The sequence below is a fragment of the Pseudomonas sp. LBUM1661 genome, assembly GCF_059695925.1.
This window is the reverse complement of the sequence record NZ_CP166794.1, coordinates 800001-857671: the sequence shown is the minus strand read 5'-3', so window position 1 is coordinate 857671 and position 57671 is coordinate 800001. Positions and strand designations below refer to the sequence as shown.

Below are 57671 nucleotides of genomic sequence, written 5' to 3'. Positions count from 1 at the left end.
GCTGAAGATCAACATCAGAACTGGTCTGACCACTTTGAAAGAGACCTTCTACGAGCTGCGCTGGCCGATTCTGTCCATCGGCATGGTGCTGGCTTTCGCGTTCGTCACCAACTACTCGGGCATGTCCTCGACCATGGCCCTGGTTCTGGCCGGTACCGGTGCAGCCTTTCCGTTCTTCTCGCCGTTCCTTGGTTGGCTGGGCGTGTTCCTGACCGGTTCCGATACCTCGTCCAACGCACTGTTCAGTTCGTTGCAAGCGACCACCGCACACCAGATCGGTGTCAGCGATGTGCTGCTGGTAGCGGCGAACACCAGCGGTGGCGTGACCGGCAAGATGATCTCGCCACAATCAATCGCTGTGGCTTGCGCCGCGACCGGCTTGGTGGGCAAGGAATCGGATCTGTTCCGCTTCACCCTCAAGCACAGCCTGTTCTTTGCAACGATCGTGGGCTTGATCACCTACATCCAGGCCTACTGGTTAACCGGCATGCTGGTGCACTAAGGCCTACCAGCAGCACCGAAAAAACCGACGCCGGACCACGAATCCGGCGTCAGCTATTCACAACCCGGTCTGTAAGGCTGCTGAAAGCTTCCCTCTCTATATTCAGCGGCCTCAACGGACGGATAACCGGGACCACCCGGAGACACGCCTGATGAGCGAGCTTTTTTACAACGCTGTGCCGAACGCGACCCGCGTCGCCCCGCCACTGCCCGAGCCTCGGCAATACCCCAGCGAAAAACCGTCACGGGTCTACCTGTTCGGCACCTGCGTGGTCGATCTGTTTTACCCGGAAGCCGGGATGGACGCGATCCACCTGCTGGAGCGCGAAGGCATCCGTGTCGAGTACCCGCAAGGGCAAAGCTGCTGCGGACAACCGGCCTACACCTCGGGTTATACCGAGCAGGCCCGGACCGTGGCGCGCTCGCAGTTGGCGCTGTTCGCCGAGGATTATCCGGTGGTGGTGCCGTCGGGATCGTGTGCCGGGATGTTGCGCGAACACTACGCCGACTTGTTCAAGGACGAGCCGCAGACGTTGAAGCAAGTCCAGGCGCTGGGCGCCCGGACGTATGAATTGGCCGAGTTCCTGTTGTTTGTCTGCAAGGTGCAGCTCAAGGACAGCGGCGAGCCCGTCAAAGTGGCGTTGCACACGTCGTGTTCGGCACGCCGTGAAATGAACACCCACCTGCACGGTCGCGAGTTGTTGTCGCAACTGAGCAACGTGGAGCGGGTCGATCACAGCCACGAAAGTGAATGCTGTGGCTTTGGCGGGACATTCAGCGTCCGTATGCCAGACATTTCCGGCGCGATGGTGGCTGACAAAACCCGCTCGCTGAAGGAATCCGGCGCGCACAAGGTACTCAGTGCCGATTGCGGTTGCCTGATGAACATCAACGGCTCGCTGGAGAAACAGCAGGAAGCGCTACGTGGCCAACACCTGGCCAGTTTCCTTTGGCAGCGCACCGGAGGTGTTCAATGAACGCTTCCGCGATTATTCCTACGGTTGCCGTGGAAGAAGATTTTCGCACCCGGGCTCACAAGGCGTTGGATGACAAGCAACTGCGAAACAACTTTCGCACGGCGATGGATTCACTGATGACAAAACGGGCAGCGTCCTTCAGCGATGCCCATGAAAGAGAACATTTGCGAGCGCTGGGCAATGCTGTCCGCGCCCGTGCGTTATCCAAGTTGCCCGACCTGCTCGAGCAGCTTGAACAGAACCTGACCCGCAACGGTGTGACAGTGCACTGGGCGGAAACGGTGGACGAGGCCAATGGCATCGTCCTCTCGATCATCCGCGCTCACGAGGGGCGGCAAGTGATCAAGGGCAAATCGATGGTCAGCGAAGAGATGGAGATGAATCACTTCCTCGCTGAACAGGGCATTGAATGCCTGGAATCGGACATGGGCGAGTACATCGTCCAACTCGACCACGAGAAGCCTTCACACATTATTATGCCGGCAATCCACAAGAATGCCGGTCAGGTCGCGTCCTTGTTCCACGACAAACTTGGCGTGGAATACACCAAGGACGTTGACCAACTCATTCAGATCGGTCGCAAAGTCTTGCGGCAGAAATTCTTCGAAGCGGACATCGGCGTCTCCGGCGTCAACTTCGCCGTGGCCGAAACCGGCACCCTGTTGCTGGTGGAAAACGAAGGCAACGGGCGCATGACCACCACCGTGCCGCCGGTGCACATCGCCGTCACCGGCATCGAAAAAGTCGTGGAAAACCTGCGCGACGTGGTGCCGCTGTTGTCGTTGCTGACCCGCTCGGCCCTCGGCCAGCCCATCACCACCTACGTCAACATGATCTCCGGCCCGCGCAAGGCCGATGAACTCGACGGCCCGCAAGAAGTGCACCTGGTACTGCTCGACAACGGTCGCAGCCAGGCCTTCGCCGACAGCGAATTGCGCCAGACCCTGAACTGCATCCGCTGCGGCGCCTGTATGAATCACTGCCCGGTCTACACCCGAATCGGCGGCCACGCCTATGGGGAGGTTTACCCAGGGCCTATCGGAAAAATCATCACCCCGCACATGGTCGGCCTGGCGAAAGTCCCGGACCACCCGAGCGCGTCGTCGCTGTGCGGCGCTTGTGGTGAAGTCTGTCCGGTAAAAATTCCTATTCCTGCACTGCTGCGTCGCCTACGGGAAGAGAACGTCAAAGCGCCGGACAGTGCACATCAAGTGATGCGCGGTCAGGGCAGCAAATACTCGCGCAAGGAACGTTTTATCTGGAACGCCTGGGCCAAACTCAACAGCTCGCCGACGCTGTATCGTCTGTTCGGATTCTTCGCCACGCGCCTGCGTGCCCTCGCACCGAGTAATGTCGGCCCGTGGACGCAAAACCACAGCGCACCGAAACCCGCTGCCCGCTCACTGCATGACATGGCCCGCGAGCATCTGGCCAAACAGGGAGATCGTTGATGAGCGCCAAGCAAAATATCCTCGGCAAATTGCGCAGCAGTCTGACCGGCACCACGCCGGTACCCGACGCGTTCGATGTCGAACTGGTGACCGCGCCCTACACCTACGCGCCCGAGCAACGTATCCCGCAGCTGCGCAAACTGATGGAAGCGGTGCACACTGAAATCCATCTGACGTCCGGCCAAGGTTGGCCCGAGTTGCTGGCTCAGTTGCTGCACGATCGTCAGTTGCCAAGCTTGCTGATCGCACCGACGACGCCTCATGGTCAACGTGTCACTCAGCACTGGGCGAAGAACCCAGGTCTGCCTACGCTTAAAACCTACGACCGTCCGGTTGAAGAATGGAAAGCCGAATTGTTCAACGACACCCCGGCCAGCCTGACCACCACGCTCGGCGCTATCGCTGCCACGGGTAGTCTGATTCTCTGGCCGACGCGGGAAGAACCGCGCTTGATGAGCCTGGTGCCACCGGTGCATTTCGCCCTGCTCAAGGCCAGCGAGATTCGCGACAACTTCTATCAGGTGCAGAAGGAATTCGAATGGGCCCAGGGCATGCCAACCAACGCCTTGCTGGTGTCTGGCCCGTCGAAAACCGCCGACATCGAGCAAGTCCTGGCCTACGGCGCCCACGGTCCGAAAGACCTGGTGGTTTTGATCCTGGAGGACCAATGACTCTACCAACGGCGTTCCTGCGAGATGCACAGCAACTGATTCCTCAAGCGCGACGTTTCGACGACCCGCTGTCGACATTGGCCTTCGGTACCGATGCCAGTTTCTATCGACTGATTCCGAAGCTGGTGATCCGCGTCGAGTCGGAAGATGAAGTGGTCGCGCTGCTCAAACTGGCGCAACGGGATCACGTCCCGGTGACCTTCCGCGCCGCCGGCACCAGCCTCTCCGGTCAAGCCATCAGCGATTCAGTGCTGATCGTGCTTGGGGATAACTGGAACGGTCGCGAGATTCGTGGTCAAGGTACGCAAATCCGCCTGCAACCTGGCGTCATCGGCGCGCAAGCCAACGCGTGGCTGGCTCCGTTCGGACGCAAGATCGGTCCGGACCCGGCCTCGATCAACGCCTGCAAAATCGGCGGCATCGTCGCCAACAATGCCAGCGGCATGTGCTGCGGCACGGCGCAAAACACCTATCACACACTGGCGGGTATTCGTCTGGTGCTGGCCGATGGCAGTCGCCTCGATACTGAAGATGCGGGAAGCGTTGCGGCGTTTCGCGAGAGTCATTCCGAACTGCTGGATCGTCTGGCGACGCTGGGTCGCGAGACCCGCGCCAATGCCGAACTGGCCGCGAGAATCCGCCACAAATACCGTCTGAAAAATACCACCGGCCTGTCGCTCAATGCGCTGGTGGATTTCGACGAGCCTGTGGATATCTTGAGCCACTTGCTGGTGGGTTCCGAAGGCACCCTCGGCTTCATCAGCGCGGTGACCTACGACACGGTGATCGACCACCCGAACAAGGCGTCGGCACTGATCGTGTTCCCGGATGTGGAAACCTGTTGCAACGCCGTCACCGTGCTGAAAAACCAACCGGTGTCCGCCGTGGAGCTGCTGGACCGTCGCAGTCTGCGCTCGGTGCAGGACAAACCCGGGATGCCGGCTTTCGTCCAACACCTGTCGAACAATGCTTGCGCATTGCTGATTGAATCCCGCGCCGCATCGCCCACTTTGCTGCACGAACAACTGGCGCACATCATGGCGTCGTTGACCTCGTTCCCCGTGGAGAAACAAGTCGACTTCACCGAAGATCCGGTAGAAAACGCCCGACTCTGGGCGATCCGCAAGGACACTTTCCCCGCCGTTGGCGCCGTGCGCAAAACCGGCACCACGGTGATCATCGAAGACGTGACCTTCCCGGTGGAACAACTGGCGATCGGCGTGAACCGCCTGATCGAGCTGTTCGACAAACATCACTACGACGAGGCGATCCTTTTCGGACACGCCCTGGAAGGCAATCTGCACTTCGTCTTCACCCAAGGCTTCAACAACCCGGAAGAAATCGCACGCTATCAGGCGTTCATGGACGACGTGGCGCAACTGGTTGCGGTGGAATTCGGCGGCTCGCTGAAGGCCGAACACGGCACCGGACGCAACATGGCGCCCTTCGTCGAGCTGGAATGGGGCAGCGATGCCTACCAGTTGATGTGGCAGCTCAAACGCCTGCTCGACCCCAACGGCATTCTCAATCCGGATGTGGTGCTCAGCGAGGATCCACAGATCCACCTCAAACACCTGAAACCACTGCCGGCCGCCGACGAGATTGTGGATAAGTGCATCGAGTGCGGTTTCTGCGAACCGGTTTGCCCGTCGAAAGGCCTGACCCTGAGCCCGCGCCAGCGCATCGTGATCTGGCGTGACATCCAGGCGAAGAAACGCGCAGGCGTCGACACCAGTGAACTCGAAGCCGCATACGAATATCAAGGCATCGACACCTGCGCCGCCACCGGTCTCTGCGCGCAACGCTGCCCTGTAGGCATCAATACCGGCGAGCTGGTGAAAAAACTTCGCAGCCGTAAGGCGACTCATACGAAAACCGCCAACTGGCTGGAAGGCAATTTCGCCACTGCGCTGCAAGGCGCGCGCTTCACCCTGCATGTCGCCAATGGCGCGCGGATGCTGCTGGGCGCGCCACGGTTGGCGAAGCTTTCGGCGACGCTGACGAAGCTGTCCAAAGGTCAGGTCCCGCAATGGACCAACGCCATGCCGCAGCCGGAAAAAGCCATTCGCTTCAGCCCGACCGTGTCGGACGCACGCCCTCGGGTGGTGTACCTGGCGGCATGTGTCTCGCGGGTCATGGGCCCTGCGGCCGGTGATAAAGAGCAAATGTCGTTGTACGACAAAACCCGTGGGCTGCTGGAAAAAGCCGGTTACCAGGTAGTCTTTCCAGACAATCAGGACAGCCTCTGCTGTGGCCAGCCATTCGCCTCCAAAGGTTACGCCGAACAGGCCGAACACAAGCGCCAGGAACTGATCGGCGCGTTGCTGCATGCCAGTCGCGGCGGGCTCGACCCGATCTATTGCGACACCAGCCCCTGCACGTTGCGGCTGGTCCAGGATCTGGGCGATGTTCGACTGGACGTGTACGACCCGGTGCGTTTCATCCGCACGCACTTGATGGATAGACTCGACTTCACGCCACAGGAAGGACCGATTGCGGTGCACGTGACCTGTAGCACTCAGCACCTTGGCGAGAGCCAGGCGTTGATCGACCTGGCGCGTAAATGCAGCAAAACAGTGGTCATCCCCGAAGGCATTCATTGCTGCGGATTTGCCGGTGACAAGGGCTTCACCACGCCGGAGTTGAACGCGCATTCGCTGCGTTCGCTCAAGGACGCGGTGCAGCAGTGCAGCGAAGGGATTTCCACCAGCCGGACCTGTGAAATTGGCCTGACGCAGCACGGCGGAATTGACTACCACGGACTAGTCTATCTGGTGGATCGGGTAACGCAGGCAAGGGTTATGCAAGAAAAATAGAACCCTGATGCGCAGCCGCAGTCCACTCATTAAGCCCGGACATACCGGGCTTATCCCAAACTCGGCAGCCCGTCCTGATGGCCAGCCATGCCTGGACCCTCAGTTCAAGGAGATACACATGAAACGTTCTGTACTGTTAGGTCTGTTCGTTACTGCTTCGCTGATGGCGTCCACCTCGTTTGCCGCCGAAGACCTCTGTGCGGTCAACTTGAAAACCATCGAAAATGCCAAGGCACAGATCCCTCCAGAGATGACTGAACAGGTGATGGAGAGCGTCGAGAAAGCCAAAGCCGATCATGCAAAAGGCACCAAGAAAGGGACTGATGATTGCATCGCCGAGACCACCCAAACCATTCAGTCCATTCAGAAGACAAGTGACGGCGGCAAACAATAGTTCCAGCTACGATCGCGCACACCCGCGCAGGCTTGTTGCTCACTACGATTCACAGAGCAACAGGCCTGTGGCCGGGATTCCCGTCTTAGTGCCATTACGCCTATCAAATAGCTTTTTCATAGCCTTTCTCTAAAAACCGAATTCCTGCGCATCGGCGTGGTCTTTTAAGTAGGCCCGATCACTCGTGGCTTGTTTTCAGACCTCGGCCGAGCCGCCCGATTTACGGCAGCACCGAGACCATCAGCACAAGGAGTTATCCATGAAACGTACCGCACTCGCTGGTTTGTTCATGTCTGCTGCAATGTTGGCCTCTCCCGTATTTGCTGCGGACAACGACCTGTGTACGAGCAAGCTGCAAGAGCTCAAAGCCAAAGTGACTGCACTGCCGGCGACCTCCGACAACACCACAATGGAGATCAAAAGACTGCTGGCCAGCGCCGAAGCATCAAAAGCCGCCGGGGACGACAAAAAATGCGCTACTGAGGCCACCCAGGCGTTGTCGATGACACACTGAACAATCAACCCAATCCACAATCGCTCGTGGTCAACCTTCAGGTTGGCCTTCTGGGCCGCGTTGTCGTACACTGCACAGGCTTGTTGCTCACTTTGATTCACGAGCAATGAGTTCGGGGCCGTTTAGGATTCGACGCCGGTTGCGAAACTTTAGGTGCATGCCGAGTTGGTAACAGAACTCGTAAATCCACTGTTGCAACTACTTATAGTTGCCAATGACAAATACTACGGGGAAGAATCTATCGCTGCGTAAGCAGCCTTAGACCTTTACCTTCTGGTACCTTCGGGTCCAGCAATCACTAGGGGATGTCTGTAAACCCGAAGTGATTGTCATATAGAACAGAATCGCCGTGCAGTACGTTGTGGACGAAGCGGCTAAAACTTACACAACTCGCCCAAAGCACCCTGCCCTTCGGGTCGCTGAGGGTTAACTTAATAGAAACGGCTACGCATGTAGTACCGACAGCGGAGTACTGGCGGACGGGGGTTCAAATCCCCCCGGCTCCACCAAATACGAAGCAAAGCAAAACCCGCCCAGTGCGGGTTTTGTTGCATCTGGGGTATGACAATCCATCGCCCACCGCTACCCCTGTGGGAGCGGGCTTGCCCGCGATGAGGCCAGCCAGATCACACCAAGACACTCTGCCCGCCCGGAGAAGCCCATGCGCCAAGCCCTCCTTATCATCGACGTGCAACCCAGCTTCGCCCCACCGCAATGGCTCATCGACGGTATCCGGAAACTCATCGGCACCCTGCCCAGCGTCGCCACCGTCGAACGCCACGACGAATCCATAACCCCGTTTCAGAAACAACTCGGCTGGCACCCGGCACCGGACGACGACAGCCTGATCCCGGCCGATCGCCTCTTCATCAAGTACGGCTACGCACCTTCACCTGAAACCCTCGATTATCTGAAAAACCTTAAGGTCGATCGCGTTTTGGTGTGTGGCCTTCAAACCGAGACGTGCTGCCTGGCGGCCGGATTTGCGCTGTTCGATGCGGGGTTGCAGCCGACGTTGCTGACGGATTTGACGGTGGGGTCATCGCTGGATCGCACGGGAAATTTGGGAGTGAAGCTTTGGGCGCACCATTTCAAGCACACGTTGAAATCGACTGAGTTGTGATCAACGATCAACGAGTCCTCCCCGGAAGACCAAAAACGCCGTAAAGCTAGGAGACCCCAAGCTTTACGGCTTTTTTAATCGCCTTGATACCGGACTATTTCGACTCTTCACCCAGCATGCCCGTGTAGTGAGCCAACCGTTTTTCAACGTCTGCCTTCGTCTGCAAGCCAAGCTCCATCAGCTGTTTGATCCGCTGTTGCGCGCCCGAGCGCTTCACCGAGCCGATGAACCCTTCCCATTCGGCGGCGATGGCCTCGTTCGGAGGAAGGCTGGCGGCGTCGACCAGGTGTTTGATGTCGGCAATCGACTGTTTGTCGAACCTGGCGATGCGACGGGCCATGGTGTCGACGAACTTGTCGAGTTCGGCGTCAGGGAGCGCACGATTGACATAGCCATAGCGCTCAGCGAGTTCGCCATTGATGTCGTTTCCGGTGAGCAATATTTCCAGCGCGCGCCCACGCCCCATCAATCGTGGCAGGCGAGCCATGGGCCCACCGCCAGGCACCAGTGCGGCGCCAATTTCCCATTGAGACAGAATGGCTTTCTCACGACTGGCGAAACGCATGTCGCTGGCCAGGGCCAGTTCGCTTCCGACACCGGTGGCGCGACCGCGGATTGAGACAATCGAGACCACTGGTGCCTTGCTCAGTCGAACCAGCATGTCGGGCAGCGGAGGCAAACCGGTCGGGCCGTTTGCGAGGCTGGTCGTTTCCTCAAGCGGTGGCACGAAGTCGTAGTGGGTCAGGAAGAAGTCGGGAACGTCACTGTCGAACACGACGACCACGAGCTTTGGATCGGTTTCAATGGCGGTAATGACCTCGTTCAACTGCGGCATGGTCTCAGGGCCGTAGATGTTGTACGGAGGGTTGTGGAAGGTGACGCGCCAGTATTCGGGGGTGACGCGCGTGAGCTTGATTTCCTGCTTCACGGCAGTGGTGGAATGAGTTTTGTCGGATTTCGATGTGGATGCTGTCGATGCCTCACCGGCGAGAGCCGAGCCGGTGGCCGCCATGCTGGCGACAATGATCGCAGCATTGAATAGCTGCAGTTTCATGGGAAAACCTCCAGATGAACGCCATATGGGTTTCCGCGAACAACGTTCTTCAGTGTGAAGAAGAGATTTGGCTGGTCGGAGGTATCGCCTGGAAGCGACAGAATGTGGGGGGCAGGGGCGTCTTGATCGCTCGTGAGTGACCCGGATCAAGAGGGGGCGGCAACAGGTCGTCTTTCGTCGACAGCTCCGACTGTTGAAGATTAGCAGTGCGAGATCGGCTTTCAAGTGACGTCAGTCGAACGTATTCGTGACATTTACACGCACCTACTCGAATGAAGTCCCACTGCCCTTCTACACTCCATCCCCATAAGCCCCACACCATCAACCGAGCCCACATGACCACCCTCAAAGACCGCTTGAAGCAAGGCAAGGACGCCCGCAAGCACTGCTCCCGCAGTTCGCAGGCGTCCATGGGAAAAATAGTTCGCGACCCACTGCCGCTGATCAAGGCATCGAGCGAGGGCCGGATCAGGTCGTTGGTCGAGCTGCGTTACGGGCGCATGCTGGTGTCGCCCTTCACCTTTTATCGTGGCAATGCGCTGCTGCAAGCCCATGACCTGGCGGGCACAACGAACATGGGGCTGGTTTCGCCGATCTGTGGTGACAGTCACCTGATGAACTTCGGTGGGTTCGCCACGCCAGAGCGCAATCTGTTGTTCAGCGTCAACGATTTCGACGAAGCGCATCCCGGCCCCTGGGAGTGGGATTTGAAACGGCTGGTGGCGAGTTGTCTGATTGCCGTACGCGACTTGCGTCATGGCGAGTCGGTTGAAGAAACGGTGTGTCGTCATGTGGTCGGAGCCTATCAACAGACGATGCTTGAGTGCGCCGAACAAAGCTCACTGGAGACCTGGTACGAATCCATCACTTACAACGATCTGCGGCAGCAGGCGAGCAAAACCAATCTGGAACACGTGGAACGCGCGATCGAAAAAGCCGAACGCCGCACTCATGCCGAACTGCTGCCGAAAATCAGTGAACGTGACGCGGAAGACCGCCTGATCATTCGCGATGACCTGCCGGAAATTTTCCATCTGCACAAAAACACCACACTGCTGGATGCCGATGATGACTGGCTGCGCCTCTCGGATTGGCGGCCGCTCTACGACGCGTTCATGCGCGACTACCCTGGCACGCTGCAAGCCGACCGCCGTGAGTTGTTGTCTCGCTTTCACGTTCAAGACATGGCCTTCAAAGTGGTGGGTGTGGGCAGCGTCGGCACTCGGTGCCTGGTGGCGCTGCTGACCGACGATCAGGATTTCCCTTTATTCCTGCAATTCAAGGAAGCGCGTCGTTCGGTGCTCGCCGATTTCGTAAAGACCAAATCCCGGGTACGGCATAACGGCCAGCGCGTGGTCGATTGCCAGCGATTGATGCAATCGGCTAGCGATCTGTTCCTCGGCTGGACGACCGGCCCCAGCGGTCGGCACTTCTATGTGCGCCAGTTGCGCGACATGAAAATCTCGGCCGAGCTCGAATCCTTCGACGCGGATGCCTTCGCCGCCTACGGACGGATCTGTGGCCGCGCCCTCGCCCGGGCGCATGCCAAATCGTCCGGGCACGCGGCGCAGATCAGCGGCTACATTGGCAAGGGCGATGCGCTGGCCGATGCACTGTTCAAGTACGCGCAAGGTTATTCAAAGCAGAATGAACAGGACTTCGAGCAATTCCAGCAGGCCTGTCGCAAGGGTCGCTTTCGAGCCCGTTCGGAGGCTGACTTTGCAGCAGACCATTTGCCGTAGACGCCTTGAGGTGCCGGGGCGCGGTGGTCGTTCATCTATATGAACTTTTCTTCACCCCACTGTGCTTCAGCAATCGGTACATTGCGCTCGCTCATTCAAGAAACTACGGTTTGCCCGCCCTCCCGCGGGCTTTTTTTTGCCTGCGTTTTGTCCCGAGTGACGCAAATCACGCCCAACATCTCCATAGGGTGTACCATCAACCCCTGTCCTTCAGATATCAGTTAGCCATGTCCACACTAAGCGAAGAGAGCCGCCAGATCGTAGCTTCTCTGGCGCACCGTGTTGGCCCCAACGCTGACATTGCAAGGGTCGCCCAAGCGATTGTTTCAACCTTGCAAGATATGGACACAGGCCTCACGCCCATCATTGGCCATCAAGGGGTTGCCGCGCTTTACCGCCGCAGCCTACATCTGTGCGCCTCCACTCATCCACGTCTGGCCGGCATTTATGACAGTGTGCAGGCCGCCATGGATCTGACTGCCCTCAAGTCCGTACTCGTTGAACAAAGCAAAGCCGATGCATTGTTTTTCGGTGAAGTGCTGCTGACCACCTTCTACGAGTTGCTGACCACGCTGATCGGGCCCTCGCTCACCGCACGTTTGCTTCGTGGCGTGTGGGAACCTTCTTTGAGCGACACCCCTTCGCAGGAAAATTCGCCATGAGCACCAAAGTGACTATCAACCGCTTGGCCACCGGCGTGCCAGGACTGGACGAGGTGCTGGGCGGAGGTTTGCCGGAGTTTTCGTTCAACCTGATCGCCGGCCCCCCTGGCTGCGGCAAAACCACGCTGGCGCATCAGATGATGTTTGCCCTGGCAACGCCTGAGCGCCCGGCGTTGTTCTTTACGGTGCTTGGCGAGCCGCCGCTGAAGATGCTGCGTTATCAGCAGCAATTCGACTTTTTCGACAGTGAAGCGATCAATCAGTCGATCCGTTATATCAATCTGGCCGACGACACCCTGGCCGGGAATCTGGACGAAGTGCTGAGGCGCATTGTCAGCGAGGTGGAGGCTCACTCCCCGGCGCTGGTGTTTGTCGACTCGTTCCGCTCCGTGGTGCTGGCCAGTCAGACCCAGGACAACCCGAACAACAACCTGCCGCAGTTCGTCCAGCAACTGGGCATGTTGATGACCACCTGGCAGGCGACGACCTTCCTGATCGGCGAATACTTCACCGAAACCGACACCAACCCGATTTTCACCGTGGCCGACGGCCTGATCTGGCTGCGCCAGAGTGTTCAGCGCAACTCGATGGTGCGCAAGATGGAAATCATGAAGATGCGCGGCCAGCCTACACTGCCGGGCCTGCACACCTTCCGCATCGCTACATCGGGAATCAAGGTCTTTGCGCCCGCTGCGACCAACCTGGCTGAAGCGCCGCTGGAGTTCCCCATCAAGCGCCTGAAAATGGGCGTGCCGCAACTCGATGACATGCTCGGCGGCGGCCTGCCTCGCGGTTATTCCCTGTTGGTCGCCGGGCCGTCGGGTTCGGGCAAAAGCATTCTGGCGGCGACCTTCCTGGCCGAAGGCGCGCGCAATGGCGAAACCGGCGTAATCGCGGTGTTTGAGCAACGGCCTAATCACTCGCAAAATGCCACTCTTGCTGACCTGATCCAGAGCGGCCAGATCGGCCTGGTAGACAGCCGTTCGCCGGACCTGTCGATCGACGAAATCGTCCAGTTGCTGCTCAGCGAGATCAAGCGACTCAAAGCCACCCGCGTGGTGATCGACTCACTGTCAGGTTTCGAACTGGCCTTGGCGCCGACCTTCCGCGAGGACTTTCGCGAGTCGCTGTCGCGCATGGTCACTGCGTTGACGAGTGCCGGGGTTAGCGTGTTGATGACTTCCGAGCTTGAAGACCGCTACACCGACCTGCGTTTCAGCCCGTACGGCACGGCATTCCTTACCGATGCGATCATCGTTCAGCGCTACATTGAAGTGCAGAGCCGCTTATTGCGCATCATGGCCGTGGTCAAAGTGCGGGCCAGCGCCCACTCCGATGAGTTGCGCCTGTATCGCATCGACAATAACGGTCTGCAAATCGGCGAAATGCTGCCGGACCAGGAAGGTTTGCTCGGGGGTCGGCCAACCCGGCAGCGTTTGAGCAAAGACGACGGATGAGCCAAACATCATGAACGAGGCCAATGGCAAGAACGAGCAAGCGATGGCCACGGCCGCTCGCGAACTGTTCCTGCTCGGTCAGAAAACCGTCGAGGCGCGCGCTGTTCTGGCGGGGCTGAACAAGGAGTTGAGCGACGCCAACACCCAGCTCGCGGACAGCCAGCAGATCGAGCAATTGATCGAAGCCAATCAGCAATTGGTCCTGGCCATTCTGCTGGCGCAGTCGGATGCGGAAAAACCCCAACGCTCAGCCCATGAACAGCGGCGCTACCTGGAGATGCGCGAAGCCAACGAACAATTGGTACTGGCCGTCCTCAGTGCGCAACACCTGCAAGCCTCGGCCGAGCACAGCCTGGCCCAGCAACGAAACATCCTCACCCTGGTGGCCCACGAACTGCGCAATCCGCTGACGCCCATCAGCATGATTGCCAGCCGACTGGTGCGGGTGCCGAGTGAAGAGCTGCCGCGCATGCAGGCGCTGATCGAAAGCCAGGTGCTGCACATGTCGCGCCTGGTGGATGACTTGCTGGATGTTTCCCGCGCCAGCACCGGCAAGCTGCGCCTGGATTGCCGCATCGTCGATATGGCACAGATCATTCAGGAGGCCATTGTCGTGTGCAGCCCGGTGATGACCGCCCAGCAGCTGCATTTCACCGCCAAGTTGCCCGAGTGCGCGCTGGCGGTGAACGGCGATCCGGTACGGCTCACACAGATTCTCGGCAACCTGCTGGGCAATGCGGCCAAGTACACACCGGCGGGCGGCACGGTTACGCTATCAGTGACCACCGAAGGCGATTTGCTGGAGATGAACATTTGCGATAGCGGTATTGGTATTTCCGCCAAGGCCTTGCCGTTTATCTTCGAGCCGTTTGTGCAGGACGTGCATGCGATCGGCTTCAACGGCGCCGGCCTCGGTATTGGCCTGACGGTGGTTCGTGAGCTGGTCGAAGCCCATGGCGGCACGGTCATCGGTACGAGCGACGGTGACGGCAAAGGCAGTACCTTTATCGTGACCTTGCCACTGGCTGTTTGAGTTTTTCCGCTGCCTGAGCAACGCTTGCGTTCAACCTCGTATCCCGGAGCGCCCATGCCGCTGCTGACCCTGCGCTGCAAACGCCTGACGCTGGCCGTCCTCAGCCCCGAACAGGCTGCGCTTGAAAGCGACTTCTACCGACGTAACCAGAGGCACCTCGCCCGATGGTCCCCGGTGCGACCCGCCGATTACTTCAGCCCCGAGCAAATCCGCCCACGCCTCGCCGTGCAAGCCAGTGCGTTCGAAGCGGGCCTGGCGGTGCACTTTGCGCTGCTGGATCCGGACAGCGGCCAGATGATCGGCGCCTGCAACTTCAGCGGCATCGTTCGCGGGGCGCTCCAGGCCTGTTATCTCGGCTATCACATTGACGAGTCCCATCAGGGACAGGGTTTGATGCACGAGGCTCTGGAGACGGGAATTCGCTACATGTTCGAGCAGCAGAACCTGCACCGGATCATGGCCAATTACATTCCCGGGAACGATCGCAGTGCGCGATTGCTTGAACGACTGGGCTTCGAGCGCGAGGGCTACGCCAAGGCCTATTTGAGCATCGCCGGGCGCTGGCAGGATCATGTGCTGACAGCGTTGATCAATGATCGATTTGAAACGTTGGAGCAGCGCTGGTCTCGGCCGCTTTCGCAAGGTTAAGTCTGGTTGACCGCGTTATCGTTCTTCGCGAGCAGGCTCGCTCCCACACTTGATCGTGTCGCACACAAATCTGCGATCACTGAAGATCCAATGTGGGAGCGAGCCTGCTCGCGATGGCGATTTCCCAGGCAATAAAAAACCCGCCATCCCACTCGGATTACGGGTTTCACCGTTCAAAACCTCTCTCAATTGACCGGCTGAGACTGAACCACCAACGCCGGTTCATCGGCCTTCTGCAACACCGGCAGCTCCAGCCGCGCTCGCCCATAAAACGCCAACGCCGTGAGCAAACACGCGAGCCACACAAAGATCCCGGCCCAGAAGGTGTGAGACATGTAGTGCCAGCCTTGCACAACCCGCGTCGTCCCGTAGACGAAACCAAGGCCCAGCGAGCCGTACATCAGCGCCTTGGAATAGCGCCAGCGATAGCGACGCGCCACAAAATACAACGCGAGCATGGTAAAGCCGCCCGAGGCATGCCCGCCCGGCCAGCAACGACCGTCACCCGCCACTTTCAGCAGGTCAAAATTCTGGTACCACTCCTTGTGCTCGATCTTGCCCCCGTACTGCGTCGTTTCGATCGGGCAATACACACTGGTATGGCCCTTGAGGTAATGAATGACGCCGGTGCTGATGGAAAACGCGAACACCACGTAGAGGAAATCCCGACGGTGTTTGCTGGCGAATCGCAGCACCGGCGCAACCTTGATTTTTTCCAGGAACGCGATGATCTTCGAGTGCTTTTCAGCCTTCAAACGTGGCCAGAGAAACGACAGCAGCGCGCCGATGATCGCGATCTCGCCGGTCCAGTTCGGGATGATCCGCGCCCATTTATGGGTGATCTTTTCGAACAGATGCACATGGTCCAGCGGGAACGTCTGCGTGACCGGATCATAAAAAAGATCGTTGAAGGCGATGTCGATTTTGGTTAGGTCGAACAGCAGGAAAACCACGACCGCGCAGGCCAGCGGAATACCAAAGTTCACCCAGTAAAAGCGGTAGCGCGTAGCAGTCAGCATCGTGTGTCCTGATCCAGAGTGTGAAGTCATTGACCGGTCACCGAGCGCCAGTCCGAGGCTTCGATGAAACCGAGCATGCGCGGCGCTTGCGGCGTTTCGGCCGAGATGAACAAGGAGGCGCCATAGCCCAGCGTGGAGGTCGGCAACTTGAGGTCTTTCTCCAATTGCGCCATGCATTCGCTGTGGGTCACCAGAATCAAATTGCGGCCGGCCACCTTGTGTGCCAACGCGTCGCGCAGCATGGTGCCCTTGCAATTGATCAACCAGTCTTCACCGACGCCGACCTTGTTGAACATGTAGCCGGCCGTCTGCGCCGTACGGATCACCGGGCTGTTGTAGATATCGGCCTTGCTCAGCCCCAGTTGTTCGAACCGCGCACCGACCTCCACCGCAACACCACGGGAGCGACCGGTAATGCCATCGTCGCCCGTCAGGCAGGCGGCTTTTGAGTGATCGCAACGTTCGACGTGGCGCACCAGCACGATCAGGTCGCCCTTGGCCCAACCGGCCGCCAATGCCCGGGCACCGGCTACATTGCCGTGAGCCAGGTCCGGAACCTGGGCGGGACGCAACAGCCAGAACGTCAGCGGAATGACCAACAGCGCCGAGGCCAGTACCACCCCGGTATTGCGAAAACGGGCAACCCGGCTCAGATCAATCGAGCGTTTTATCCCGAACAGACTCAGTCTCAATTCCACATCAGGCCGCCTCGCCGGCATGCATCACTGTCATTCGATGCCGCGAGGGTAGAGAGGTGTACGTGGGCAGGCAGTGAAACGCTTGTGAAAAAAAGCTTAAACCCCGCGCAAAAACCTTGTTACAGGATCCGCCCACAAAAACCTTTCAGCTCTCGCAAAGCCGGCCGATACAGTCCTGCTACACACCTTGCTGGCACCCAAAAACAACAATCTTCCAGCCAACCGACGATCAAGAAACACAACGTTCCTGGAGGAATTTTGATGAATAGCTGGTTTGGCAATATCAGCGTGAACCTTAAACTGGGCCTGGGGTTTGGCCTGGTTCTGGCACTGACCTGCGTCCTCGCCCTCACGGGATGGACGAGCCTGGGCAGCTTGATTGACCGCAGCAACTGGATGAGCGACATCACCCAGCTCAATGCCGGCCTGACCAAGCTGCGGGTGGTTCGCCTGCAATACATGCTGACCAACGGCGACGAAACGGCCGCGCAGAATGTACAGACCACCCTCGACGCGTTCTCCGCCCAGCAACAAGCCTTGCTGGCGAAATTCAAGAGCCCGGAAAACCTCAAGCTGCTCAGAGAACAAGGCACCGTCATCGATGCCTACAAGACGTCGCTGAACAAAATGCGCAGCGCCTACCGCACCGGTAACAGCGCGCGCGACGTCATGGGCGCCAACGCCGAGACCGCCAACACGCTGATCAATGCCATCAACACCGACGTGCAGCAAATGCCGCTGAGCGATCAGCGCTTCGAACAATTCCAGGCCATCACCGCCGCCAAGGAAGCGTTCTTGCTGGCCCGCTACGAAGTGCGCGGCTACACCGCCACCACCAACGCCGAAACCGAACAAAAAGCCGTCGGCCAACTGGACGCGGCCATTGCCAGCCTGAATGCCCTCAACGTGCATTTCGCCGACACCCAGCAAGAGGCCTTGCGTCAGTTGGAGACGGCGCTGGGCAACTACCGCAGCGCCTTGCAGGCTTACAAAGCCGCCAGCAACGACGCCGTGCAGGCGCGCAAGGAAATGACCGACCAGGGCGCCGCCATCGTGTCCCTGAGCGATCAGCTGTATCAGATCCAGATCGACCGTCGCGACGCCGAAAGCGCCCAGGCCCGTACCCTGCAATTGATCAGCACCTTGCTGGCGTTGTTGGTGGGCATCATTGCGGCCGTGATCATCACCCGCCAGATCACTGGCCCGTTGCGCGATACGCTGGCCGTGGTCGAGCGCATCGCCAGCGGCGACCTGTCCCATGACGTCAAGGTGACGCGCCGCGATGAACTCGGCGTGTTGCAGCAAGGCATCGCGCGCATGGGCGTGACCCTGCGCGACTTGATCAGCAGCATCCGCGACGGCGTGACCCAGATTGCCAGCGCTGCCGAAGAGCTGTCCGCCGTGACCGAGCAAACCAGCGCCGGGGTCAACAGCCAGAAGATCGAAACCGATCAGGTGGCCACCGCCATGCACGAGATGACAGCCACCGTGCAGGAAGTCGCACGCAACGCCGAACAGGCCTCCTTGGCCGCAGCCGCTGCTGATGGCGAAGCTCGCGAAGGCGACAAGGTGGTCAACGAAGCCATCGCCCAGATCGAACGCTTGGCCAGCGAAGTGGCGCGATCCACCGAAGCCATGAGTGTGCTGCAGCAGGAAAGCGACAAGATCGGCAGCGTCATGGACGTGATCAAAGCCGTGGCGGAACAAACCAACCTGCTGGCGCTCAACGCGGCGATCGAAGCGGCTCGTGCCGGTGAAGCCGGTCGCGGTTTTGCCGTGGTGGCCGATGAAGTCCGTGGCCTGGCCCAGCGCACGCAGAAATCCACCGAAGAAATCGAAGGCCTGGTGGCCGGCCTGCAGAACGGCACGCAACAAGTGTCGGCGGTGATGAACAACAGCCGCACCCTCACCGACAGCAGCGTCGCGCTGACCCGCAAGGCCGGTGTCTCACTGGAAAACATCACCCGCACGGTGTCCAACATCCAGTCAATGAACCAGCAGATCGCGGCCGCCGCCGAACAGCAAAGCGCCGTGGCCGAAGAGATCAGCCGCAGCATCATCAACGTGCGCGACGTGTCCGAACAGACCGCCGCCGCCAGCGACGAAACCGCCGCGTCCAGTGTTGAACTGGCACGGTTGGGTAATCAGTTGCAGATGATGGTCAGCCACTTCCGGGTTTGACGTTCACTTTGCGGTGAATGAACGATCCATTCGCGGGCAAGCCTCGCTCCTACAGGTTCAATGAGTACCCTGTAGGAGCGAGGCTTGCCCGAGAAAGCTATCTAACGCTCAAACACTAATCGCATTGGTAAACACCAACCGATTGCCAAACGGATCGGTCACGGTCATGTCCTGGCTGCCCCACGGCATCGCCTGAATCTGTGGATGGGCGAATGGGTATTCCTTGGCCAGCAGTTGCTGCTGGAATGCCTCCAGTTCGTCGGTCTCGATTCGCAACGCCGAGCCCGGTGTGCTGTCACCGTGGTGTTCCGATAAATGCAGCACGCATTCACCGCGCGACACTTGCAGGTACAACGGCAAGTTGGGCTCGAATCGGTGCTGCCAGTCGATCTTGAAACCGAGGAAGTCGACGTAGAACTCCACGGCTTTGATTTCATCGAAAATCCGCAGGATCGGGGTGGTTTTGCCGAAACTCATGGAGTTGCTCCCAGACTGATAAGGCCCAGAGTGTAGCCGGGCTGTACGTCAGCAATTCGGCTTGGTGATGGCTTTCTTTAATCGCAATGTGCCATCACTGTGGCGCAGCGCTCGGAATTTTTACTGAAAACCGTCACGCAAATCCCCTTCCCTCGCCAGAAACCGCCCTTCCCTGCGCCCATTCGCCTGACCGTCGCTGTAACTCAACACACCGTTGACCCATACCCCGTCAATCCCTTCGGCGGCCTGTTGCGGGTCATTGAAGTCGGCCACGTCGCGAATCGTTGCCGGGTCGAACAGCACCAGATCCGCCCAATGTCCTTCACGGATTTCGCCACGTTCCTTCAAACCGAATCGCGCCGCCGACAAACCAGTCATCTTGTGCACGGCGGTGTGCAGCGGAAACAGGCCTACGTCGCGGCTGAAATGGCCGAGCACGCGGGGGAACGCGCCCCACAAACGAGGGTGAGGAAACGGGTCCTCAGGCAATCCGTCGGAGCCCACCATCGACAGCGGATGCGCGAGGATTCTTCGTACGTCCGCCTCGTCCATTCCGTAATACACCGCGCCGGCCGGTTGCAGTCGGCGGGCCGCCTCGAGCAACGGCACGTCCCACTCGGCGGCGATGTCCATCAGGTCGCGACCGCCCAGTTCCGGGTGCGGCGTGGACCAGGTGATGGTGATGCGATGGGCATCGGTGACTTGCTTGAGGTCCAGGGTCGAAGAGCTGGCGGCATAGGGGTAGCAATCGCAGCCCACCGGGTGGGTTTTTGCCGCGTGTTCGAGGGCCGCCAGCAGTTGCGGGCTGCGCCCCCAATTACCGGCCCCGGCACACTTGAGGTGGGAAATGATCACCGGCGATTTCGCATGTCGACCGATCTGGAACGCTTCGTCCATGGCCTCCAGCACCGGTTCGAATTCGCTGCGCAAATGGGTGGTGTAGACCGCACCGAAGGCCGTCAGCTCTTCGGTCAGCTGCATCACCTCATCGGTGGAGGCGCAGAACGCGCTGGCGTAGGCCAGGCCTGTGGATAAGCCCAGCGCGCCGGCCTCAAGGCTTTCACGCAGTTGTTCGCGCATCGCGGCGATTTCATCGGCCGTCGCCGTGCGAAACAGGTCATCGAGGTGGTTGCTGCGCAGCGCCGTGTGGCCGACCAGCGCCGCCACGTTCAGCGTGGTGTTCGCCGCTTCCACGGCCGCGCGGTAGTCGCTGAATGTCGGGTACACAAACGCCGCCGAGGTACCGAGCAGGTTCATCGGGTCTGGCGGATCACCGCGCAAACTGACTGGCGAAGCGCTGATCCCACAGTTGCCGACAATCACCGTGGTCACGCCCTGGCTGAGCTTGGGCAGCATCTGCGGCTGACGGATCACCACGGTGTCGTCGTGGGTGTGCACGTCGATGAAACCCGGCGCCAGCACCCGGCCAGCGGCGTCGATTTCTTCAGTGGCGCGGGCATCCTGCAAGTCGCCGATGCGCTCGATACGGCCGTTCAGAATCGCCACGTCGGCGGGGTAACCGGGGCTGTTACTGCCGTCGATGACCAAGGCATTGCGGATGAGCGTGTCGTACATCATGTCAGTCTCCCAGCGGCAAGTGATCGTCGCCGCCGCGGTAGTCGTCCAGGGCGAGTTTGATTCGCCGCAGACGTTCTTGATTGTCTTCAGGATTAGCCAGTGCCAGCTCGGTGGCAAGCACATCGATCGCCAGCAACATGCCGTAGCGCGCTGCCGTCGGTTTGTAGATGAACGAGGTTTCGGCACTTTGCAGCGGCAGCAGCACATCGGCCAATTGCGCCAGCGGCGAGTCGGCCCGGGTGATGGCGAGAATCCGCGCGCCGTAGTTGCGGGCCAGTTCAACGGCTTCCAGCAGTTCGGGGGTGATGCCGGTCAGCGAGCACGCGATGACGGCATGTTCGACACCGAGGCTAGCGGCGGTGAGGCGCATCATCACCGGGTCGTGGCACGCCGCAATCGGGTAACCGAAGCGCACCAGCCGCACTTGCAATTCATCGCTGCACAACGTCGATGAACCGCCCATGCCGAAGGCGTGAATCATCCGCGCCTTGCCCAGCAGTTTCACCGCATCGGCGAACCGTGATTCGTCGAAGGCCGACAGGTGCTGACGCAGCGTCGTCTCGATATCGCCAACGATCTGCCCGTAAAACGCTGACTGCTCCGGCGTGCCCGCCGGGTTGAGAAAACGACTGCCAACGCCACTGGCCTGAGCCAGTTGCAAACGCAGGTCACGCAAGTCGCGGCAGCCCACCGTGCGGGCGAAACGCGACAGCGTGGCGGTGCTGACTTCGGCCCTCTGTGCCAGCTCATCGAGGCTGGCAGACGCGGCAAATCCGACGTCGTCGAGCATCAGCCGGGCGATGCGCCCTTCGCCGGCGCTGAAGGAATCCTGACGGGCGCGGATCTGGTAAAGGATGTCCATGGCGAGCGGCTCCGGTTAAATCAGGTAAGAAAGGCCCACGGTCAGCGCGAAGGCGACCACCGAGATGATGGTTTCGAGCACCGTCCAGGTCTTGAAAGTCTGGGCAACGGTCATGTTGAAGTATTCCTTGATCAACCAGAAGCCGCCGTCGTTGACGTGGGAAAAAATCACCGAGCCGGCGCCCGTTGCCAGCACCAGCAACTCCGGATGCGGATAACCCAGGCCCACGGCCACCGGCGCGACAATCCCCGACGCGGTGGTCATGGCCACCGTGGCGGAACCGGTAGCAATGCGCATCAACGCGGCGAACAACCAGCCCATCAACAACGGCGACAGGTGAAAGACCTGGGCCAGGCTGACGATCTGGTCGGTGACGCCGGCGTCCACCAGAATCCGGTTCAAGCCGCCGCCGGCGCCGACCAGCAAGGTGATGCTGGCGGTCGGCGCCAGGCATTCGTTGGTGAACTTGAGGATCGATTCGCGGTTGAAACCCTGGGCCAGGCCGAGGGTCCAGAAGCTCAGCAAGGTTGCCAGCAGCAAGGCGATCACCGAGTTGCCGATGAACAGCAGGAACTGGTTGAAACCGCTGCCCGGCGTGGAGATCAGGTTGGCCCAGCCGCCGATCAGCATCAGCACCACCGGCAGCAGAATGGTCGCCATGGTGATGCCAAAACCCGGCAGGCTGTCGCGCGGTTCGCGGTCGAGGAATTGCCGTTCCAGCGGGTTCTCCGCCGGCAGTTGAATGCGCGGCACGATGAATTTGGCGTACAAGGGACCGGCGATGATCGCGGTTGGAATGCCGATCAGGATCGCATAGAGCAAGGTCTGCCCCACCGACGCCTGATAGACCTGCACCGCCAGCATCGCCGCCGGGTGCGGCGGCACCAGCGCATGCACCACCGAGAGCCCGGCAACCATCGGCAAGCCGACCATCAGAATCGACACGCCGACGCGCCGCGCCACGGTAAAGGCGATCGGCACCAGCAGCACAAAACCGACTTCGAAAAACAGCGGCAGGCCGACCAGGAAGGCGATGCAGACCATCGCCCAGTGCGCGTTTTTCTCACCGAAACGGTCGATCAAGGTCCGCGCCACCTGCTCGGCGCCACCGGACTCGGCCATCATCTTGCCGAGCATCGTGCCCAGCGCCACCACCAGCGCGATGTGCCCCAGGGTTTTGCCGACGCCAGCCTCGTACGCCCCGACCACCCCGGACGCCGGCATCCCGGCGAGCAAGGCCAGGCCGATGGACACCAGGGTAATCACAATGAAGGGATTGAGTCGGTAACGGGCGATCAGAACGATCAGCGCAATGATGGCGATGGCGGCATACACCAGCAGCCAATAGCCGAAGGACAGGGTCATGCGGTACTCCTCGAAAGGGTCACGTCGAAAATTTGTGAAACTCTTAAAACATTTCGAGGCGTGATATTCAAACGAGGTGAAAGTAATTTTCGTGAAGAGGTACGGGATGTCGCGCATAGGTATGCGCGAGCGTGGGTTATGAAAATTGAGGGGCTGTATTTACAAGATCGATTACTCAGTCGTGATGCACACGAGCGCGCTTCAGCAGTTTCTTGCAGCGCTCAGACAGCCCCAGCACGCGCAAGTGCTTGCCAGCCTTGGCATAGCGCTCGCGCAGCGTATCCAGCGCGGCGATGGCCGAGTAGTCGACGAAGCTCAAGTGGCGACAGTCGAGGGTCACTTGGGAGGGGTCGTTGGCGGGATCGAACTGATTGAGAAACGGTGTCGTCGAGGCGAAAAACAACGTGCCATGCACGCGGTAAAGCTTGCTGCCGTCGTTCTCCAAATGACTGTCGGCGTAAAGCTGCCGAGCCTGCTGCCAGGCAAAGTTGAGCGCCGCAATGATGATCCCGCAGAGCACGGCGGTGGCCAGGTCGGTGAACACCGTAATGATCGTTACCGCGACGATCACCAGCACGTCGTTCAGCGGCACTTTGTTCACCACGCGCAGCGAAGCCCAGGCGAAGGTCTGCTGCGACACCACGAACATCACCCCGACCAATGCGGCCAGCGGGATGCGTTCGATCAGCGGCGAGAGGAACAGGATAAACAGCAGGATCATCACCCCAGCGACCACACCGGACAACCGGCCACGGCCGCCAGAACTGAGGTTGATCACGGTTTGCCCGATCATCGCGCAGCCGCCCATGCCGCCAAACACACCGGACACCATATTGGCCGCGCCCAACGCCACGCACTCGCGATCCGGGTAGCCACGGCTTTCGGTGATCTCATCGGTGAGGTTCAGGGTCAACAGGGTTTCCAGCAGGCCGACCAGGGCCATCAGGATCGCGTACGGCGCGATGATGCGCAGGGTTTCCAGGTTCCAGGGAATGTCCGGCAGGGCAAACGTCGGCAAGCCGCCGGCGATGTGCGCCATATCGCCCAGGGTGCGGGTCGGCAGACCCAGGAGATAAACCGCCAGGCCAACGCCCAGAATCGCCACCAGCGCCGGTGGTACGGCGCGGGTCAGGCGCGGCAGCAGATAGACGATGGCCATCGTCACGGCGACCAATCCCGTCATCACATAAAGCGGCGTACCACTCAGCCAGGTTTCACCGCTCTTGAAGTGCTCCAGCTGGGCCAGGGCAATAATGATCGCCAGCCCGTTGACGAAGCCCAACATCACCGGGTGCGGCACCATGCGCACCAGCTTGCCCAGTTTCAGCAGCCCGAACGCCAGCATGATCAGCCCACCCAGCAGCACGGTGGCCAACAAGTACTGCACGCCGTGTTGCACTACCAGCGCAACGATCACCACGGCCATCGACCCGGCCGCACCGGACACCATGCCCGGCCGCCCGCCGAACAGCGCGGTCAGGGTGCAAATGATGAAAGCGCCGTAAAGCCCCATCAAGGGATTGAGATGGGCCACCAGTGCGAAGGCGATGCATTCGGGTAGCAGGGCGAAAGAGGTCGTGAGGCCGGCCAGGACATCGGCGCGCAGACGGTATGGCTTCATGGTTTACCCAACAATACAGGCCGCAGGAAATGGCCGGAAAAGAAGGGGCGGATGGTACGGAATTGAGGGCGGCCCGGCCAGTTGTTGAGACTTCGCAAACGCCTTCGCGAGCACGCTCGCTCCCACACTGGATTTGTGTCGACCCCAAGTAATGTGATCGACGCATAACCCATGTGGGAGCGAGCCTGCTCGCGATGAACGATGACGCGGTCTACAGAGAACTCACACCATCTCGTCCCGAATCCATTCAACCACCGACGTCCGCTTCGGCGCCCACCCCAGCAATTCGCGCGCATGTTTACCGCGCACCCGACTGTTGGAACCCAAACCATAGTTGGCCATTTCATAACCCCACTCGGCTTCGGCATCCTTCAGCGGCCAGTCTTGCGGCTCGCCCAGATTCAACGCTTGGGCAATCGCGGTGGTCATGTCGATAAACGACGCCTCACCGCTTTCAACGAAGTAGAACGTGCCCGGTACATTGTTGGTCAGCGCCAACAGGTACAGGGCAACCACGTCTTCGATGTGCACGTTGGACCAGATGTTCTGGCCCGTACCAACGTGGCGGACCACACCGCTTTTGCGCGCCTGTTTGAGCAAGCGCGGCAGCTGCACGCTGTCGCGCTTCACGCCCAGGCTGTGGCCGTAAATCAGGGTGTTGCAGATCACTGCCGAGTTCACGCCGTCCTTCGCTGCCGCCAGGATCAAATTGTCGATGGCCACGCGAGCGGCTTTGTCGACGGTGGGCTCCGGCAGGCTGTCTTCGTAATAGATAACGTCGCTGGGTTTACCCCCCGACGCATCGCCAACGATGCTCGAACCGCTGGTGTGCAAGAACACTTTATTCGAACCGCGCAGCGCATTGAGCAAGGCTTCCACCGCACTGCGATGGTCGCTGCTGGCGGCGTTGATCACGGCGTCGGCAACGCGGGCCTGTTCGGCCAGTAGTGCGCTGTCGTCAAGAGTGCCGAGCACCGGGGTGATGCCCAGCGCACTCAGTTCATTGGCTTGTTCGGCACTGCGCACCAGGCCGGTCACCTGATGGCCAGCCTGGACCAGGCCCGTGGCGATAGAGCCACCGATAAAACCCGCTGCACCGGTAATGAATACGTTCATGGAGAAACTCCCTGCGTGAGTAAGTGATGCAACGAGTATCAAGCAGTCACCACGGATGAAAAATCCCCGTTGACCCAATTCACTCTTGCGCAGGGGTCACGAATCAGCCGTTGAAATCAGCGTTCGCATACACCGCCAATTTCCCTTGGATGAAGTCTAGGAAGCACTGGATCCGCAGAGCCAGCTGCGAGTTGCGGTAGTACACCGCGTTGATCGGCTGGCGATAACCACTGTTGAACTCTGCCAGCAATACCTTCAATCGTCCGGCACGAATGTCTTCGATGGTCATGTAATGCGACAGGCTGGCGATGCCCTGACCTTCCAGCGCCAGGTGGCGGATGGTCTCGCCGCTGGAAGCGCTGAGTGAAGCCTGGATTGGCCAGCGATCACCGTGTACGTAACGCAGCGGCCATTGGTTGAGGCCTTCGTTCTGGGTAAAGCCCAGCAGTGTATGGTCGGAAAGGTCGGTCACGGCGGTCGGTGTGCCGTGCTTTTCCAGATAAGCCGGGCTGGCGACGATGTGCAACGGACTGCAACCCAAGGAGCGGGCATGCAAGGTCGAGTCGGCCAGCGTTCCGATGCGGATGGCGATGTCGGTGCTTTGCTCGAGCAGATCGATGATCAGGTCGTTGCTGTTGAGTTCCAGCTGGATGTCCGGATAGAGCCGGCGAAACTCGTCGATGTAGGGCACGATGGCGTGCAGCATGAACGGCGAGGCGGCGTTGATCCGCAGGCGCCCGGACGGGGTTTGCTGGCGTGAGTTCAGGCGCTCTTCGAGCTCGTCCATCTGATCGAGAATCAGCTTGGCGTGCTCAAAGAAATACTTGCCCTCCTCGGTCAGGTCCATGCGCCGGGTGGTGCGATTGATCAGCGTGGTGTCGAGTTTTGCCTCCAGCCGCGACAGCGTGCGGCTGACCGCCGAAGGCGTTTGCCCGACCTGCTCGGCCGCAGCGGAAATCGACCCGCATTCAATTACGCAGACGAAAATCTGCAACTCATCGGATCTGGCTTTCACGGACGCCCCTCATTCAAAAACTGGCTTGATAGTAGCTGGATGCGGGGCAAAAGGAACCTCAAGCCGGCAGACCGAAAACCTCGGTCAAATGCTGCTCGTAGCGCGCCACATCAGCCTCGATGTTCGGGCGTTTCATCACATCGACCGCCAGGAACGTCGGCAAGCCGGTCATGCCGAGGAATTCGTTGGCCTTGTGGAACGGGAAGTACACCGCGTCCACGCCTTTGGCTTCGAAGAAGTCGGTCGGGTCGTCGAACGCTTGCTGCGGCGCGTTCCAGGTCAGCGATAGCATGTATTGCTTACCCTGCAACAAACCGCCGCTGCCGTACTTTTGCGACGCATCGGAACGGGTGCGGCCGTCACTGGCGTAGAGGCTGCCATGGCCTTCGGTGAAGACTTCGTCGATGTACTTCTTGACGGTCCACGGCGCGCCCATCCACCAGCCTGGCATCTGATAAATGATCACATCGGCCCAGAGAAACTTGGCGACTTCTTCGGCGACGTCATAGCCTTCGTCGATGAAGGTGGCTTTCACATCGACGCCGCCGCGATCCAGCACGCTGAGTGCCGCCTCGTGCAACGTGGCGTTATAACGGCCATCGGAGTGCGCAAACTTTTTGCCGCCATTGAGCAACAGAACTTTTTTCATGAGAAATCTCGGAAGGGTTGGAATTCGATGGCGGCAGAGTAACGATCCGCCTCGCGTGGAATAAGCGCCGAATTCACAAAATTCATTTGACCAATACGCACGAATCGATAGGCGATTGTTGCCATAAACTTGCGCCGATTCTGAACTTGAGGAGATTTCTGATGAGTGAATTGCAAGGCTTCATCCTGCACGCCAAGACCCGCCCGGAGAAATCCGACGCCTTCGAAGCGTTCTTCCGCGGCCATGTCGAAGCGAGTCGCGCCGAGCCCGGTTGCATCGAATACCACATGCTGCGAGACAAACAGGACCCGACGCTGTTTATCTTCTACGAGATCTGGGCCTCCCAGGCCGACCTCGATGTGCACTCGAACCTGCCGCACATGCAGCAGTTCCGCGACATGCGCATGGAGTATCTGGAACAGGACTTCGATATCCGCGACATCGACATGCTCAGCCCGTCGTCCGCTACCCGCTGATCAGCAAGTGGCCCCCGAGCACACCGAGGCCAATGAAGAACACCCGCTTGAACAGCACGGCGCTGATCCGCTGGCGCAGCCATTGCCCCAGCAACATCCCCAGCACCGCAGGGATCAGCGCCAGCAGCGACGCACTCAACTCGCCCCCGCCCAAGGCACCGCGCCATAACAGACCGGCGGCCAGGGCCAGGGTCGAGACGGTGAACGACAGCCCCAGCGCCTGCACCAGTTCGTCCTTGCTCAAGCCCAGCGCTTGCAGATAAGGCACCGCCGGAATCACGAAGACACCGGTGGCCGAGGTAATAACGCCAGTCAGCAGTCCGCACAGCGGACCAAGCCAGCGCTCGCTGCGACCACCCACGCGCAGGGTCGGCAAGAACAATCCGCTCAAGGCGTAAACCAGCAACGCCGCGCCCAGCCCCCGCACCACCCAATGACCACCGGCCATGCCGATCCATAACGTACCCGCGCCGGTGCCAACGAAGATCGTCAGCAGCATTGGCCATAGCCGTTTGATCAGCCCTTGCAAATGCCCGCCGAATGCCAGTTGCCAGACATTGGTGAGGGTCGCGGGAATGATCAACAGCGCGGCTGCCTGCGACGGCGCCATAGCCAGACCGAGCAAACCCATGGCGATGGTCGGCAGGCCGAGGCCGATGATGCCTTTGATCATGCCAGCCAGCAGAAACGTGACGATGACTAACAATGACAGGGTCAGGCCGAGGTTTTGGTAGAACGAAACGAGTGTATTCATGGGGCTATGGTGAGCCTGGAAGGGCCGGTTGAAAATCTGCCATATACTGAAGGTGCCTCTTGTTTTGGCAGAGGCTTGAATTTCCGTCGTTATGACTGACGCCTTCGCGAGCAGGCTCGCTCCCACATTTGATCTTCAGCGGACACTCGATTTGCGGCAAACAAAACCACCTGTGGGAGCGGGCTTGCCCGCGAAGGCGCCCATTCAGACAACACACATCCCGGGGCAGTAATAATGCACTTCGACCTGACCGACCTGCGCCTCTACCTGAACATCCTCGACAGCGGCAACATCACCGCCGGCGCCGCACGCAGTCACCTGTCCCTCGCTGCCGGGAGTGCACGAATCCGCGCGATGGAATCATCGATGGGCATTGATTTTCTCGAACGCGGTCGGCGCGGTGTGACGCCGACTCCGGCCGGCAAAGCCTTCGCCCAACACGCCCGACTCCTGCTGCAACAAGCCGAACGCCTGCAGCAGGACCTGGCCGAATACGCCAACGGCGTCAAAGGCCAGGTGCGCTTGCTGTGCAACACCACGGCCATCACCGAGTACCTGCCGGAGTTGCTCGCCGACTTCCTGCGCAGCCACCCCAACCTCGACATCGACCTGCAAGAACTGCCCAGCGCGCGCATCACCCACGCCTTGCGCCAGGGCGCGGCGGACCTGGGCATCATCACCGATGCCGTGGACACCGATGCCCTGCAGACCCGCCCGTTTCGCGACGATCCACTGGTGCTGATCATGCCCCGCGATCATCCACTGGCGCAGTCCGAATCCGTGAGTTTCACCGACTCACTGCATCACGATTACGTCGGGCTGAATGCCAACAACGCCTTGGCCGTGTACCTGGAAGAACAGGCGCTGCACACCGGTTCGCGCATGCAGATACGCATCCGCGCCGATGGCTTCGATGGCGTGATGCGCATGGTCGCTCGAGGTGCCGGGCTGGCGATTGTGCCGCTGGCGGCGATCCAGCGCGGGGCGGCCGATCAACCGTTCAAGAGCGTTGCGCTGAAGGAAGGCTGGGCACAGCGAAAGCTGCTGCTCTGTGCCCGCTCATTCGACAATCTGCCCGGTTATGCCAGAGCGTTGTTTGACGCATTGCAGACCGAGCGCCATTGAAAACCGTCGGCCCGCCGAGTCGCTCCCGGCCTATACCTTTGGCAGCGGATGCAAGGCCTCCACCCTCTTGGTTTTTCTGAAAAAGAGCCCGTAGACAATCGACAGAATCAGCAGAAACGGCATACCGAAAACCCAGGTCATCTTGAACGCTTCGGTGAAGTAAGTGGTGATCATCACCGCGCCCATCAGCACCAAACCCAACAACGTGGTGTACGGAAACAGGCGCATGCGGAAAGACAGTTTCCGTTCGCCGTTGCGCTGGTGGTAGCGACGGAAACAGTAGTGGGTCAGGAAGATCATGAACCAGGTAAAAATGGCGCCGAACATGGAGATCGCCATCATCAGGGTGAACGAACTTTCCGGGTACAGAATGTTGAGCAGGGTCGCCAGGGCAATGCCCGAACTCGACAACAGCAAGGCGTTCAGCGGGATGCCAGTCTTGCTCAACACGCCCATGGACTTCGGTGCATAGCCGCCACGGGACAGGCTGAACATCATGCGGGTAGTGATGTAGAGCTGGCTGTTCATCGCCGACAACGCCGCGATCAGGATCACGAAATTCATCACCCCGGTGGCGCCGGGTATGCCGATGGTTTGCATGACCGTAACGAACGGGCTCTGCGCGTGACCGGCCTGGACCCACGGCACAATCGCCAACATCAACGCCAGGGTTAGCAGGTAAAACACCACCAGCCGCACGATGGTCGCGCGAAAGGCCTTCTTCACCGCTTGCTCCGGATCCTTCGCTTCACCGGCGGCCACCGCGATCATTTCCACGCTCAGGTAGCTGAAAATCGACACGATCACCGCGACCCACATCCCTTGCAGGCCATTGGGAAAGAAGCCGCCGTGGGCGGTGTAATTGTGCATGCCGTAATCGGGGTTGCCGGTGCCGTAGATCACGTACACCGCGAGGATGATGAAGCCGACAATCGCGCCGATCTTGATGGTCGAGAACCAGTATTCGAATGTGCCGAACGTCTTCACGCTGATGGCGTTGAGCACGATCAGAATGCTCGAGAACGAGACAATCCAGATCCACTCCGGCACGTTGGCGAACCAGTACTTCATGTACATCGCCACCGCCGTCACTTCCGTGCCGACCGCCAGCACAATCGCCGCCCAATAGGCATAGCGCACCAGGAACCCGGCCAACGGGCTGACATAGAATTCGGCATAGGCGCCGAACGAACCCGAAGTCGAATGGGCCACGGTCATTTCCGCCAGACAGCCCATCAGCAGCAAGGTGATGATCGCGCCAATGGCGTAGCTGAGCAGCACGCTCGGCCCGGCATACCCGATGGCGTAGGCGCTGCCCATGAACAGCCCGGTGCCGATCGCGCCGCCGATGGCGATCATGCTCATCTGGCCCGACGTGAGCTGGCGCCTGAGGCCGTGTTCACGCTTGGATATGCGTTCAAAACCGCTGTTATCGGTCATTTTTCTGTCCTCTGAATATTGTCTTTCTTGAAGAGAGCAAATCGTTTGGATTACGCGTGGGGATCAGCCACACACAGCAGGACACGGATCAGAAAATACTCAGCGGATACCGGTGATGACGCGGAGGTTCAAGTGACGCTATGACGGACCTGGAATTGCGCGTGCGACCAGGTTTTCTGATCGAGAATCTCGCCGAGGATCTGCACCGCGTCCCAGACTTCGGTGAAGGTCGTGTACAGCGGGGTGAAGCCGAAGCGCATGATCCGCGGCTCGCGGTAGTCACCGATCACGCCACGGGCGATCAAGGCCTGGATCACCGCATACCCTTCGGGGTGTTCGAAGCTGACATGGCTGCCACGTCGGGCGTGTTCGCGCGGCGTGATCAGGGTCAGCTCGTGGGCAGCGCAACGCTGCTCGACCAACTGGATGAACAGGTCGGTCAGGGCCAGGGATTTTCGGCGAAGGCTGGCCATGTCGGTCTGGGCGAAAATATCCAGGCCGCACTCGACCATCGCCAATGACGTGATCGGTTGCGTGCCGCACAGATAGCGCGCGATGCCGCTGCTGGGCTCGTAGCGAGACTCCATGGCGAACTGCCGCGAATGCCCGAACCAGCCGGACAACGGCTGCGCCACCAGATCGCACAGGTGCGGATTGACCCAGACAAACGCCTGCGAACCGGGGCCGCCATTCAGGTATTTGTAAGTGCAACCGATGGCGTAATCCGCCTGCGCCTGATGCAGATCGACCGGCACCGCACCGGCGGAATGCGCCAGGTCCCAGATGGTCAGCGCGCCGCATTCGTGGGCCAACGCGGTCAGGGCCTGCATGTCGTGCATGTAGCCGGTTTTGTAGTTGACGTGGGTGAGCATGACCACGGCGGTGTCCTGGTCGATCGCTTGCGGCAGTTCTTCCGGGCTATCGATCAGACGCACTGTGTAGCCTTGCTGCAGCATGTCGGCCAGACCTTCGGCGATGTACAGGTCGGTCGGGAAGTTGCTGCTTTCGGTGACGATCACTCGGCGCGTCGGCGACCGTTTGGCCTGCACGCGCAGGGCGGCGCTGAGTACCTTGAACAGGTTGATCGAGGTGGTGTCGGTGACCACCACTTCACCGTCGCGGGCGCCAATCAGCCCCGCCAACCGATTGCCCAGATGCTCAGACAGGTCGCGCCAGCCCGCACTGTTCCAACTGCGGATCAGGCCGTTGCCCCACTCGTTCGCAATCACCTCTTGAGCCCGCGCCAATGCCGCGACCGGCCGTGCGCCGAGGGAGTTACCGTCCAGATAAATCACGCCTTCGGGGAGCGCGAATTGCTGACGCAGGGGAGCCAGTGCGTCCTGTGCGTCGAGCGCCAGGCAATCGTTTCTTGTAGTCATTGAATGTCCTGTTTGTTGAATGACGTGACGTGTCTCAGGCGCTGCCAGCGCCTATTTCGTGGAGAAATAATGAACGAAGCTTTGGAGAATTTTCGTGCAAAGTAGCCGCCCGTATAGTAGTTATCTCGCAGAAAATTCGAATCCAACGCCCATAAACGCGGATTTACACCAACCATGAATCTCGACGCGACAGACCTGCGAATCCTCCATCAACTGCAACAGGATGGCCGTATCAGCAATCAGGAACTGGCGGAGAAAGTGGCCCTGTCGCCGTCGGCCTGTTTGCGCCGTTTGCGCCTGCTGGAAAGTGAGGGAATCATCACGGGGTATCGCGCCGTGCTGAATGCCGAGCGGCTGGGCATTGAGTTGGAAGCCATCGTTCATGTGTCGTTGCGACAGGACGTCGAGGACTGGCACGAGACGTTCATCAAGAAGGTCCAGTTGTGGCCGGAGGTGGTCACCGCTTATGTGATCACCGGGGCCAGCAACTATGTGTTGCGGGTGCAGGCGCGTAACCTCAAACACTTCTCCGATTTCATCGTCAATCAGTTGAATCGTACGGCGGGGGTTACTGATATTCGCTCGGAAATTGTCTTGCAGAAGATCAAGGAACGGGAGGGGTTGCTGGATTTGGTGGTGCGTAAGTAGGCTTGGTTGGAGTGTATATCCGTTTCTTCGGTAACGGCTGCTATTGGTTTCGCCCTTACGGCGAGTTACTTGGAAAAGCCCCAAGTAACCAAGGGCTCTTGCCCCTTTCGTTCGGTGCCTCGCTCCGGTCCTGCTCCGTGGGCCCGCCGCCATCGGCCATCCATGGCCGGGGGCGGCTAACCCGGCATCCATGCCGGGTTGCCCACTGCGCAGAACCTCCACTCGGCCTCTCGAGGCGGCGGTGCATCAAGATCAAAAACACGGCGGCCTGCAGGCCGGCCTGATTTCTGTGCACGCGTTCCCCGTGACCTGATCGCGATGCTGTTGATCTTGCGGTTGCCGTTGCTTTGCTTTGGCTTCAGATCTATCGCCCCTTTCCCAGAGGCCAACAAGAACAAAAATCACCGCATCCGCCGAGCCTCATTCCGCTGCAACGTCATACTCGGCGTTTCATCAAACAACTTCCGATACTCCGCAGAAAACCGCCCAAGGTGCGTAAACCCCCACCCCATGGCGATCTCCGAAATATTGCGCGCAGAGCCATGTTCAAGAATGTCCTGACGCACCCCGCTCAAGCGGTACTTCTTCAGGTAGACCATCGGCGACAACGAGAAGTACTTCTTGAACGCCTCGAACAACTTGAACCGCGAAACCCCGGCCGCCGCTTCGATGTCCTCAAGGTGCAGCGCTTCCCGGGCATTATCGTGAATGTACTGCCGAGCCCTGATCAGATAACCCGGTAACTTCACGCCCAACACATCCCGCAGTTCTTCGGAATAATTGTTCGGCTGCGCCAGGATCAAGCCTTTGATCAATGAACTTTCGACGTCCCGAGTAAAGGCCACCTGGTCATACAGCTCGCTGCTGCGTTCCAGTTCAGCGATGAAATAACGCGCCATGCGCCACCATGAAGCCGATGCCCCGTCTACCGCATCCATCACCGACTCAAACCGCAACGGCGCATCCAGTGGCCGCTGCAACAGGCCTTCCAGGGATTCACTCATCGCCGCGCGGGTGATCACCACCTGGACTTTTCGGCAATCGCCGGAGATCGCCAGCAGCTGGTTTTCGTTCGGTGAAATGATCACCCCCTGATCGCGATTGGACTTCAACACGCAGCCGTTCTTGCTCAGCTCCTGCTCGCCCACCAGGGGCAGACTCAGGCTGTAACTGCTGAAGTGCTCGGGGTCTTCGATATCGACCGTGACGTCGGTGCCGTACTCGATCGTGCCCAGTGTCGTGGCCATCGACTTGAACACATTGGCGCTGTGGTGAAAGCGGATTCGCTCCGGTGTACTCGTCACGAGTCGATGGGGGCCGCAAATACCGGACATCCAGTTCCGCGCACCCTCGACGTCACAGCTATCAATACGAATGTCGCGAAACTGCGGATCAGTTTTGCTACTCATCACAGTGCACCCACGGCGGTATTGTTCAGCGCGCTCTGACGGCGCGTATCAGGCTTGAAAAGAGCAAGTTCCAAGCCACAAATCGGCGGTGCCCACTCAGCGGATAGCAATCCTCAACTAAACGGATAACGCACCCGACTTTAAGCCGGGAAGCGGCCATCGAACAGCACTCGACGTCTGGCAAAACAGTACCTGATTGCTGCAAACAGGTGCAGCCGTTTATCGCTCGGTGTGGCGACTGGGTATTCGCTGCCCAGCACGCCACACGCGTGTTACCCGACCAATTTTATGGACTGCCTTCGTCGACAAACCGGATAGACCCGCCCCGCCCCACTCCCTCTAATGAGCACACCCGATTAGCCCTAATAAAAACAGGTACACCCTCATGAGTGGCGAAAAAAACGTCGAGCAGTGGAAAGCATTTATTCAAGGCTGCCTGGACTTCCGTCCGGCAGACGGCGTGTTCCGGATCGCCCGGGATATTTTCACCGAACCGCAGTTGTTCGACCTGGAGATGGAACTGATCTTCGAAAAGAACTGGATCTACGCCTGCCACGAAAGCGAGCTGGCCAATAACCACGATTTCGTCACGATGCGCGCCGGCCGTCAGCCGATGATCATCACCCGTGACGGTGACGGCCAGCTCAATGCACTGATCAACGCCTGCCAGCATCGTGGCACCACCCTGACCCGTGTCGGCAAGGGCAACCAGTCGACCTTCACCTGCCCGTTCCATGCCTGGTGCTACAAAAGCGACGGCCGGCTGGTCAAGGTCAAGGCGCCCGGCGAATACCCGGAAGGGTTCGACAAGGCCACACGCGGGCTGAAAAAAGCACGCATCGAGAGCTACAAAGGGTTCGTGTTTATCAGCCTCGATGTGCACGCCGAAAACAGCCTGGAAGACTTCCTCGGCGACGCCAAAGTGTTCTTCGACATGATGGTCGCCCAGTCGCCGACCGGCGAGCTGGAAGTGCTGCCCGGCAAGTCGGCCTACACCTACGACGGCAACTGGAAATTGCAGAACGAAAACGGCCTCGACGGTTATCACGTCAGCACCGTGCACTACAACTACGTGGCCACCGTGCAGCATCGCCAGCAGGTCAACAGCGAGAACGGCACCAGCAGCGGCAGCACCCTCGACTACAGCAAACTCGGTGCCGGCGACGCCAATACCGATGACGGCTGGTTCGCCTTCGATAATGGCCACAGCCTGTTGTTCAGTGACATGCCGAACCCGTCAGTGCGCTCCGGCTACGCCACGATCATGCCGCGCCTGATCGAAGAACACGGCCAGGAAAAGGCCGAATGGATGATGCATCGCCTGCGCAACCTGAACATTTATCCAAGCCTGTTTTTTCTCGATCAGATCAGCTCGCAACTGCGCATCATCCGTCCGGTGGCCTGGAACAAGACCGAGATCATCAGCCAGTGCCTGGGTGTCAAAAACGAATCGGACGCCGATCGCGAAAACCGCATTCGTCAGTTCGAAGACTTCTTCAACGTTTCGGGTCTTGGCACACCGGATGACCTGGTGGAGTTTCGCGAAGCGCAGCGTGGTTTCCAGGCGCGCCTGGAACGCTGGAGCGATATTTCCCGGGGCAGTCACCAATGGGCCACCGGCACCACGCCCAACAGCGAATCGATCGGCATCGCCCCGGCCATGACCGGCACCGAATTCACCCACGAAGGGCTCTACGTCAACCAGCACAGCCACTGGCAGAAATTCCTGCTGGATGGCCTGGACGCGAAATCCCTGAAGCTCCGTGAGGTGTGAACATGAATGCGCAATTGCAGTATCAGATCGAGCAGTTTTTCTATCGCAAATCCGAGCTGTGCGACGCCCAGGACTGGGACGCGTACATCAAGCTGTTCGACGAGCACAGTGAATTCCACTTGCCGCAATGGGACTCGGAACACGTCTACACCCGCGACCCCAAGCGCGAGATGTCGCTGATCTATTACCCCAACCGCTCGGGCCTGGAGGACCGCGTGTTCCGCCTGCGCACGGGCAAGTCCGCCTCCTCGACGCCGATGCCACGCACCTTGCACTTGATCAACAACGTGCGGATCAGCGAACTCGAAAACGGCGACCTGGAGGTGCGTCTGAACTGGCACACGCTGTTCTATCGACTGGCCACGTCCGAGCAGTTCTACGGCCGCGCGACCTATCGCCTCAAGCCTCACGCCGACAGCTGGCTGATCGCTCGCAAGCATGTCCTGCTGCTCAACGACACCATCAACTCGGTGCTCGATTTCTACCACCTCTGAACCATGGAGACCGGGGCATGAACCATAAGGTCGCGTTCAGCTTTGCCGATGGCAAAACGCTGTTCTTTCCCGTACAGCCCAACGAAATACTGCTCGACGCCGCCCTGCGCAACGGCATCAACATTCCTCTGGATTGCCGCGAAGGCGTCTGTGGAACCTGCCAGGGCCGCTGCGAATCGGGTGATTACAGCCAGGATTATGTGGATGAAGAAGCGCTCTCCAGCCAGGACCTGCAACAACGCAAAATGCTCACCTGCCAGACGCGGGTGAAATCCGACGCGGCGTTTTACTTCGACTTCGCTTCCAGCCTGTGCAACGCCAAGGGGCCCGAGCAACTCAGCGGTACGGTGACTGAAGTCCGGCAAGTCTCAGCCAGTACCGCGATCCTGTATCTGGATCTGGGCACGACAAATCCACTGGATTTCCTGCCGGGGCAATACGCCCGATTGCTGATTCCCGGGACTGCAAGCAAACGCTCCTACTCGTTCGCCAATCGGCCGAGTACGCGCAATCAACTGCAATTTCTGATTCGCCTGTTGCCCGATGGGGTGATGAGCAACTACATCCGTGAACGCTGCCAGGTGGGCGACGAAATCGTCTTGGAGGCACCGCTGGGCGCTTTCTATCTGCGGCATGTCGCCAAGCCGCTGATCCTGGTGGCGGGCGGCACCGGGCTTTCCGCGTTGCTGGGCATGCTGGACGACCTTGCCGAACGTGGCTGTGGCCAGCCGGTGCATTTGTACTACGGCGTACGGGATGCTGCCGATCTGTGCGAGCGCGCACGCATCGAGGCTTATGCCGAGCGCATTCCGGGGTTTCGCTACACCGAAGTCGTCAGTGATCCGTCGCCGCAATGGACCGGAAAACGCGGCTATATCGCCGAGCATTTCGACGCCAGCGAACTGCGCGATGCACCGGTCGATATGTACGTCTGCGGACCACCGCCGATGGTCGAATCGATCAAGAGCTGGTTGCAAACCCAGGCACTGGAAGACGTTCACCTGTATTACGAAAAGTTCACCGAGAGTAATATCTGATCTTTCAAATCAGGCCTGACAACAATAACCAGAAGGGAACGAGATGGCGGATGAAATCTTGCAACAGGGAACGCTCAAGCGGGGGTTGAAAAATCGTCATATTCAACTGATCGCCTTGGGCGGGGCAATTGGCACCGGGCTGTTCCTGGGCTCCGCCGGCGTGCTCAAGTCGGCCGGGCCGTCGATGATCCTCGGCTATGCGATTGCCGGGTTCATTGCCTTCCTGATCATGCGCCAGTTGGGCGAGATGATTGTCGAAGAACCGGTGGCCGGTTCGTTCAGCCACTTCGCCCACAAATACTGGAGCGGTTATGCCGGCTTCCTGTCCGGCTGGAACTACTGGGTGCTGTACGTGCTGGTGGGCATGGCCGAGTTGACGGCGGTCGGCAAATACGTGCAGTTCTGGTGGCCGGAAGTCCCGACCTGGGTCAGCGCGGCGGTGTTCTTCGTGCTGGTCAACCTGATCAACACGATGAACGTCAAAGTCTTCGGCGAGATGGAATTCTGGTTCGCGATCATCAAAGTGGTGGCGATCGTCGGCATGATCGTCCTGGGCTGCTACATGCTGTTCAGCGGCTCCGGCGGCCCGCAGGCCTCGGTCAGTAACCTGTGGAGCCACGGCGGTTTCTTCCCCAACGGCACCAGCGGTTTGCTGATGTCGATGGCGTTCATCATGTTCTCCTTCGGCGGCCTGGAGCTGGTCGGCATCACCGCCGCTGAAGCCAGCGAACCGAGGAAGGTGATTCCCAAGGCGATCAACCAGGTGGTTTATCGCGTATTGATCTTCTACGTCGGCGCACTCACCGTGCTGCTGTCGCTGTACCCGTGGGATCAACTGCTGCAAACCCTGGGCGCGTCCGGCGATGCCTACAGCGGCAGTCCGTTCGTGCAGATCTTCTCGTTGATCGGCAGCGATACCGCCGCGCACATCCTCAACTTCGTGGTGCTGACCGCCGCGCTCTCGGTCTACAACAGCGGCGTGTACTGCAACAGCCGCATGCTCTACGGCCTGGCCGAACAGGGCGATGCACCGAAGTCGCTGATGAAGCTGAACAAACAAGGCGTGCCATTGCGGGCCTTGGGTATCTCGGCGCTGATCACCATGCTGTCGGTGCTGGTCAACTACCTGGCCCCGCATGAAGCGCTGGAGTTGCTGTTCGCCCTGGTGGTCGCTTCGCTGATGATCAACTGGACGCTGATCAGCCTGACGCACCTGAAGTTTCGCAAAATCATGGGCCAACAAGGCATCGTGCCGAGCTTCAAGTCGTTCTGGTTTCCTTTCAGCAACTACCTGTGCCTGGCGTTCATGGCCATGATCATCTGCGTGATGTGGATGATTCCGGGCATACGCGCCTCGGTCATCGCCATCCCGGTCTGGGTGTTGATCATCTACGTGTTCTATCGGATGCGTGTGGCGCGGGATCGCGGCTTGCCCGTCGCGCAATAATCCGACGCTCAACAAAAAGCCCCGGCATTCAATGAATGTCGGGGCTTTTTTATGCCTGGCGGATCAGAGCGTGGATCGTACCCGCCACAATTCCGGGAACAGCACGGTATCAAGCATCTTGCGCAGATAACCAACCCCTTCGGTGCCGCCGGTGCCCGGTTGGAAGCCGATGATCCGCTCCACCGTGGTGACATGGCGGAAGCGCCACTGGCGGAAAGAGTCTTCAAGGTCGATGAGCTTTTCGGCCAGTTGGTAGAGGTCCCAATAACGCGAAGGGTCCTTGTAGACCACGCGCCAGGCAGCCTCGACCGAGGCGTCATGCTGCGTCGGGCTGGTCGGGTCACGCTCGAAACGCTGCGGATCAATCGACAGGCCGGCGCTGACCATCAAGCGGATTGCTTCGTCATACAGCGACGGCGTGGCGATGGCTTTTTCGAGCTCTTGCAACAGCTCCGGACGATGGGCGTGGGGGCGCAACAGGGTCGCGCTTTTGTTGCCCAGAATGAACTCGATCTCGCGGTACTGAAACGACTGGAAACCCGACGATTGCCCGAGGAAAGGCCTGATCGAGTGGTACTCGGTGGGCGTCATGGTCGCCAGCACTGTCCAGGCATGCACCAGCTGATCAAAAATCCGCGAGACCCGCGCCAGCATCTTGAAGGCCGGTGGCAATTCTCCCAGCCGCACGTGTTCGCGGGCCGCCTTGAGCTCGTGCAACATCAGCTTCATCCACAGCTCGGAGGTCTGGTGCTGGATGATGAACAGCATCTCGTTATGGTCGGGCGACAACGGGTGTTGCGCACTGAGAATGCGCCCCAGGTCCAGGTAGTCGCCGTAGCTCATGGAGTCGGAAAAATTCAGTTCGGCGTTATGCCATTCGTCTGTCTGGCTGCCCGGTGAATAGGGACATTGGCTCATTGCACAGGCTCCTCACGTAACGGTGAATTCAGTGGACGCAAAATGGCCCTGACCGGGCTGGCGTCGAGGTTGGCAAAGCGCAGCGGCAGCGCGATCAATTCATAATCGCCTTCCGGGACGTCATCGAGCACGATGCCTTCAAGAATGGCCATGCCGTGGCGGGCCACCGCGTTGTGCGCCTCCATGGTCTTGGATTGCTGCGGGTCCAGCGACGGCGTGTCGATACCGATCAGGCGTACGCCGAGACTGGCGAGCAGGTCGACGGTGTCTTTGGCCACCGCGGTGAAATCCGGGTCCCAGGTGGTCAGCGGCGCTTGTCGATACGTGCGCAGCAGAACGCGTTCGGGCAGGTTGTCCAGGTGCCCCAGCAATTGCCCGGGCTGCACCAGTCGACCGCTGTCCAGGCAATGCACCACCCGGCAAGGTCCGAGGTAGACGTCGAGCGACACCTCGCCAATGGCGGCGCCATCGGCGCTGTAGTGCAACGGTGCATCGACATGGGCGCCGGTGTGCGGCGACAGCGTGATGCGCCCGACATTCACCGGGCACTCTGGCCCGAGGCTCCAGACGCGCTCTTCCTGAAAAGGCGTGTCACCGGGCCAGGTCGGTGTTGCGGTACTCAAGGGCGGGCTGATGTCCCACCACGACATTGTTTTTTTCATTGCAACGCTCTCGGCCTTTTCCGAAGTGAATGATACGAGTGAACCCTGTGCATTTTCTTGCAAAAACATTCACAAAGACCTGGAGCTTTCGCACAAACCACCAGGAATGGGCCATTTATAGAGAGGAAATTTCAACACGCCCATCGCTGGTTTCAACGGACAAACCGACCACGCTCACAGCGTTTCTGGATAGCTCAGTGTCGAGCACAGACAACTGAAGCCGGGCCAAGCCCTATACGGTGCCACTTCAGTTCTCCTTAACGCTCGGAGTCATCATGTCCGCACCGATTACCGTTCTTCGCGACACTCACCCGCTGCCAGTGCTCGACGCCTGCAAATGGGAAAAACTCGAAGGCGACCCGCACACCGTCAACCTCAACGCCTACACCAGCGAAGACGGCAGCAAGATCATGGGCACCTGGATCTGCACGCCGGGCAAGTGGTACGTGGAATACGTGAAGTGGGAATACTGCGATTTCCGCGAGGGCTACTGCATCATCACCCCGGAAGGCAAAGAGCCGATCCACCTGCGCGCCGGTGATATTTTCGTCATAGAGCCGGGGATGAAAGGCACGTGGGAAGTGGTTGAAACCGTGCGCAAATATTTCGTGTTTGCCTGATGCAAAAAACCGGGCGATCACCCGACGTGATCTCCCGGTAAATACTTGGATGGAGCATGCCTCACCCGAGGCTAAGAGCTTTTGTGGCGAGGGAGCTTGCTCCCGCTCGGCTGCGCAGCAGTCGTAAAGTCAGCAAACGCGTTTTATCTGAAACACCGCACTCACTGGATTTGGGCCGCTTCGCGAACCAGCGGGAGCAAGCTCCCTCGCCACAATTACCGGAACAAACCTTACTGCGGTTTGCGATAGCTGTTGATGATCGCCGAGAAGTCGTTACCACCCTCCCCACGCAGGCTCATCGCCTGATACAACTGCTGGGCCACCGCGCCGAGCACCACCGGTTGGTGCGCCTGACGTGCCGCTTCAGTGGCCAGCCCCAGATCCTTGAGCATCAGTTCGGCACCGAAGCCACCGGTATAACCGCGCGAGGCCGGCGCCGTTTCGACGATGCCCGGCCACGGGTTGTACATCTCCGAACTCCAGCAACGCCCGGTGGAGCTGTTGATGATTCCCGCCAACACCTTGGTGTCGATGCCCAGCGCGTCGCCCAGCGCCATGGCTTCGCTGACGCCGACCATGGAAATCCCCAACAGCAGGTTGTTGCAGATCTTGGCGATTTGCCCGGTGCCGACTTCGCCGCAATGGACGATGTTGCGGCCCATTTGCGCCAGGACCGGTTGCAGGGTGGCAAACAGTTCAGGCGTGGCGCCGACCATAAAGGTCAGTGTCCCCGCCGCTGCACCGCCGGTACCACCGGAGACCGGCGCATCGGCCATGGCCACGCCTTGCTTGGCGGCCGCCGCGGCGACATCACGTGCGGTCTGCGGATCGATGGTGCTGCAATCGACTGCTGGCACGCCCTTGCCGATGCCCGCCAGCACACCGTCTTCACCCAGCCAGACGCTGCGCACATGCACAGCGGCGGGCAGCATGGTGATCACCAGTTCGGCACCTTGTGCCGCTTCACGTGCCGAAGGGCTGATGCTGCCGCCCAATTGCTCCAGCTCGGCCAGAACGGTTTTGTTCAGGTCGACCAGGTTCAGTGCATGGCCGGCCTTGATCAGGTTGCGCGCCATCGGCGCGCCCATGTTGCCGAGACCGATAAAAGCGATTTTCATGTCCGGCTCCTTAACGCAAGTTGATGGTGGTGTTCACACCGTCGTTGACGCTGTCGTCATCGAACCAGCGACTGGTGACAGTCTTGGTCTGAGTGTAGAACTGCACCACTTGCTTACCATACGGGCCGAGGTCGCCGAGTTTCGAACCACGCGAACCGGTGAAGCTGAAGAACGGGACCGGCACCGGAATCGGGATGTTGATACCGACCTGGCCGACGTCGATTTCGGTCTGGAATTTACGCGCCGCCGCACCGCTCTGGGTGAACAGGCCCGTGCCGTTGCCGAACGGGTTGGCGTTGACCAGTGCGATGGCCTCATCGAGGGTCGCGACTTCCAGCACCACCAGCACCGGGCCGAAGATTTCCTGGGTGTAGATCTGCATGTCAGGGGTGACGCCGGAGAACAGGGTCGGGCCGATAAAGTTGCCCTTCTCGAAGCCAGGAACGGTGATATCGCGACCGTCCAGCTCAAGCTTGGCGCCTTCCTTGATGCCGCTTTCGATCAGATCGAGAATTCGCGCCTTGGCTTTTTTCGAGATCACCGGACCCACGTCCGTACCCGCTTCGCTGCCGGCATTCACTTTGAGTTTCTGCGCCAGCGCTTTCAGGTCTGGCAGCCATTGCTTGGCCGCGCCCACCAGCACCACCACCGAGGTCGCCATGCAGCGTTGCCCGGCCGCACCGAAACCGGCGCCCACCAGCGCATTCAGCGCTTGTTCACGGTTGGCATCCGGCAGCACCACGGCGTGGTTCTTCGCGCCCATCATCGATTGCACGCGTTTGCCGTGTTTACCGGCCAGGTCGTAAACGTGGGTACCGACCGCCGTCGAACCGACGAAGGAAACAGCCTTGATGTCCTTGTGCGTGCAGAGCGCGTCCACCACGTCCTTGCCACCATGCACGACGTTAAGCACGCCTGCCGGAACGCCAGCCTCGATCGCCAGTTCCACCAGCAGCATGGTCGACATCGGGTCCTGTTCGGACGGTTTGAGGACGAAGGTGTTGCCGCAGGCAATGGCCATCGGGAACATCCACAGCGGGATCATCGCCGGGAAGTTGAACGGGGTGATGCCGGCGCACACGCCGATTGGTTGACGCAGGGTGTAGGTATCGACTCCGCCAGCAACGTTTTCGGCGAACTCGCCCATTTGCAGGCTGCCAATGGAGCAGGCGTGTTCGACCACTTCCAGGCCACGGAAAATATCGCCTTCAGCGTCGGCGATGGTTTTGCCCTGTTCGGCACTCAGGACCACGGCGATGCGCTTGGAGTGTTCGCGGATCAACGCCTGGAGCTTGAGCATGATGCGCATCCGCGCGCCGATCGGCGTCAGCTTCCAGGTCTGGAAGGCGCGATGGGCAGCGCTGATGGCGGCGTCGACTTCAGAAGCCGTGGCAAACGGAACCTTGGCCAGCACTTGCTGGGTCGCCGGGTTGATGATGTCGTGCCACTCGGTGGTCTGGGACTCGACCCATTCACCGTTGATCAACAGCTTTACCGTTTGGACAGTGGTTTCGTTTGGCGTGAGCGATGCGTTCATGTTCGGTCTCCGGGACGTTGTTCTTATTAAGAGAGCTATCTTGGGAGCCAAGGCGAGACAATCGCCTTGCGATGAAGCGTGTGTCGCGAATTGGTTGTCGGACTGTTTTTGGAGTATAGATGTGCAAACTTCTAATAAGAACGCACATAAAAGCCGGTCCATCATGCAAAAAAACATCACGTCTTTAGGTTCGTTGAACTGGGATGACCTCAAGTTTTTCCTCGAAGTCGCCCGCACCCGCAAGGCCAGCACCGCGGCCAAGCGCCTGGCGGTGGACTACACCACCGTTTCGCGACGCATCAGCTCGCTGGAAGCGGCATTGGGCACGTTGCTGTTTGAAAAATCCCGGACCAGCGGTTTCGTTTTGACCGCTGAGGGTCAGCGATTGCTGGGTTACGCGGAATCGATCGAGAGCACCCTGCACATGGCGTGCGAGCAGGTGTCAGGGTCTGGCGTGGCGTTGTCCGGGCACGTGCGCATGGGCTGCACCGAGGGCTTTGGCAGCTTTTTCATCACCCCGCAGTTGAGCCATTTCGTTGACGCCTACCCAGCCATCTCGGTGGACATCCTGCCGCTGCCGCACTTCATCAGCCTGTCCAAGCGCGAAGCCGACATCGTCATCGCTCTGGAGCGCCCGGAACACGGGCCTTACGTCTGCTGCAAACTCTGTGACTACAAATTGCAGCTGTACGCGACCCAGGACTATCTGGACAAACACCCACCGATCCGCCGTCCGGCCGATTTGGCCAAACATTCGTTCATCAGTTACGTCGACGATCTGGCATTCAGCTCGGAGCTGCTGTACCTGGCCAATGTGCTGCCGGGCGCAACGGCCAATTTGCGCAGCACCAGCGTGATCGCACAATTCGTGGCGGCGCAGCAGGGGCGATCGCTGGCGATTCTGCCGTGCTTCCTGGCGGCCCAGGATTCGCGGCTACTGCCGGTATTGCCGGAAGAGATCAACATCACCCGACAATTCTGGATGTACTGCCGGGAGGATCTGAGGAAGCTTAAGCGGATTACCTTGTTGTGGGATTACATCAGGGAAGTCACAGACCTTAATGGTCCGTTGTTGCTGGGTGAAACGCGGGACCTTCGGTTTGCAGATTGAACATTGAGCTTTCAATGTTCATTGGCCGCAACCAATCGACAGCCCTTCCTGGTGACTTCCATCTGTTTGTAAGTCGCCAGATTGGCATCACGCGAATCCGCAATCATCGGCAAAGAGATACGGGGATCATCCAGGCGCAAGCTCAGGAGAAAATCGACATTACACTCCCACCACTTGCTGCTTAACAATTGCGAGACAACCTCTGGCGGGTGCCGGTACTTGACCACTTTCGCTGGAAACCCGGCGACAACCGCATAGGGCGGTACATCGTGAATGACCAGTGCGCGGGTGGCGATGATGGCGCCCGTGCCCACCGTGACACCTTCCATAATCATGGCGCCATGCCCGATCCATACATCGTCGCCAATCGTTACATCAACAATTTCTGGCTCGAAGGACAGAGCGGTATTGGTAAATTGAAAGGGATGCGAACTGACCCAGTCTGAAGGGTGAGTATTTTTATCCTGTCCGATAAAGCAGTTGTTGCCAATCGAGCAAAATCGTCCGATCGAGGAAACAGCAGACAACACACAACCACTTCGGATATAGGTATGAGCGCCGATGCTCAGTTTTTTGGCATCGACAATAACACCACCGAGCGAAACATTTTCTTCCAGTATCAATGTGGTTTTTGCTGGAAGCGATGCAACCCCGCCCGCCACTTTGCACTTGTGCTTGCGAAGCCATTTTTTCCAAAAGTGGTTTCGGCAATAATTTATTATTTTTCTCATTTCGAAATCGTTGCGCTCTGATCTGCCGGGGCATTCAATCCCCAAAAATTAGTTAAAAGATTGTTCGCCTAGTATTAGACGCTTGGCGATTCTCCGTTCGGTCGGCGCGGTTCGCCCCCCTCCTCCCACTCAAGCATCAACCCGCTCAAGCGTTTGACCTTGCGTCGCACCGCCTCTTCGAACACGCCGGAACGCGGCTCGATCAGGGTGAACCAGTTTTTCGCCCGGGTAATCCCGGTGTAGATCAGTTCCTTGGTGAGTACCGGGTTCAGGGCCTCCGGCAGAATCAACGCCGTGTGGGCAAATTCCGAACCCTGGGACTTGTGCACCGTCATGGCATACACGGTTTCGACATCGTTGAGCCGGCTCGGGAGAACAAACCGTACGCCGCCCTGGCCATCATTGCGCGGGAACGCTACACGCAGCACCTGCTTCCCTGCCTCGGGGCCATCGCGCTCGGGCAGCTTGAGCGCGATACCGATGTCGCCGTTCATCAAACCCAGGCCATAGTCGTTACGCGTCATCAGCACGGGTCGACCTTCGTACCATTGCTGGTCGCTATCGATCAGCCGAGCTTTGAGCAACGCCTCGGTCACTCGCTGATTCAACCCTTCCACGCCCCAAGGCCCTTTGCGCACAGCGCACAACAATTGGAAGGCGTCGAAGGCTTGCAATACCTGACGAGCCCAATCGGTCCAGCATGGATCATCAAGCGTGCTATTGAGTGACGGCCGCAGGCTGCGCAGCAGACCCAGGTAATGCCGATAGCCTCGCGGTCCTTCACCATGACCGTCGAGCAACAAGCGCTCAAGCGCTCGATCTTGTTCGCCTTTGAGGGGAAGGGAAAACACGTCGTCGTGGCTTCGTGCCGCCAACAACTTGCGGGCCTCCTCAGGCTGCTGCTGGTTGACCCAGCGCGCCAGCTGGCCGATGCCGCTGCCCTCGCCGAACCGTCGAGAGTGACGCAGCATCACCACTTGCTGGGCCAGTGGATGAGTACCGTTGGTATCTTCCTGCAAACCGCTGGCCTCCAGGCTTTCACCGCTGACGGTCTCAAGCCACTGGCGGGTCTGCGGGCTATACCAACCCGCCTCGGCGTCGCGGCACAGATCGCCCAGCACCGCACCGGCCTCCACGGACGCCAGTTGGTCCTTGTCCCCGAGCAACACCAGCCGCGCATGAGCCGGCATCGCATCAAGAAGATTGGCCATCATTTCCAGATCGATCATCGACGCTTCGTCCACCACCAGCACATCCAGTGGCAAGCGATTACCAGCGTGATGTCGGAAATGTCGGGTGCCGGGGCGGCTGCCGAGTAGACGGTGCACGGTGGTGACGTCAGATGGAATTTTTTCCCGCACGGCGTCTGCAACTTTCAACGTCCTGACCTGCTGACTGATCGACTCCGTCAACCGTGCAGCGGCTTTACCGGTAGGTGCGGCGAGACGAATGCGCAGCGGTTTGCCCGCCTCTACAGCCGGCGCCTGGAGCAAGGCCAGCAAACGTACGACCGTCGTGGTCTTGCCGGTCCCCGGCCCCCCCGTAACGATGCTGAACGCGCTGCGAGTCGCCAGGGCACAGGCAAGTTTCTGCCAGTCGATGACTTCACCAGGCTTGGCTGGGCCGAACAGACCGGTGAGGCGTTGGGACAAATCATTCGGTGTTGTTTCGTGTTCGGCCAGGCGCTGGCGTAACGCGTTGTCGATACGCCGCTCGTAAGCCCAGTAGCGGCGCAGGTACAGGCGTTTGCCGGACAGCACCAATGGCCGATGCTGCGCGGCCTCACGACCATCAACCGCCAAAGCGACCAGGCTGCTGGTGGCCAGCACCTTGCACCAATGGGCACCGTCCAGCGCCTCAAGCAATTGCGACGGTAACAACATCGCGCCACTGTGCAGATCACCTTCCGGCGGAAGCGACAAAGCGAAGTCCGGCTCTTTCAGGGTTTCGAACACGTCCAGGCAGACGTGGCCATGGCCCAGTTGATGACTGGTCAACGCCGCCGCCAGCAGCACCAGCGGATCATCGCCAGGCGCGAGTTCATGCAGAAAGGCGACGAAGGCTTTGTCCAGCGCTCGCAGCCAACCACGTTCGACCCACCGCGTGAGCAACAGCAGCAGGTCATCGGCGCGACTCAACGGCGCCAGATCCGCAAGGCTTTCGTCCGCCAGTGACGTGGGCAGCAAATCAGCGAAGGTGCGACTCATAGCAGTACTCCCTGTTCCCAGGCGGGTTCAGCCTTGGGTTCTGGCTTGCCCTGGAACAGCCGATCAAGACGCTCGATCAATTCTCTTGGCGGACGGGCGAAGTACACGCCCTGGCTGGAAGCGCGCGTCCCCCGCAGGAACAGATACAATGCACCCCCGACATGCCGGTCGTAATCGTAATCAACCAGTCGTGCCTTGAGCTGGCGATGCAGGGCCAACAGGTACAGCACGTATTGCAGGTCGTAACGGTTGTCGAGAATCGACTGTTCCATGGCCTGGTCGGTATAGGCCGTGTCATCGACGCCCAGCCAGTTGGATTTGTAGTCGGCGACGTAGTAGCGGCCGTCGTGCTCGAACGTCAGGTCGATGAAGCCCTTGAACATGCCATTGAGCAACACCGGTTCGGCCGCTACTCGGGCCACACCGTTGTGGGTGTATTGGCGCACCAGCTCATCGAGTTTGAGTACATCGACTTTATGGCTGGCGAACCAGAACTCCATCTCGACGCGGTAGTGGGTCAATTGTTCGAACACCACGGGAGCCTGCCCTGCACCGATATGCAGCGGGGATTTGAGCAGGTGTTGCAGCCACTCGCTCAGCGTGGTGATCCAGCCTTCCCAGCCACGGCGATTGCAGCGGCGGCCAATGGCGTCCTCGACCGACTGCGGTGTGGCGGCAAAACCTTCGTCACCAGCCCATTCAAGCAAACCATGGAGAAAGGTGCCGGGGTTCGGGCCACGCGGGAATCGATGGATATCAGCGCCACCGGCAACCACTTCCCGTGGTGCTTGCGGGTCGAGACGTTCATCATCGAAGAGCTTTTGCGCTTGCGGGTTCTCCGGCGCTTCATCCGCGCCGACACTCATACTCTCGCCGATGCGCAGGGCACTGTAGGAAGCAATCCACCAGTTTTCACTGGCCTTACGCTTGGGAACCAGCGGAGCGAGCAAGGTCGCTTCGTTACGCGGTGGATGGTAGTGCTCGGCGGTCGCTTCAGGCAGTTCACCGTAGCTCAGCGCCGGGCAGTCCTGTTGCAAGTCTTCCAGCCAGCGCTTCAACCCTGCCGACTCGGTGAGTGGCGCTCCACCGCCCAAGAGGTAACCCAACGCGCAAAGATGCAGCACCGAGCTGTTGTTATTGCCGCGTTTGAGATCCGTCACGCCGAGCCAGCAAGCATGTTGCGCCCGGGTGAGGGCCACATAGAGCAAGCGCAGATCCTCGGCGAGACGTTCATCATCGGCCTGGGCGATTAACTCGGGTGTCGGCGTCAAAGTCACTTGGGCCTTGCCGCTGGCATCGTGGTAATGCAACGGCAGACGGCTGCCATCCACAGGTTTCGCCGAGCAAATGAAGGGCAGGAACACCAAGGGATACTCAAGCCCCTTGGACTTGTGAATGGTCACGACCTTGACCAGTTGTTCGTCGCTCTCCAGACGCAGGATCTGCTCTTCTCCAGCCTGCCCGGACAACGCCAGATGCTCGGACAAATGCCGGATCAGCGCTTGTTCGCCATCGAGTTCGGCGGCGGCTTGTTGCAGTAGTTCGGACAGGTGCAGCAAGTTGGTCAGCACCCGCTCGCCATCGCTGCGCGCGATCAATGCCTGAGGTAGCTGGAAGTCATGCAGCAAACGCCGCAGCATCGGCAATACGCCCTGTTTGCGCCAGAGTTCGCGATAACCACGGAACTGCATGACCCGCGCTTCCCAAGCCAATTCGTCCTGATTCAGGCGTTCCAGTTCTGCCAGCGACAGGTTCAGGGTGATGCAGGCCAACGCGGCTCGCAACGGCCGCTCGACATCCGGCTCGGCGCAGGCCTTGAGCCAGGACAGCAGATCGTGGGCTTCCTGGGCGGCGAATACCGAGTCCTTGTCCGACAAATAAACACTGCGCACGCCACGGGCGGACAGCTCGCCACGCACGGCTTGGGCTTCTTTACCGTCGCGTACCAGGATCGCGATGTCGGCGGGCAGCACGCCTCTAAAGTCCTTGCCGTCCTGCAGGAAACCCGCCCGACCTTGTTGCCCGCCATTGAGCAAGTCGGTGATGACACCGGCACAGGTGGCCGCCAATTGTTGTCGGTACACAGCACCGGACAGAGGCTGCTCGGCGGACAGATGCCAGATGTTCAGCGCGGCAACCCGCTCGCCATCAACGTACAGAGTCTCTTTGCGTCCCTGGGATTCGACGGGCAGGAACGGTACGGGGTTTTCGCCATTCTTTTCACGAAACAGGAACGCGCCGCGCCCGGACTCACGAGACTCGGCACGCTCGAAGACATGGTTCACCGCACTGACCATGCCATGACTGGAACGGAAATTGGTGCCCAGGGTGTGCAGGCGGCCGGTGGTGGCCTGGCGGGCGCGCAGGTAGGTATAAATGTCTGCCCCACGGAAGGCGTAAATCGCTTGCTTCGGGTCGCCGATCAGGAACAGACCGCTCTCCGGGTTGTTGTCTTCGATGCGATAAATGCTTTCGAAGATCCGGTACTGTACCGGGTCGGTATCCTGGAACTCATCGATCAATGCCACCGGAAATTGCTCACGGATCAATGTGGCCAAGCGCTCGCCGCCGTCGGACTGCAGCGCCGCATCGAGGCGCAGCAGCATATCGTCGAAACCCATTTCCGCGCGACGACGCTTTTCTTCTTCGAACCGTGCACCGACCCACTGTGCCGCGTGTTGCAGAACAGCGGCATCGGGCGTCGGCAATCCATCAAGACTGACCTTGAGGCCGGGCATGGCGTCCAGCCCTGGATGACTGGGCACTTCACCCTTCTTCCAGGCTTCAGCCATGCCATCGGGGGTCAGGCGAGTGAAGCCGGTCCCAATATCCAGTTGCTCGAGGGATTCGTCCTCGGCCCAGGCTTTGATCTTTTCGAACCAGGGCTCGAAGTAACGCGCCTGCATCTTGCGCCCGTCAACGTTCTTGCTCGCGACGCCCTCGTGACAGATGGCTAGCAACTCGTCCGCCCACTGACGCCACGGCATCTTGAGTTCGAGCAAGGCGGCCCTTCGCTCAAGCAGGCACTCGGTGATCAGTTCGGCGGGCTGCTTACCTTCGACACTGTCGCGCTCACTGGCGAACAGCCCGCGCACTCGTGGCAGCAATGCCGCCGGGCCGCCCCAGTTGCCGCGTACCCAGTTCAGCGCATCGCCTTGCATCGGGTAACAGAACAGTCGCCAGTAATCGCGCAGGACCTCGCCGAGCAAATCGCTGTGATCGGTTTCCAGGGTTTGAGTAAACAGGCTGCCGCTGTCGAAGGCGTGCTCGCGTAACATGCGCTGGCACCAACTGTGGATCGTCGAGACAGCCGCTTCGTCCATCCACTGCGCGGCGATGTCCAAACGGTTTGCGCACCCGGACCACTGCTCGGGAAGGTACTCGTCACGGAGTTCGGCAATCAAGCCATCCGGTGCCGGTGTCTCATCGCGGAAAAACCGTGCGGCTTCAGCCAAGCGTGTGCGAATGCGTTCGCGCAGTTCTTTGGTCGCCGCATCGGTGAACGTCACAACGAGGATTTGCGGCGGCAACAGTTCACGCCCGAAACCGGTCGACTCCCCACCGTGACAAAGGACCAGGCGCAGATAAAGCGCAGAAATGGTGAAGGTCTTGCCGGTCCCGGCGCTGGCTTCGATCAGTTGGCTACCGCGCAACGGGAATGCCAGGGCCAGCGGTGTTTTTGTGATCATGAGCGTGCCTCCTCGCTGGTCGATGAACGCCATGAGGCTTCAAGCAGGGGCTTGTACAAAGCGTCGCACCATTCGGCGAAAGTCTCCTCGGCGATCAGTGCATCGTAGTCGGCAAACTGACGGCTAAGTGCCGGGCTTTCTCGACGTTCGCCGTCGGTAGTCAGACCATCGCCTTCATAAGCCTTACGGGCAGCAGCCTCGGCCTTCACCGGATCGGTTTGCCCCAGCCATGCGAAGGCGGTCTTCACAGCAACCGGCAGTGGTTGCCGCATGCCCGTGTTCCAAGCCATCAGCAGGTCGCCCAGAATCCGCGTTGCGGTGCTCTCTTCCATCGGGCCAAGCAGCAGACTGTCGTCACTGGCCACCAACGCAGTGGTCATTGCCATACCACTGGCACACGCAACCAGATGATTGACCCAAGGCCGCGTCAGGCGATGCCATTTGCGAGACTTGATCGAGCCTATGCTGTTGGGGATCGTCGTGACCGAGAGCAATCCACCATCCGCCCGTTGATGCAGGCCGCTGAGCCAACCTTCCAGGCGCAGGCCTTGAAGTTCAAGATTCACCGGTAGCGCGCTGGTCAGTGGTGTTGGCCATAACGCCAGGAGTTGTTGATAGCGTTGCAGCAGATCCGGCAACGGTTCTATCAATTCTCGCTGCAGACATTCACCGAATCCGGCCATTGGCAACAGGCCGCTGTTTTGCAGGCGTTTGGCCTGTGCTTCCAGCGCCTGATCCGCCTGATCCGGATGACCCAGCGCGGCCTCCAGCAAACTGTCGCTGAGGCTATAGCGTTGCAACGCGTCGAGTACGAATGGCTCTTCATCGGCCAAGGGGACGTCTGCTGCTTCGAAGAATACTTTCAGCCGCTGACTGAAGAAATGTCGCACAGGATTACGCAAGAAATCCTGCAGCTGACCGAGGCTCAGCGGTTCCTCCTGAACATAGGCGTCAAGCACCTCGGTCTCAGTCGCAGGCTCAGTGGTCTGATGCAGCACTTGCCATTCATTGGCGTAGCTGAACAGTTCATCACCTTCATGAAAGTAGCGGGCGCTGAAGGGTTGCAGTGGGTGTTCTTGAGTCAGGGCCTCAAGCAAGTCTTCGTCTGTATCAGGCAATCGCCAGCCGCTGGCCAGATGGTCACGCAATTGGCCAATCAGCACAGACGCAGGGCGCTCACTGTTATCGCGAATGCTGCGGCCGACCCAGCTGATATAAAGTTGGTCACGCGCTGACAACAGCGCTTCGAGCAGCAGATAGCGGTCGTCTTCGCGCCGGGAGCGATCGCCCGGGCGGTAATCGCTGCCCATGAGGTCGAAGTCCAGTGGCGGTTGCGCGCGCGGATAATCCCCGTCATTCATGCCGAGCAGGCAGACCAGCTTGAACGGGATGGCCCGCATGGGCATCAACGTGCAGAAGTTAACCGCACCAGCAAGAAAACGCTGGGACAGGCGACCTTGATCCAGACCGGCCAGCCAAGCTTCACGAACGACGGTTAACGGTAACTCATCGTGCAAGCCGACTGATTCACACGTCTCCAGCCAGGTTTCACGCAGCTCTTCGAGTTGGGCCAGCAAGTAATCATCATGCTCATTGCTGGCCTGGAAGAACAACTGCGCCAGTGCTTGCAATCGCAAGCCCCATTGCGTGGGGGGGGCAGGTTGGGTGAGCTCTCGATGGGCAATTTCCAGCGCATCCAGCAGCGCGACCAAAGGACCAATCAGCGCCGCATCCAACCCACCGATCTCGTCGTAGGGTTCGATGCCTTCACAGGCATTTGCGCTGCCCACCGCGTAGCCGAGCAACATCCGTCGCAGACCGAAACGCCAACTGTTTTGCTCCAGCTCCTCCGGCAGTCCTAGCCCGGCGCGCTGCTCGGCATTCATCCCCCAGCGAATGCCGGCACCTTCGATCCAACGGTGCAGGGTTGGCAGGTCACGCTCCTCTACACCGAAGCGGGCGCGTAACGCGGGAACATCGAGCAAGTCGAGTATCTCGCTGACAGGAAAACGACTGTCAGGCAGTTTGAGCAGGTGTTCCACAGCAATCAGCAGCGGATCACGGCCGCGTTGGCCCTGATCTGCAAGTGTGAAGGGAATGAAACGTGGGTCTTTGTAATCCAGTTGGCCAAATACCGCACGGATATGCGGGGCGTAGCTGTCGATGTCCGGAACCATCACGATCACATCGCGAGGACGTAGCTGCGGATCGGCGCTGAAGCGTGCGAGCAACTGATCGTGGAGGATCTCGACTTCGCGCTGCGCGCTATGGGCAATGTGAAAACGGATCGACTCGTCCGTTGGCAGATCGACAGCGGGCCAACGCTCGCGAGTCTCGCTCAGGGGACGCAGTTCAAGAATGTCGTCTTGTAGTTGATTGAGCATGTTCTGCGGCTGACTGTCACTGAACAGGTCGATACGCCCATCGCGAAATGCCGAGCGATAGCTGTTGGGATCGTCATAACTGTCGAGCAGATTGATGTAGTCCCGCCCCTGTTTACCCCATGCCGCCAGCAGCGGGTGAGCGTGCTGATGGAGGGTTTGCGGGTCGAGTACAACCGGCATTCCGGCCTTGCGGGCCTGGCGCTTGTATTGATGCCGCAACAGGTCTTTATCGGCGACGATGTCTGCCCAATGGTGACGACAGGGGTTGTGGACGCAAAGTAAAACCTGACTGAACCGGGCCAGTCCTGCAAGTGCTTCCAGGGCTTGGGCAGGCAGTGATGAAATCCCGAAAACGATCACTCGCGAAGGTAATCCACTGGGTGCGACGGAGAGACTGTTGATGCGTTCGATAAACCGCTGATGGACGCCAGCACGGCTTTGCGCCATGCCTTGTTCTCCCACATCCAGCAACAGCGCACGCCACAACTCGGCCTGCCAGCAGTTGGCCGGGGTCAGCGGTTTCGCTTCGCCTCTGCCATTTCGTAACTGATGACGACCTTCTGCCCAGTCTTCAAGCCAATCGGCCCGGTACACCTGGTACTGGTCAAACAAATCCGCCAGCCGCTCAGCCAGCTGATAGCGTTTACGTAAGTCGGTGTCATTGGTCAGGAAGCGCTGCAAGGGTTCGAAGTGCGCTTGGTTGATCAACTGCGGAAGCAGACGCATCAGACGCCAGGTCAGCGGGGCTTTATCGAGCAACGATTTGACCGGGATCTCGTCACGCCCAAGCACCATGCGATAGAGCTGCCACATGAAGCTACCCGGTAACTGCACGTCGATGGCTGCGGCGATTCCACAGCCGCCCATGTCGTCATCTTCCGGGTCTTCAGCCAGTGCCAGCTTTAGCCATTGGGCGATGCCATTGCTCTGGACCAGGGCGATTTCATTTTCCAAGGGAGCCAGCGGGTAGCGCCGCATCCAGCTGACCACCAAGCTGCGCAACTCGTCCAGGCGGTTGCCATGAACCACCATAAAACCAGCACTGAGGGACGTCGCGTCCGGCATAAAGGCTTCCTTGGGAAAATACAAAAGCTAGGGCCGAACCTTAGCATTGTCGGGAGACGGTGACAGCCGGGAGCCGTCCGATGTTGTTGTACGAACTTTCCTGCGGACAAAACAAAACCCCTACCTGCATACGCAGATAGGGGTTTCGGAATTTAATCTTGACGATGACCTACTCTCACATGGGGAAACCCCACACTACCATCGGCGATGCATCGTTTCACTGCTGAGTTCGGGATGGGATCAGGTGGTTCCAATGCTCTATGGTCGTCAAGAAATTCGGGTACCGAGTCGTGGCCGGCTGGCCGCGCTTCAGCAAATTGGGTAAGTGATAGCTTTCGGTGTTTTGCAAGATCTCGAACTTTCGGTTCGTTTCGTCTTCACACACCGCAATCTGGTGTCCCTTTTCATTTATAAAGAAGGGTCAGCAAATTGCTTGGGTGTTATATGGTCAAGCCTCACGGGCAATTAGTATTGGTTAGCTCAACGCCTCACAGCGCTTACACACCCAACCTATCAACGTCGTAGTCTTCGACGGCCCTTCAGGGGACTCAAGGTCCCAGTGAGATCTCATCTTGAGGCTAGTTTCCCGCTTAGATGCTTTCAGCGGTTATCTATTCCGAACATAGCTACCCGGCAATGCCACTGGCGTGACAACCGGAACACCAGAGGTTCGTCCACTCCGGTCCTCTCGTACTAGGAGCAGCCCCTCTCAAATCTCAAACGTCCACGGCAGATAGGGACCGAACTGTCTCACGACGTTCTAAACCCAGCTCGCGTACCACTTTAAATGGCGAACAGCCATACCCTTGGGACCGGCTTCAGCCCCAGGATGTGATGAGCCGACATCGAGGTGCCAAACACCGCCGTCGATATGAACTCTTGGGCGGTATCAGCCTGTTATCCCCGGAGTACCTTTTATCCGTTGAGCGATGGCCCTTCCATACAGAACCACCGGATCACTAAGACCTACTTTCGTACCTGCTCGACGTGTCTGTCTCGCAGTCAAGCGCGCTTTTGCCTTTATACTCTACGACCGATTTCCGACCGGTCTGAGCGCACCTTCGTACTCCTCCGTTACTCTTTAGGAGGAGACCGCCCCAGTCAAACTACCCACCATACACTGTCCTCGATCCGGATAACGGACCTGAGTTAGAACCTCAAAGTTGCCAGGGTGGTATTTCAAGGTTGGCTCCACGCGAACTGGCGTCCACGCTTCAAAGCCTCCCACCTATCCTACACAAGCAAATTCAAAGTCCAGTGCAAAGCTATAGTAAAGGTTCACGGGGTCTTTCCGTCTAGCCGCGGATACACTGCATCTTCACAGCGATTTCAATTTCACTGAGTCTCGGGTGGAGACAGCGCCGCCATCGTTACGCCATTCGTGCAGGTCGGAACTTACCCGACAAGGAATTTCGCTACCTTAGGACCGTTATAGTTACGGCCGCCGTTTACCGGGGCTTCGATCAAGAGCTTCGCGTTAGCTAACCCCATCAATTAACCTTCCGGCACCGGGCAGGCGTCACACCCTATACGTCCACTTTCGTGTTTGCAGAGTGCTGTGTTTTTAATAAACAGTCGCAGCGGCCTGGTATCTTCGACCGGCATGGGCTTACGCAGTAAATGCTTCACCCTCACCGGCGCACCTTCTCCCGAAGTTACGGTGCCATTTTGCCTAGTTCCTTCACCCGAGTTCTCTCAAGCGCCTTGGTATTCTCTACCCAACCACCTGTGTCGGTTTGGGGTACGGTTCCTGGTTACCTGAAGCTTAGAAGCTTTTCTTGGAAGCATGGCATCAACCACTTCGTCACCCAAAGGGTAACTCGTCATCAGCTCTCGGCCTTAAGATCCCGGATTTACCTAAGATCTCAGCCTACCACCTTAAACTTGGACAACCAACGCCAAGCTGGCCTAGCCTTCTCCGTCCCTCCATCGCAATAACCAGAAGTACAGGAATATTAACCTGTTTTCCATCGACTACGCTTTTCAGCCTCGCCTTAGGGACCGACTAACCCTGCGTCGATT

46 protein-coding genes, 2 rRNA genes, 1 other RNA gene and 1 pseudogene (2 of these 50 cut by a window edge) are annotated in these 57671 nt (G+C 59.3%); 25 read left to right on the top strand and 25 right to left on the bottom strand.

Annotation, left to right across the window (positions count from 1 at the left end):
- The 9 genes from ACA057_RS03855 to ACA057_RS03815 all read left to right on the top strand — a co-directional run.
- Positions 1 to 502, top strand: the 3' portion of a protein-coding gene (locus ACA057_RS03855; RefSeq protein ID WP_497346089.1) for a lactate permease LctP family transporter. It extends 1193 nt beyond the left edge of the window; 502 of the gene's 1695 nt are visible here — the last part of the coding sequence; its start codon lies off the left edge, out of view; it ends in the stop codon at positions 500 to 502.
- Positions 503 to 653: 151 nt separating this feature from the next.
- Positions 654 to 1478 (top strand): (Fe-S)-binding protein, encoded by an 825-nt coding sequence (locus ACA057_RS03850; protein WP_497346087.1) that lies wholly within the window; start codon positions 654 to 656, stop codon positions 1476 to 1478.
- Entirely contained in the window at positions 1475 to 2929 is a 1455-nt protein-coding gene (locus tag ACA057_RS03845) for a LutB/LldF family L-lactate oxidation iron-sulfur protein (RefSeq protein ID WP_497346085.1), read from the top strand. The genes ACA057_RS03850 and ACA057_RS03845 overlap by 4 nt, the downstream gene beginning before the upstream one ends.
- Positions 2929 to 3600: a LutC/YkgG family protein gene (locus ACA057_RS03840; protein ID WP_497346083.1), complete on the top strand. Its 672-nt coding sequence runs from the start codon at positions 2929 to 2931 to the stop codon at positions 3598 to 3600. Before ACA057_RS03845 ends, ACA057_RS03840 begins: the two co-directional genes overlap by 1 nt.
- On the top strand, positions 3597 to 6416 hold the full coding sequence (locus ACA057_RS03835) for an FAD-binding and (Fe-S)-binding domain-containing protein (protein WP_497346081.1): 2820 nt from the start codon (positions 3597 to 3599) through the stop codon (positions 6414 to 6416). The genes ACA057_RS03840 and ACA057_RS03835 overlap by 4 nt, the downstream gene beginning before the upstream one ends.
- Positions 6417 to 6534: 118 nt before the next feature.
- Positions 6535 to 6810 carry a PA2433 domain-containing protein gene (locus ACA057_RS03830; RefSeq protein WP_497346079.1) on the top strand — a complete coding sequence of 92 codons (276 nt, stop codon included), beginning with the start codon at positions 6535 to 6537 and terminating at the stop codon, positions 6808 to 6810.
- 259 nt (positions 6811 to 7069) lie between these two features.
- Entirely contained in the window at positions 7070 to 7324 is a 255-nt protein-coding gene (locus ACA057_RS03825; protein WP_497346077.1) for a PA2433 domain-containing protein, read from the top strand.
- 114 nt (positions 7325 to 7438) lie between these two features.
- Positions 7439 to 7833, top strand: a transfer-messenger RNA (tmRNA) gene (gene ssrA / locus ACA057_RS03820).
- A 152-nt stretch (positions 7834 to 7985) separates the two neighbouring features.
- Entirely contained in the window at positions 7986 to 8447 is a 462-nt protein-coding gene (locus ACA057_RS03815) for a cysteine hydrolase family protein (protein WP_497346075.1), read from the top strand.
- 94 nt (positions 8448 to 8541) lie between these two features.
- Here the strand turns inward: ACA057_RS03815 and ACA057_RS03810 are convergent, their stop codons facing one another.
- Positions 8542 to 9501 (bottom strand): enoyl-CoA hydratase/isomerase family protein, encoded by a 960-nt coding sequence (locus ACA057_RS03810; protein WP_497346073.1) that lies wholly within the window; start codon positions 9499 to 9501, stop codon positions 8542 to 8544.
- Between the two features lie 335 nt (positions 9502 to 9836).
- Between ACA057_RS03810 and ACA057_RS03805 the strand changes: the two genes are divergently transcribed.
- From ACA057_RS03805 to rimJ, 5 genes are all read left to right on the top strand, one after another.
- Positions 9837 to 11243, top strand: a complete 1407-nt coding sequence (locus tag ACA057_RS03805; protein ID WP_497346071.1) for a DUF2252 domain-containing protein — start codon at positions 9837 to 9839, stop codon at positions 11241 to 11243.
- Positions 11244 to 11470: 227 nt separating this feature from the next.
- Positions 11471 to 11905 (top strand): hypothetical protein, encoded by a 435-nt coding sequence (locus ACA057_RS03800; RefSeq protein ID WP_497346069.1) that lies wholly within the window; start codon positions 11471 to 11473, stop codon positions 11903 to 11905.
- Positions 11902 to 13362 carry an ATPase domain-containing protein gene (locus ACA057_RS03795; protein ID WP_497346067.1) on the top strand — a complete coding sequence of 487 codons (1461 nt, stop codon included), beginning with the start codon at positions 11902 to 11904 and terminating at the stop codon, positions 13360 to 13362. Before ACA057_RS03800 ends, ACA057_RS03795 begins: the two co-directional genes overlap by 4 nt.
- 10 nt (positions 13363 to 13372) lie before the next feature.
- A complete protein-coding gene (locus tag ACA057_RS03790; RefSeq protein ID WP_497346065.1) occupies positions 13373 to 14395 on the top strand; it encodes a sensor histidine kinase in 1023 nt (340 codons plus the stop codon).
- 54 nt (positions 14396 to 14449) lie between these two features.
- Complete coding sequence (gene rimJ / locus ACA057_RS03785) at positions 14450 to 15043, top strand: ribosomal protein S5-alanine N-acetyltransferase (protein WP_497346063.1); 594 nt, start codon at positions 14450 to 14452, stop codon at positions 15041 to 15043.
- 185 nt (positions 15044 to 15228) lie between these two features.
- Here rimJ and ACA057_RS03780 read toward each other — a convergent pair whose 3' ends face one another.
- Positions 15229 to 16062, bottom strand: coding sequence for a phosphatase PAP2 family protein (locus ACA057_RS03780; protein WP_497346061.1), 834 nt, complete (start codon positions 16060 to 16062; stop codon positions 15229 to 15231).
- Between the two features lie 26 nt (positions 16063 to 16088).
- Positions 16089 to 16760 (bottom strand): lipopolysaccharide core heptose(II)-phosphate phosphatase PmrG, encoded by a 672-nt coding sequence (gene pmrG / locus ACA057_RS03775; RefSeq protein WP_497346059.1) that lies wholly within the window; start codon positions 16758 to 16760, stop codon positions 16089 to 16091.
- 261 nt (positions 16761 to 17021) lie between these two features.
- Between pmrG and ACA057_RS03770 the strand changes: the two are divergent.
- Together ACA057_RS03770 and ACA057_RS03765 are read left to right on the top strand one after the other, a co-directional pair.
- A pseudogene (locus tag ACA057_RS03770) lies at positions 17022 to 18035 on the top strand (methyl-accepting chemotaxis protein); the annotation flags it as partial.
- 42 nt (positions 18036 to 18077) lie between these two features.
- Positions 18078 to 18941, top strand: a complete 864-nt coding sequence (locus tag ACA057_RS03765; protein WP_497349803.1) for a methyl-accepting chemotaxis protein — start codon at positions 18078 to 18080, stop codon at positions 18939 to 18941.
- A gap of 108 nt (positions 18942 to 19049) precedes the next feature.
- On the opposite strand, the gene ACA057_RS03760 is transcribed toward ACA057_RS03765, so the two are convergent.
- From ACA057_RS03760 to mdaB, 8 genes are all read right to left on the bottom strand, one after another.
- The gene (locus ACA057_RS03760; protein ID WP_497346057.1) at positions 19050 to 19418 is read right to left on the bottom strand and encodes a glyoxalase superfamily protein; all 369 of its coding nucleotides are present in this window, start codon (positions 19416 to 19418) and stop codon (positions 19050 to 19052) included.
- 120 nt (positions 19419 to 19538) lie between these two features.
- Entirely contained in the window at positions 19539 to 20996 is a 1458-nt protein-coding gene (locus ACA057_RS03755; protein ID WP_497346055.1) for an N-acyl-D-amino-acid deacylase family protein, read from the bottom strand.
- 1 nt (position 20997) lies between these two features.
- Positions 20998 to 21858, bottom strand: a complete 861-nt coding sequence (locus ACA057_RS03750) for a MurR/RpiR family transcriptional regulator (protein ID WP_497346053.1) — start codon at positions 21856 to 21858, stop codon at positions 20998 to 21000.
- Between the two features lie 15 nt (positions 21859 to 21873).
- Entirely contained in the window at positions 21874 to 23223 is a 1350-nt protein-coding gene (locus ACA057_RS03745) for a GntT/GntP/DsdX family permease (protein WP_401365331.1), read from the bottom strand.
- A gap of 175 nt (positions 23224 to 23398) precedes the next feature.
- Positions 23399 to 24844, bottom strand: a complete 1446-nt coding sequence (locus tag ACA057_RS03740; protein WP_497346051.1) for a SulP family inorganic anion transporter — start codon at positions 24842 to 24844, stop codon at positions 23399 to 23401.
- A 222-nt stretch (positions 24845 to 25066) separates the two neighbouring features.
- On the bottom strand, positions 25067 to 25960 hold the full coding sequence (locus tag ACA057_RS03735; RefSeq protein ID WP_497346049.1) for an NAD-dependent epimerase/dehydratase family protein: 894 nt from the start codon (positions 25958 to 25960) through the stop codon (positions 25067 to 25069).
- A gap of 103 nt (positions 25961 to 26063) precedes the next feature.
- Complete coding sequence (locus ACA057_RS03730) at positions 26064 to 26975, bottom strand: LysR family transcriptional regulator (RefSeq protein ID WP_497346047.1); 912 nt, start codon at positions 26973 to 26975, stop codon at positions 26064 to 26066.
- A 58-nt stretch (positions 26976 to 27033) separates the two neighbouring features.
- Positions 27034 to 27624: an NADPH:quinone oxidoreductase MdaB gene (gene mdaB / locus ACA057_RS03725; RefSeq protein ID WP_415758026.1), complete on the bottom strand. Its 591-nt coding sequence runs from the start codon at positions 27622 to 27624 to the stop codon at positions 27034 to 27036.
- Positions 27625 to 27785: 161 nt separating this feature from the next.
- Between mdaB and ACA057_RS03720 the strand changes: the two genes are divergently transcribed.
- Complete coding sequence (locus ACA057_RS03720; RefSeq protein WP_059403011.1) at positions 27786 to 28100, top strand: putative quinol monooxygenase; 315 nt, start codon at positions 27786 to 27788, stop codon at positions 28098 to 28100.
- Here the strand turns inward: ACA057_RS03720 and ACA057_RS03715 are convergent.
- Positions 28090 to 28854 (bottom strand): sulfite exporter TauE/SafE family protein, encoded by a 765-nt coding sequence (locus ACA057_RS03715; RefSeq protein WP_497346044.1) that lies wholly within the window; start codon positions 28852 to 28854, stop codon positions 28090 to 28092. The two genes, ACA057_RS03720 and ACA057_RS03715, sit on opposite strands and share 11 nt — an antisense overlap.
- A gap of 234 nt (positions 28855 to 29088) precedes the next feature.
- On the opposite strand from ACA057_RS03715, the gene ACA057_RS03710 reads away from it, so the two are divergent.
- Complete coding sequence (locus ACA057_RS03710) at positions 29089 to 29979, top strand: LysR substrate-binding domain-containing protein (RefSeq protein ID WP_497346042.1); 891 nt, start codon at positions 29089 to 29091, stop codon at positions 29977 to 29979.
- 30 nt (positions 29980 to 30009) lie between these two features.
- Here the strand turns inward: ACA057_RS03710 and ACA057_RS03705 are convergent, their stop codons facing one another.
- Positions 30010 to 31419 (bottom strand): amino acid permease, encoded by a 1410-nt coding sequence (locus tag ACA057_RS03705; RefSeq protein ID WP_497346040.1) that lies wholly within the window; start codon positions 31417 to 31419, stop codon positions 30010 to 30012.
- A gap of 128 nt (positions 31420 to 31547) precedes the next feature.
- Positions 31548 to 32798: a kynureninase gene (gene kynU, locus ACA057_RS03700; RefSeq protein WP_497346038.1), complete on the bottom strand. Its 1251-nt coding sequence runs from the start codon at positions 32796 to 32798 to the stop codon at positions 31548 to 31550.
- Positions 32799 to 32972: 174 nt separating this feature from the next.
- On the opposite strand from kynU, the gene ACA057_RS03695 reads away from it, so the two are divergent.
- Positions 32973 to 33446, top strand: coding sequence for an Lrp/AsnC family transcriptional regulator (locus tag ACA057_RS03695; protein WP_059403019.1), 474 nt, complete (start codon positions 32973 to 32975; stop codon positions 33444 to 33446).
- A gap of 401 nt (positions 33447 to 33847) precedes the next feature.
- Here ACA057_RS03695 and ACA057_RS03690 read toward each other — a convergent pair whose 3' ends face one another.
- Positions 33848 to 34855, bottom strand: a complete 1008-nt coding sequence (locus tag ACA057_RS03690; RefSeq protein ID WP_497346035.1) for an AraC family transcriptional regulator — start codon at positions 34853 to 34855, stop codon at positions 33848 to 33850.
- Positions 34856 to 35240: 385 nt separating this feature from the next.
- On the opposite strand from ACA057_RS03690, the gene antA reads away from it, so the two are divergent.
- From antA to ACA057_RS03670, 4 genes are read left to right on the top strand one after another with little or no spacing between them, the layout of a single operon-like run.
- A complete protein-coding gene (gene antA, locus ACA057_RS03685) occupies positions 35241 to 36629 on the top strand; it encodes an anthranilate 1,2-dioxygenase large subunit (RefSeq protein WP_497346033.1) in 1389 nt (462 codons plus the stop codon).
- Between the two features lie 2 nt (positions 36630 to 36631).
- Positions 36632 to 37123: an anthranilate 1,2-dioxygenase small subunit gene (gene antB / locus ACA057_RS03680; protein WP_497346031.1), complete on the top strand. Its 492-nt coding sequence runs from the start codon at positions 36632 to 36634 to the stop codon at positions 37121 to 37123.
- 17 nt (positions 37124 to 37140) lie between these two features.
- Positions 37141 to 38160 carry an anthranilate 1,2-dioxygenase electron transfer component AntC gene (antC, locus tag ACA057_RS03675; protein ID WP_497346029.1) on the top strand — a complete coding sequence of 340 codons (1020 nt, stop codon included), beginning with the start codon at positions 37141 to 37143 and terminating at the stop codon, positions 38158 to 38160.
- 43 nt (positions 38161 to 38203) lie between these two features.
- Positions 38204 to 39607 carry an amino acid permease gene (locus tag ACA057_RS03670; RefSeq protein WP_497346027.1) on the top strand — a complete coding sequence of 468 codons (1404 nt, stop codon included), beginning with the start codon at positions 38204 to 38206 and terminating at the stop codon, positions 39605 to 39607.
- Positions 39608 to 39670: 63 nt separating this feature from the next.
- On the opposite strand, the gene kynA is transcribed toward ACA057_RS03670, so the two are convergent.
- Positions 39671 to 40525, bottom strand: a complete 855-nt coding sequence (gene kynA / locus ACA057_RS03665) for a tryptophan 2,3-dioxygenase (RefSeq protein ID WP_497346025.1) — start codon at positions 40523 to 40525, stop codon at positions 39671 to 39673.
- Positions 40522 to 41187 carry an arylformamidase gene (gene kynB, locus ACA057_RS03660; protein ID WP_497346023.1) on the bottom strand — a complete coding sequence of 222 codons (666 nt, stop codon included), beginning with the start codon at positions 41185 to 41187 and terminating at the stop codon, positions 40522 to 40524. Before kynB ends, kynA begins: the two co-directional genes overlap by 4 nt.
- A 275-nt stretch (positions 41188 to 41462) precedes the next feature.
- On the opposite strand from kynB, the gene ACA057_RS03655 reads away from it, so the two are divergent.
- Positions 41463 to 41807: a cupin domain-containing protein gene (locus ACA057_RS03655; protein WP_008024653.1), complete on the top strand. Its 345-nt coding sequence runs from the start codon at positions 41463 to 41465 to the stop codon at positions 41805 to 41807.
- A gap of 230 nt (positions 41808 to 42037) precedes the next feature.
- Here the strand turns inward: ACA057_RS03655 and mmsB are convergent, their stop codons facing one another.
- On the bottom strand, positions 42038 to 42925 hold the full coding sequence (mmsB, locus tag ACA057_RS03650) for a 3-hydroxyisobutyrate dehydrogenase (protein ID WP_401364712.1): 888 nt from the start codon (positions 42923 to 42925) through the stop codon (positions 42038 to 42040).
- Between the two features lie 10 nt (positions 42926 to 42935).
- Positions 42936 to 44462: a CoA-acylating methylmalonate-semialdehyde dehydrogenase gene (locus ACA057_RS03645; protein WP_497346020.1), complete on the bottom strand. Its 1527-nt coding sequence runs from the start codon at positions 44460 to 44462 to the stop codon at positions 42936 to 42938.
- Positions 44463 to 44625: 163 nt separating this feature from the next.
- Between ACA057_RS03645 and ACA057_RS03640 the strand changes: the two genes are divergently transcribed.
- A complete protein-coding gene (locus ACA057_RS03640) occupies positions 44626 to 45573 on the top strand; it encodes a LysR family transcriptional regulator (RefSeq protein WP_497346018.1) in 948 nt (315 codons plus the stop codon).
- Between the two features lie 11 nt (positions 45574 to 45584).
- Here ACA057_RS03640 and ACA057_RS03635 read toward each other — a convergent pair whose 3' ends face one another.
- The 6 genes from ACA057_RS03635 to ACA057_RS03610 form a co-directional block, all read right to left on the bottom strand.
- Entirely contained in the window at positions 45585 to 46304 is a 720-nt protein-coding gene (locus tag ACA057_RS03635) for a CatB-related O-acetyltransferase (protein ID WP_497346016.1), read from the bottom strand.
- Between the two features lie 74 nt (positions 46305 to 46378).
- Positions 46379 to 48511, bottom strand: coding sequence for an exodeoxyribonuclease V subunit alpha (gene recD / locus ACA057_RS03630; RefSeq protein WP_497346015.1), 2133 nt, complete (start codon positions 48509 to 48511; stop codon positions 46379 to 46381).
- The gene (gene recB, locus ACA057_RS03625; RefSeq protein ID WP_497346013.1) at positions 48508 to 52200 is read right to left on the bottom strand and encodes an exodeoxyribonuclease V subunit beta; all 3693 of its coding nucleotides are present in this window, start codon (positions 52198 to 52200) and stop codon (positions 48508 to 48510) included. The genes recD and recB overlap by 4 nt, the downstream gene beginning before the upstream one ends.
- Positions 52197 to 55649: an exodeoxyribonuclease V subunit gamma gene (gene recC / locus ACA057_RS03620; RefSeq protein ID WP_497346011.1), complete on the bottom strand. Its 3453-nt coding sequence runs from the start codon at positions 55647 to 55649 to the stop codon at positions 52197 to 52199. The genes recB and recC overlap by 4 nt, the downstream gene beginning before the upstream one ends.
- A gap of 156 nt (positions 55650 to 55805) precedes the next feature.
- A 5S ribosomal RNA gene (gene rrf / locus ACA057_RS03615) occupies positions 55806 to 55921 on the bottom strand.
- Between the two features lie 172 nt (positions 55922 to 56093).
- Positions 56094 to 57671 (bottom strand): 23S ribosomal RNA (locus ACA057_RS03610); it runs 1314 nt beyond the window's last position.

Excerpts from the sequence above, each read along its gene's own strand:
- ACA057_RS03825 (WP_497346077.1), top strand. The coding sequence starts at position 7,070 with ATGAAACGTACCGCACTCGCTGGTTTGTTCATGTCTGCTGCAATGTTG.
- ACA057_RS03635 (WP_497346016.1), bottom strand. The coding sequence starts at position 46,304 with ATGAGAAAAATAATAAATTATTGCCGAAACCACTTTTGGAAAAAATGG.
- antA (WP_497346033.1), top strand. The coding sequence starts at position 35,241 with ATGAGTGGCGAAAAAAACGTCGAGCAGTGGAAAGCATTTATTCAAGGC.
- rimJ (WP_497346063.1), top strand. The coding sequence starts at position 14,450 with ATGCCGCTGCTGACCCTGCGCTGCAAACGCCTGACGCTGGCCGTCCTC.
- ACA057_RS03735 (WP_497346049.1), bottom strand. The coding sequence starts at position 25,960 with ATGAACGTATTCATTACCGGTGCAGCGGGTTTTATCGGTGGCTCTATC.
- mmsB (WP_401364712.1), bottom strand. The coding sequence starts at position 42,925 with ATGAAAATCGCTTTTATCGGTCTCGGCAACATGGGCGCGCCGATGGCG.
- ACA057_RS03800 (WP_497346069.1), top strand. The coding sequence starts at position 11,471 with ATGTCCACACTAAGCGAAGAGAGCCGCCAGATCGTAGCTTCTCTGGCG.
- kynA (WP_497346025.1), bottom strand. The coding sequence starts at position 40,525 with ATGAGCCAATGTCCCTATTCACCGGGCAGCCAGACAGACGAATGGCAT.
- ACA057_RS03715 (WP_497346044.1), bottom strand. The coding sequence starts at position 28,854 with ATGAATACACTCGTTTCGTTCTACCAAAACCTCGGCCTGACCCTGTCA.
- ACA057_RS03720 (WP_059403011.1), top strand. The coding sequence starts at position 27,786 with ATGAGTGAATTGCAAGGCTTCATCCTGCACGCCAAGACCCGCCCGGAG.
- ACA057_RS03655 (WP_008024653.1), top strand. The coding sequence starts at position 41,463 with ATGTCCGCACCGATTACCGTTCTTCGCGACACTCACCCGCTGCCAGTG.
- ACA057_RS03690 (WP_497346035.1), bottom strand. The coding sequence starts at position 34,855 with ATGAGTAGCAAAACTGATCCGCAGTTTCGCGACATTCGTATTGATAGC.
- ACA057_RS03760 (WP_497346057.1), bottom strand. The coding sequence starts at position 19,418 with ATGAGTTTCGGCAAAACCACCCCGATCCTGCGGATTTTCGATGAAATC.
- ACA057_RS03645 (WP_497346020.1), bottom strand. The coding sequence starts at position 44,462 with ATGAACGCATCGCTCACGCCAAACGAAACCACTGTCCAAACGGTAAAG.
- ACA057_RS03810 (WP_497346073.1), bottom strand. The coding sequence starts at position 9,501 with ATGAAACTGCAGCTATTCAATGCTGCGATCATTGTCGCCAGCATGGCG.
- ACA057_RS03830 (WP_497346079.1), top strand. The coding sequence starts at position 6,535 with ATGAAACGTTCTGTACTGTTAGGTCTGTTCGTTACTGCTTCGCTGATG.
- recD (WP_497346015.1), bottom strand. The coding sequence starts at position 48,511 with ATGAGTCGCACCTTCGCTGATTTGCTGCCCACGTCACTGGCGGACGAA.
- kynU (WP_497346038.1), bottom strand. The coding sequence starts at position 32,798 with ATGACTACAAGAAACGATTGCCTGGCGCTCGACGCACAGGACGCACTG.
- ACA057_RS03740 (WP_497346051.1), bottom strand. The coding sequence starts at position 24,844 with ATGAAGCCATACCGTCTGCGCGCCGATGTCCTGGCCGGCCTCACGACC.
- ACA057_RS03705 (WP_497346040.1), bottom strand. The coding sequence starts at position 31,419 with ATGACCGATAACAGCGGTTTTGAACGCATATCCAAGCGTGAACACGGC.
- recB (WP_497346013.1), bottom strand. The coding sequence starts at position 52,200 with ATGATCACAAAAACACCGCTGGCCCTGGCATTCCCGTTGCGCGGTAGC.
- ACA057_RS03695 (WP_059403019.1), top strand. The coding sequence starts at position 32,973 with ATGAATCTCGACGCGACAGACCTGCGAATCCTCCATCAACTGCAACAG.
- mdaB (WP_415758026.1), bottom strand. The coding sequence starts at position 27,624 with ATGAAAAAAGTTCTGTTGCTCAATGGCGGCAAAAAGTTTGCGCACTCC.
- ACA057_RS03640 (WP_497346018.1), top strand. The coding sequence starts at position 44,626 with ATGCAAAAAAACATCACGTCTTTAGGTTCGTTGAACTGGGATGACCTC.
- antB (WP_497346031.1), top strand. The coding sequence starts at position 36,632 with ATGAATGCGCAATTGCAGTATCAGATCGAGCAGTTTTTCTATCGCAAA.
- ACA057_RS03710 (WP_497346042.1), top strand. The coding sequence starts at position 29,089 with ATGCACTTCGACCTGACCGACCTGCGCCTCTACCTGAACATCCTCGAC.
- ACA057_RS03805 (WP_497346071.1), top strand. The coding sequence starts at position 9,837 with ATGACCACCCTCAAAGACCGCTTGAAGCAAGGCAAGGACGCCCGCAAG.
- ACA057_RS03835 (WP_497346081.1), top strand. The coding sequence starts at position 3,597 with ATGACTCTACCAACGGCGTTCCTGCGAGATGCACAGCAACTGATTCCT.
- ACA057_RS03815 (WP_497346075.1), top strand. The coding sequence starts at position 7,986 with ATGCGCCAAGCCCTCCTTATCATCGACGTGCAACCCAGCTTCGCCCCA.
- ACA057_RS03745 (WP_401365331.1), bottom strand. The coding sequence starts at position 23,223 with ATGACCCTGTCCTTCGGCTATTGGCTGCTGGTGTATGCCGCCATCGCC.
- ACA057_RS03750 (WP_497346053.1), bottom strand. The coding sequence starts at position 21,858 with ATGGACATCCTTTACCAGATCCGCGCCCGTCAGGATTCCTTCAGCGCC.
- ACA057_RS03670 (WP_497346027.1), top strand. The coding sequence starts at position 38,204 with ATGGCGGATGAAATCTTGCAACAGGGAACGCTCAAGCGGGGGTTGAAA.
- ACA057_RS03790 (WP_497346065.1), top strand. The coding sequence starts at position 13,373 with ATGAACGAGGCCAATGGCAAGAACGAGCAAGCGATGGCCACGGCCGCT.
- ACA057_RS03840 (WP_497346083.1), top strand. The coding sequence starts at position 2,929 with ATGAGCGCCAAGCAAAATATCCTCGGCAAATTGCGCAGCAGTCTGACC.
- kynB (WP_497346023.1), bottom strand. The coding sequence starts at position 41,187 with ATGAAAAAAACAATGTCGTGGTGGGACATCAGCCCGCCCTTGAGTACC.
- recC (WP_497346011.1), bottom strand. The coding sequence starts at position 55,649 with ATGCCGGACGCGACGTCCCTCAGTGCTGGTTTTATGGTGGTTCATGGC.
- ACA057_RS03845 (WP_497346085.1), top strand. The coding sequence starts at position 1,475 with ATGAACGCTTCCGCGATTATTCCTACGGTTGCCGTGGAAGAAGATTTT.
- ACA057_RS03765 (WP_497349803.1), top strand. The coding sequence starts at position 18,078 with ATGGGCGTGACCCTGCGCGACTTGATCAGCAGCATCCGCGACGGCGTG.
- ACA057_RS03795 (WP_497346067.1), top strand. The coding sequence starts at position 11,902 with ATGAGCACCAAAGTGACTATCAACCGCTTGGCCACCGGCGTGCCAGGA.
- ACA057_RS03780 (WP_497346061.1), bottom strand. The coding sequence starts at position 16,062 with ATGCTGACTGCTACGCGCTACCGCTTTTACTGGGTGAACTTTGGTATT.
- antC (WP_497346029.1), top strand. The coding sequence starts at position 37,141 with ATGAACCATAAGGTCGCGTTCAGCTTTGCCGATGGCAAAACGCTGTTC.
- ACA057_RS03755 (WP_497346055.1), bottom strand. The coding sequence starts at position 20,996 with ATGATGTACGACACGCTCATCCGCAATGCCTTGGTCATCGACGGCAGT.
- ACA057_RS03850 (WP_497346087.1), top strand. The coding sequence starts at position 654 with ATGAGCGAGCTTTTTTACAACGCTGTGCCGAACGCGACCCGCGTCGCC.